This window comes from Kineococcus sp. NPDC059986 (genome assembly GCF_040702905.1).
Lineage (GTDB): Bacteria > Actinomycetota > Actinomycetes > Actinomycetales > Kineococcaceae > Kineococcus.
On the sequence record NZ_JBFBND010000018.1, the window covers coordinates 1 to 47,131 of the forward strand.

At 74.0% G+C, this 47,131-nt stretch carries 42 protein-coding genes, 2 tRNA genes and 1 pseudogene; 30 read left to right on the top strand and 15 right to left on the bottom strand.

What is annotated here, in order from left to right; genetic code table 11:
• Nucleotides 1-285 precede the first annotated feature (285 nt).
• The 5 genes from AB0637_RS14500 to AB0637_RS14520 all read left to right on the top strand — a co-directional run bounded on the left by AB0637_RS14500 (nt 286) and on the right by AB0637_RS14520 (nt 5,756).
• Nucleotides 286-1,833, top strand: coding sequence for a sugar ABC transporter ATP-binding protein (locus tag AB0637_RS14500; RefSeq protein ID WP_366173136.1), 1,548 nt, complete (start codon nt 286-288; stop codon nt 1,831-1,833).
• Nucleotides 1,833-2,831: an ABC transporter permease gene (locus tag AB0637_RS14505; protein ID WP_366173137.1), complete on the top strand. Its 999-nt coding sequence runs from the start codon at nt 1,833-1,835 to the stop codon at nt 2,829-2,831. The genes AB0637_RS14500 and AB0637_RS14505 overlap by 1 nt, the downstream gene beginning before the upstream one ends.
• A gap of 117 nt (nt 2,832-2,948) precedes the next feature.
• Complete coding sequence (locus tag AB0637_RS14510) at nt 2,949-4,013, top strand: substrate-binding domain-containing protein (RefSeq protein WP_366173221.1); 1,065 nt, start codon at nt 2,949-2,951, stop codon at nt 4,011-4,013.
• Between the two features lies 1 nt (nt 4,014).
• Nucleotides 4,015-4,797, top strand: coding sequence for a GolD/DthD family dehydrogenase (locus AB0637_RS14515; protein WP_366173138.1), 783 nt, complete (start codon nt 4,015-4,017; stop codon nt 4,795-4,797).
• 29 nt (nt 4,798-4,826) lie between these two features.
• The gene (locus AB0637_RS14520) at nt 4,827-5,756 is read left to right on the top strand and encodes a sugar-binding domain-containing protein (protein ID WP_366173139.1); all 930 of its coding nucleotides are present in this window, start codon (nt 4,827-4,829) and stop codon (nt 5,754-5,756) included.
• A gap of 21 nt (nt 5,757-5,777) precedes the next feature.
• Here AB0637_RS14520 and AB0637_RS14525 read toward each other — a convergent pair whose 3' ends face one another.
• The 3 genes from AB0637_RS14525 to AB0637_RS14535 all read right to left on the bottom strand — a co-directional run bounded on the left by AB0637_RS14525 (nt 5,778) and on the right by AB0637_RS14535 (nt 8,126).
• On the bottom strand, nt 5,778-6,086 hold the full coding sequence (locus AB0637_RS14525) for a hypothetical protein (protein ID WP_366173141.1): 309 nt from the start codon (nt 6,084-6,086) through the stop codon (nt 5,778-5,780).
• A 127-nt stretch (nt 6,087-6,213) separates the two neighbouring features.
• Nucleotides 6,214-7,431, bottom strand: coding sequence for a histidine kinase (locus AB0637_RS14530; RefSeq protein ID WP_366173142.1), 1,218 nt, complete (start codon nt 7,429-7,431; stop codon nt 6,214-6,216).
• Nucleotides 7,428-8,126 carry a response regulator transcription factor gene (locus AB0637_RS14535; protein WP_366173143.1) on the bottom strand — a complete coding sequence of 233 codons (699 nt, stop codon included), beginning with the start codon at nt 8,124-8,126 and terminating at the stop codon, nt 7,428-7,430. The genes AB0637_RS14530 and AB0637_RS14535 overlap by 4 nt, the downstream gene beginning before the upstream one ends.
• A 160-nt stretch (nt 8,127-8,286) precedes the next feature.
• On the opposite strand from AB0637_RS14535, the gene AB0637_RS14540 reads away from it, so the two are divergent.
• Nucleotides 8,287-8,751 (top strand): hypothetical protein, encoded by a 465-nt coding sequence (locus AB0637_RS14540; protein WP_366173144.1) that lies wholly within the window; start codon nt 8,287-8,289, stop codon nt 8,749-8,751.
• Between the two features lie 77 nt (nt 8,752-8,828).
• Here the strand turns inward: AB0637_RS14540 and AB0637_RS14545 are convergent.
• Nucleotides 8,829-8,901 (bottom strand) — tRNA-Arg (locus AB0637_RS14545).
• Nucleotides 8,902-9,163: 262 nt separating this feature from the next.
• On the opposite strand from AB0637_RS14545, the gene AB0637_RS14550 reads away from it, so the two are divergent.
• Nucleotides 9,164-9,577 carry a hypothetical protein gene (locus tag AB0637_RS14550; protein ID WP_366173145.1) on the top strand — a complete coding sequence of 138 codons (414 nt, stop codon included), beginning with the start codon at nt 9,164-9,166 and terminating at the stop codon, nt 9,575-9,577.
• 20 nt (nt 9,578-9,597) lie between these two features.
• Here the strand turns inward: AB0637_RS14550 and AB0637_RS14555 are convergent, their stop codons facing one another.
• Both AB0637_RS14555 and AB0637_RS14560 read right to left on the bottom strand, forming a co-directional pair.
• Entirely contained in the window at nt 9,598-10,494 is an 897-nt protein-coding gene (locus tag AB0637_RS14555; protein ID WP_366173146.1) for an NAD(P)H-hydrate dehydratase, read from the bottom strand.
• Between the two features lie 30 nt (nt 10,495-10,524).
• The gene (locus AB0637_RS14560) at nt 10,525-11,292 is read right to left on the bottom strand and encodes a histidine phosphatase family protein (protein ID WP_366173147.1); all 768 of its coding nucleotides are present in this window, start codon (nt 11,290-11,292) and stop codon (nt 10,525-10,527) included.
• 149 nt (nt 11,293-11,441) lie between these two features.
• Here AB0637_RS14560 and AB0637_RS14565 point away from each other — a divergent pair, with 149 nt between their 5' ends.
• From AB0637_RS14565 to AB0637_RS14580, 4 genes are all read left to right on the top strand, one after another.
• On the top strand, nt 11,442-13,115 hold the full coding sequence (locus AB0637_RS14565; RefSeq protein WP_366173148.1) for a SpoIIE family protein phosphatase: 1,674 nt from the start codon (nt 11,442-11,444) through the stop codon (nt 13,113-13,115).
• Between the two features lie 36 nt (nt 13,116-13,151).
• Entirely contained in the window at nt 13,152-16,985 is a 3,834-nt protein-coding gene (locus AB0637_RS14570; RefSeq protein ID WP_366173149.1) for a hypothetical protein, read from the top strand.
• Complete coding sequence (locus AB0637_RS14575) at nt 16,982-17,140, top strand: hypothetical protein (RefSeq protein ID WP_366173150.1); 159 nt, start codon at nt 16,982-16,984, stop codon at nt 17,138-17,140. The genes AB0637_RS14570 and AB0637_RS14575 overlap by 4 nt, the downstream gene beginning before the upstream one ends.
• A gap of 256 nt (nt 17,141-17,396) precedes the next feature.
• Nucleotides 17,397-19,469, top strand: a complete 2,073-nt coding sequence (locus AB0637_RS14580; RefSeq protein ID WP_366173151.1) for an EAL domain-containing protein — start codon at nt 17,397-17,399, stop codon at nt 19,467-19,469.
• 14 nt (nt 19,470-19,483) lie between these two features.
• Here the strand turns inward: AB0637_RS14580 and AB0637_RS14585 are convergent, their stop codons facing one another.
• Nucleotides 19,484-20,158: an SAF domain-containing protein gene (locus tag AB0637_RS14585; RefSeq protein ID WP_366173152.1), complete on the bottom strand. Its 675-nt coding sequence runs from the start codon at nt 20,156-20,158 to the stop codon at nt 19,484-19,486.
• Between the two features lie 111 nt (nt 20,159-20,269).
• Here AB0637_RS14585 and AB0637_RS14590 point away from each other — a divergent pair, with 111 nt between their 5' ends.
• Nucleotides 20,270-20,485, top strand: coding sequence for a hypothetical protein (locus AB0637_RS14590; protein WP_366173229.1), 216 nt, complete (start codon nt 20,270-20,272; stop codon nt 20,483-20,485).
• A gap of 14 nt (nt 20,486-20,499) precedes the next feature.
• On the opposite strand, the pseudogene AB0637_RS14595 reads toward AB0637_RS14590, so the two are convergent.
• The 3 genes and pseudogenes from AB0637_RS14595 to AB0637_RS14605 form a co-directional block, all read right to left on the bottom strand.
• Nucleotides 20,500-20,640: pseudogene (locus AB0637_RS14595) on the bottom strand (FmdB family zinc ribbon protein); the annotation flags it as partial.
• Nucleotides 20,641-20,726: 86 nt separating this feature from the next.
• On the bottom strand, nt 20,727-22,925 hold the full coding sequence (locus tag AB0637_RS14600; protein ID WP_366173153.1) for a phosphodiester glycosidase family protein: 2,199 nt from the start codon (nt 22,923-22,925) through the stop codon (nt 20,727-20,729).
• A gap of 23 nt (nt 22,926-22,948) precedes the next feature.
• Entirely contained in the window at nt 22,949-24,472 is a 1,524-nt protein-coding gene (locus AB0637_RS14605) for a potassium/proton antiporter (protein ID WP_366173154.1), read from the bottom strand.
• 44 nt (nt 24,473-24,516) lie between these two features.
• On the opposite strand from AB0637_RS14605, the gene AB0637_RS14610 reads away from it, so the two are divergent.
• Nucleotides 24,517-25,959 (top strand): NAD(P)/FAD-dependent oxidoreductase, encoded by a 1,443-nt coding sequence (locus AB0637_RS14610; RefSeq protein WP_366173155.1) that lies wholly within the window; start codon nt 24,517-24,519, stop codon nt 25,957-25,959.
• Nucleotides 25,960-25,975: 16 nt separating this feature from the next.
• Here the strand turns inward: AB0637_RS14610 and AB0637_RS14615 are convergent, their stop codons facing one another.
• Entirely contained in the window at nt 25,976-26,656 is a 681-nt protein-coding gene (locus tag AB0637_RS14615) for a 5-formyltetrahydrofolate cyclo-ligase (RefSeq protein ID WP_366173156.1), read from the bottom strand.
• Nucleotides 26,657-26,826: 170 nt separating this feature from the next.
• On the opposite strand from AB0637_RS14615, the gene galU reads away from it, so the two are divergent.
• The 17 genes from galU (at nt 26,827) to AB0637_RS14700 (ending at nt 43,459) form a co-directional block, all read left to right on the top strand.
• On the top strand, nt 26,827-27,753 hold the full coding sequence (galU, locus tag AB0637_RS14620; RefSeq protein ID WP_366173157.1) for a UTP--glucose-1-phosphate uridylyltransferase GalU: 927 nt from the start codon (nt 26,827-26,829) through the stop codon (nt 27,751-27,753).
• Nucleotides 27,754-27,772: 19 nt separating this feature from the next.
• Nucleotides 27,773-29,056 carry a gephyrin-like molybdotransferase Glp gene (gene glp, locus AB0637_RS14625; protein WP_366173158.1) on the top strand — a complete coding sequence of 428 codons (1,284 nt, stop codon included), beginning with the start codon at nt 27,773-27,775 and terminating at the stop codon, nt 29,054-29,056.
• A gap of 14 nt (nt 29,057-29,070) precedes the next feature.
• Nucleotides 29,071-29,559, top strand: coding sequence for a cyclic pyranopterin monophosphate synthase MoaC (moaC, locus tag AB0637_RS14630; protein WP_366173159.1), 489 nt, complete (start codon nt 29,071-29,073; stop codon nt 29,557-29,559).
• On the top strand, nt 29,552-30,088 hold the full coding sequence (locus AB0637_RS14635) for a MogA/MoaB family molybdenum cofactor biosynthesis protein (RefSeq protein ID WP_366173160.1): 537 nt from the start codon (nt 29,552-29,554) through the stop codon (nt 30,086-30,088). Before moaC ends, AB0637_RS14635 begins: the two co-directional genes overlap by 8 nt.
• Nucleotides 30,085-30,684 (top strand): GNAT family protein, encoded by a 600-nt coding sequence (locus AB0637_RS14640; RefSeq protein WP_366173161.1) that lies wholly within the window; start codon nt 30,085-30,087, stop codon nt 30,682-30,684. Before AB0637_RS14635 ends, AB0637_RS14640 begins: the two co-directional genes overlap by 4 nt.
• A 78-nt stretch (nt 30,685-30,762) precedes the next feature.
• Nucleotides 30,763-31,554: a hypothetical protein gene (locus tag AB0637_RS14645; protein WP_366173163.1), complete on the top strand. Its 792-nt coding sequence runs from the start codon at nt 30,763-30,765 to the stop codon at nt 31,552-31,554.
• Between the two features lie 85 nt (nt 31,555-31,639).
• Nucleotides 31,640-31,712: transfer RNA gene (locus AB0637_RS14650), tRNA-Ala, on the top strand.
• 266 nt (nt 31,713-31,978) lie between these two features.
• Entirely contained in the window at nt 31,979-33,538 is a 1,560-nt protein-coding gene (locus AB0637_RS14655) for a sugar transferase (RefSeq protein WP_366173164.1), read from the top strand.
• A gap of 171 nt (nt 33,539-33,709) precedes the next feature.
• A complete protein-coding gene (locus AB0637_RS14660) occupies nt 33,710-34,684 on the top strand; it encodes a glycosyltransferase (RefSeq protein WP_366173165.1) in 975 nt (324 codons plus the stop codon).
• 68 nt (nt 34,685-34,752) lie between these two features.
• A complete protein-coding gene (locus AB0637_RS14665; RefSeq protein ID WP_366173166.1) occupies nt 34,753-35,580 on the top strand; it encodes a WecB/TagA/CpsF family glycosyltransferase in 828 nt (275 codons plus the stop codon).
• Between the two features lie 187 nt (nt 35,581-35,767).
• Nucleotides 35,768-37,021, top strand: coding sequence for a glycosyltransferase (locus tag AB0637_RS14670; RefSeq protein WP_366173167.1), 1,254 nt, complete (start codon nt 35,768-35,770; stop codon nt 37,019-37,021).
• A complete protein-coding gene (locus tag AB0637_RS14675; protein WP_366173168.1) occupies nt 37,018-38,166 on the top strand; it encodes a polysaccharide pyruvyl transferase family protein in 1,149 nt (382 codons plus the stop codon). The genes AB0637_RS14670 and AB0637_RS14675 overlap by 4 nt, the downstream gene beginning before the upstream one ends.
• Before the next feature lie 14 nt (nt 38,167-38,180).
• Nucleotides 38,181-39,278 carry a glycosyltransferase gene (locus AB0637_RS14680; RefSeq protein ID WP_366173169.1) on the top strand — a complete coding sequence of 366 codons (1,098 nt, stop codon included), beginning with the start codon at nt 38,181-38,183 and terminating at the stop codon, nt 39,276-39,278.
• A 32-nt stretch (nt 39,279-39,310) separates the two neighbouring features.
• Nucleotides 39,311-40,795 (top strand): lipopolysaccharide biosynthesis protein, encoded by a 1,485-nt coding sequence (locus tag AB0637_RS14685; RefSeq protein WP_366173170.1) that lies wholly within the window; start codon nt 39,311-39,313, stop codon nt 40,793-40,795.
• On the top strand, nt 40,770-41,657 hold the full coding sequence (locus AB0637_RS14690) for a glycosyltransferase family A protein (protein ID WP_366173171.1): 888 nt from the start codon (nt 40,770-40,772) through the stop codon (nt 41,655-41,657). Before AB0637_RS14685 ends, AB0637_RS14690 begins: the two co-directional genes overlap by 26 nt.
• Before the next feature lie 58 nt (nt 41,658-41,715).
• The gene (locus AB0637_RS14695; protein ID WP_366173222.1) at nt 41,716-42,582 is read left to right on the top strand and encodes a glycosyltransferase; all 867 of its coding nucleotides are present in this window, start codon (nt 41,716-41,718) and stop codon (nt 42,580-42,582) included.
• Nucleotides 42,566-43,459, top strand: a complete 894-nt coding sequence (locus tag AB0637_RS14700; protein WP_366173172.1) for a glycosyltransferase — start codon at nt 42,566-42,568, stop codon at nt 43,457-43,459. The genes AB0637_RS14695 and AB0637_RS14700 overlap by 17 nt, the downstream gene beginning before the upstream one ends.
• Before the next feature lie 9 nt (nt 43,460-43,468).
• Here AB0637_RS14700 and AB0637_RS14705 read toward each other — a convergent pair whose 3' ends face one another.
• The 4 genes from AB0637_RS14705 to AB0637_RS14720 form a co-directional block, all read right to left on the bottom strand.
• Nucleotides 43,469-44,173 carry a DapH/DapD/GlmU-related protein gene (locus AB0637_RS14705; RefSeq protein ID WP_366173173.1) on the bottom strand — a complete coding sequence of 235 codons (705 nt, stop codon included), beginning with the start codon at nt 44,171-44,173 and terminating at the stop codon, nt 43,469-43,471.
• Nucleotides 44,174-44,198: 25 nt separating this feature from the next.
• Nucleotides 44,199-45,494 carry an O-antigen ligase family protein gene (locus AB0637_RS14710; protein WP_366173174.1) on the bottom strand — a complete coding sequence of 432 codons (1,296 nt, stop codon included), beginning with the start codon at nt 45,492-45,494 and terminating at the stop codon, nt 44,199-44,201.
• Between the two features lie 56 nt (nt 45,495-45,550).
• Nucleotides 45,551-46,468, bottom strand: coding sequence for a hypothetical protein (locus AB0637_RS14715; protein ID WP_366173175.1), 918 nt, complete (start codon nt 46,466-46,468; stop codon nt 45,551-45,553).
• Nucleotides 46,469-46,693: 225 nt separating this feature from the next.
• A partial coding sequence (locus AB0637_RS14720) for an NPCBM/NEW2 domain-containing protein (protein ID WP_366173176.1) occupies nt 46,694-47,131 on the bottom strand: 438 nt, incomplete at its 5' end.

The window sequence follows — 47,131 nt, forward strand, 5'->3', positions numbered from 1 at the left end:
TCACCCCGTGGGGGACGGGCTGGACGAAGTGGGAGTACAGGTCGACGAAACCGGCGACGGAGTCGTCGACGAACTCCGACGGGTCACCGAAGATCGTGGTCACGGGGTCCTCCTGCTGGTGCGCGGCGGTGAGCGCGCACAGGATGACCCATCTGCTCAGCCGACCACCACCATGCGCTCAAGTGAGCACCTCGGTTGTCGCCGTCGCGGGGCCGTCCACATACTCGGCTCAGGCAGGGCACCGGTGGAGAAGCACCCGGCCCCGTCGAACGAGAGGAAACCGACATGGTCGTCGAACCAGTTCTCCAGTGCCGGGAACTGCGCAAGTCCTTCGGTGGGGTGCCCGTCCTCAAGGGTGTCTCCCTGGGACTCGAACTGGGCACGGTGACGGCTCTCGCGGGCGAGAACGGCGCCGGCAAGTCCACCATGATGAAGATCGCCGCCGGTCAGTACCGGGCGGACGAGGGCAGCGTCCTCGTGCGCGGGGAGGAACTCGCCGCGGGCAGCATCCGCGACTCCCACCGCCTGGGGGTGGCGATCGTCCCGCAGGAACTCGCCTCCATCGCCCACATGACTGTCTACGAGAACCTCTTCGTGGGCCGGGAGCTGAAGACCAGGCTCGGGACGCTGGACCGGCGCCGGATGGCGTCCGAGGCGTCGAGGATGCTCGAGGTCTTCGGGGTCGCCATCGACCCCGGCGCCCGCATGGGCACTCTGCCCGTCGGGTTGCAGCAGATCGTCGAGATCGTCAAGAACTCCTCACGCGGCGCGAAGGTCGTGCTCCTGGACGAACCCAGCTCGGCGATCTCCGAACGTGAGGTCGAGGGGCTCTACCGGGTGGTGCGGCAGCTGCGTGACCAGGGTGTCGCCATCATGTTCACGACCCACAAGATGGCCGAGATCCGCGACCTGGCCGACCGCGTCGTCGTCCTGCGCGACGGCGGGCTCGTGCTGGACGAGGCCATGTCCGACGTCTCCGACGACGACATCGTCACGGCGATGATCGGCCGGGAACTGGAGGACCTGTTCCCGCCGGTCCGCACGGTCCCCGCCGAGGCCGACGTCGTGCTGCAGGTGCAGGACCTCGCCGTCGTGGGCCAGTCCGGCACGGTGGACCTGCAGGTCCGGCGCGGGGAGATCCTCGGCCTGGCCGGGCTCGTCGGGGCCGGTCGCACGGAACTGCTCGAGGGGATCTTCGGCGTGCGGGCCACGACCGCCGGCCGGATCACCGTCGCCGGCCGCGAGGTCAAGCGCAAGAACCCCGCCGCGGCCATCACCGCGGGGATGGCCCTGGTGCCGGAGGACCGCAAGCACGCCGGGGCCGTCATGGGCCTGTCGGTCCTGGACAACGGGACCCTGCCGCGGCTGGCGAAGTTCTCGGTCGCCGGCTGGCTCAAGGGCGCCTCCCGCCGCAGCGCCGTCGGGGAGGCCATGGACTCCGTCCGGCTGCGCAGCCGGGGCCTGAACCAGGACGTCGGCACCCTCTCGGGCGGGAACCAGCAGAAGGTCGTGCTGGCCCGCTGGCTCACCGAGCACGTCGACGTCCTCCTGCTGGACGAACCGACCCGCGGGGTCGACGTCGGGGCCCGGTCGGAGATCTACCGCATCATCGCCGACCTCGCCGCGGCCGGGATGGCCGTCGTCATGGCCTCCTCCGACATGACCGAGGTCCTCGGGCTGTCGCACCGCGCCCTCGTCCTGCGCGAGGGCGCCGTCGTCGCCGAACTCGACCGCGCCCGGCTGGACGCCCCGGACGTGCAGGACAGCATCTTCCGGCTCAGCTCCGGCCTCAGCTCCCGCTCCGACGCCCGCACCGACACGAAGGACCTGTGATGTCCACGACCATGCCCGAGAACTCCGCGGTTCCCGCGCCGCGGCAGCGGTTCTCCCGCGAGTGGATCGTCGCCCAGCTCATCCGCCGGGCCATGCTCATCGTGATGCTCCTGGTCATCGCCTTCTTCTCCTACCGGTCGCTGCGGTTCTCCTCCCCGGAGAACCTGCAGAACATCCTCATCGCGGCCGCGCCGTTCGCCCTCATCGCCCTCGGGCAGACCCTCGTCATCCTCACCGGCGGCATCGACCTGTCGGTCGGCTCCGTCATCGCCGTGGCGGCCATGACGTCGGCGGCCGTGGCGAAGGCGAACCCCGGTCAGGTCTGGCTCACGGTGCTGTCGGCGATGGTCGTCGGCCTGCTGGCCGGGACGGTGAACGGGCTCCTCGTCTCCCGGGTGGACGTGCCACCGTTCATCGCGACGCTCGGCATGCTGACCGCCGGGTCCGGCATCGCGTACGTCATCGGCGGCGGTGCGCCCATCAACGGTCTGCCCGCCGAGTTCGGCTCGATCGCCAACACCAAGGTCTTCGGGCTGCAGGTCCCCGTCATCGTCATGATCCTCGGCATCGTCGTGCTCGGGATCGTCATGCGCCGCACGTCCTACGGGATGCGGGTCTACGCCGTCGGCGGGAACCGCGTCGCCGCCGAGATCGCCGGCGTCAACGCCCGCCGCACGTTGTTCAGCGTGTACGCCCTCTCGGGTCTGCTCGCGGGGTTGTCCGGCGTCATGCTGGCCTCCCGCGTCATCTCCGGCCCCCCGAACCTGGGGCAGGGCTACGAACTGGACGCCATCGCCGCCGTCGTCATCGGTGGGGCCTCCCTCATGGGTGGGCGCGGCACGGTCTGGGGCACCGCCCTGGGCCTGCTGCTCATCCAGACCCTCAACAACGGCCTCGACCTGCTGCTGGTCCCGGCCTACTGGCAGGACGTCATCAAGGGCGTCCTCATCGTGGCCGCCGTCGCCGTCGACGTCTGGTCCGTCAAACGCCGCGCCTGACCGCGCGGCACCCCGAACCCACCCCCGCGCCACCCGCTTCGAAGGAGAATCCCCGTGTCGCACGGAACCCGTCCCACCGGCCCCACCCCGAACGCCCAGCACGTCTCGCGCCGCACCCTGTTCGCCGGGTCCTTCGGGCTGGGTGCGCTGTCCCTCGCCCTGGCCGCCTGCGGTGCGGGTGACCCGAACGCCCAGAAGGAGGGCTCGGGCAGCGACGCCTCCGGCGGGTCCAAGCAGATCCGCGTCGGCGTCAGCGTGTACGACATGAGCTCGTTCATCACCGCCGGCAAGGAGGGCATGGACGCCTACGCCAAGGCCAAGGGCATCCAGCTGCTCTGGAACTCGGCGAACCTCGACGTCAACACGCAGGCCTCGCAGGTCGACCAGTACGTCAACGCGGGCGTCGACGCCATCATCGTCGTCCCCGTGCAGGCCGACTCCCTGCAGCCGCAGGTCGCCTCGGCGAAGTCCGCGGGCATCCCGATCATCGCCGTGAACGCCGCCCTGAACTCCACGGACATCGCCGGGAACGTGCAGCCCGACGACGTCGCGGCGGGTGCGGCCGAGATGCAGATGATGGCCGACCAGCTCGGCGGCAACGGCGGGATCGTCGTGCTCCAGGGCCCGCTCGGGCAGTCCGGGGAGCTGGACCGCACCAAGGGCATCAAGCAGGTCCTCGCGAACTACCCCGGCATCAAGATCCTCGCGATGGACACCGCGAACTGGAAGCGCGACGAGGCCGTCAACAAGGTCAAGAACTGGATCTCGGCGTTCGGGCCGCAGATCAAGGGTGTCGTCGCCGAGAACGACGACATGGGTCTGGGTGCCCTGCAGGCGCTCAAGGAGTCCGGGGTCACCGTGCCCATCGTCGGGATCGACGGCATCGAGGACGGGCTGAACGCCGTCAAGAGCGGTGAGTTCATCGGCACGATGCTGCAGAACGGGACGGTCGAGCTGTCCGCGGGTCTCGCTGTGGCGGCCGCCATCGCGTCCAAGACCGAGGTGAACACCAAGCCGGTCTACAAGATGCCGAAGATCACCAAGGACAACGTCGACGTCGCCATCCAGCACGTCGTCACCGACCGCGCGGCCTTCCTCAAGGCGCTGCCGGACCTGACGGAGAAGAACCTGAAGTCCGGCGACATCGCGTTCGAGGGCATCCCGGGACAGGAAGGTGCCTGACGTGACGGCGGATCCCGCGGTGGGCGCACCCGGCAGCGACCTCAGCTTCTCCCTGGCGGGTCGCACCGCGCTCGTCACCGGCGGAGCGTCCGGCATCGGAGCGGCCATCGCGACGGCGTTCGTCGACCGGGGCGCCACGGTCGCGGTCGTCGACCGGAACCTGCCGGCGGCCCGGGAGCGGGCCGAGCAGCTGGGGGAGAGGGCGTTCGCGGTCGAGTGCGACGTCACCGACCCCGCCTCGACGAAGGCCGCGACCGACGCGGTCGTCGCCCGCACCGGCCGACTCGACGTGCTCGTGAACTGCGCCGGACTGGCCCTGCTCGGGACGGCGGAGTCGCTGCCGTTCCAGACGTGGCAGACGACGCTGTCGGTGAACCTCACGGGCACGTTCCTCATGTGCCAGGCCGCGGGGGAGCACATGCTCGCGGCCGGGTACGGGCGGATCCTCAACCTCGCCTCGCAGGCCGCGAGCGTCGCGCTGCCCGAGCACGTCGCCTACTGCGCCTCCAAGGCCGGTGTCCTGGGGCTGACCCGGGTGCTCGCCCTGGAGTGGGGCGGGCGCGGGGTCACCGCGAACGCGATCTCCCCGACCGTGGTGCTCACCGACCTCGGCCGCGCCGTCTGGGCGGGGGAGAAGGGCGAACGCGCCAAGGAGGCCATCCCCACCCACCGGTTCGCCGTCCCGGAGGAGGTCGCCGGTCTGGCCGTGTACCTGGCCTCGCCGGCGGCTGCCATGGTGAACGGTGCGGACTACCGCATCGACGGTGGGTTCACCATCGTCTGACGAGGGCAGAGGAAGGACCGGGAGACCCCGTGAAGCTGACCATCGAGGAACAGGTGCAGTCCGCCGTGGCTGCCCGCAGGTTCTACCTCGAGGGCGCCAGCAAGTCCGACATCGCCGAGGTCCTCGGGGTGTCCCGGTTCCGCGTCGCGCGGCTGCTCGACGCGGCGCTCGAGCACGGCATCGTCCAGATCTCCGTGCAGGTGCCGTTCCAGATCGAACCGGAGGAGTCCGAGGAGTTGCGGCGGCGGTACGACCTGCGCCGCGCCATCGTCGTGCAGACCTCCCCGGACCCCGCGGACCTGCGCGACGGGCTGGGAACGGTCGCGGCCGGCGTCCTCGGTGACCTGCTCACCGAGGACGACCGGCTCGGGATCGCCTGGGGCCGGACGCTGCGGTCGGTCGTCGCGCACCTGGAGGACCGACCGCTGCCGAGGGTGACCGTCACCCAGCTCACGGGGGCGGCGGGGTCGGCCAACGACAACTGCATCGACCTCGTCCGACGCGTCGCCGCCGTCTCCGGCGGGGCGTCGCACCCGATCTTCGCGCCGCTGCTCCTGCCGGACGCCGCGACGCTGGCCGGTGTCCGTCGGCAGACGGCCGTCGCGCGGACCCTGCAGCAGCACGCGCGGCTCACCGTCGCGCTGCTCGCCGTCGGCGCCTGGCCCGACGACTCCCAGCTCATGGAACTCATGCCCGCCGGACTGCGGCGACGGCTGCTGGCCGAGGGCGTCTGCGCGGAGATCGCGGGGAACCTGCTGCGCGAGGACGGGCGGGAACTGTCGAGCCTCAGCGACCAGCTGCTGACGGTCGGCCTCGCCGACCTGCGGCGCATCCCCGAGGTCGTCGTCGTGGCCGGGGGCCTGCAGAAGGCGCGGGCCGTGCGGGCCGTCCTCGCCTCCGGCGTGACGTCCACGCTCATCACCGACGCGCGCTGCGCGCGGGCCCTCCTGGCGGACTGACCCGCCTCCCGCCGCCGGGGTTCAGGACCGGTGGCCGGGACCGGTCGCGGCGACGTCCTCCCAGCGGGGCAGGTGGATGCGGGGCTGCAGCCCCTGCCGGGCCCGGCAGACGGCCCAGCGCGCGGCGTCGAGCGCCCGGCGCTGCGCGCGCTCGTCCTCCGTCGGGGTCTGCGCGAGCGTGCGGGCGACGAGGTGCTCGGTGACCTGCTGCTCGGTCGCGTCCCGCAGCACGAGGGTGCGTTCGCCCGTCGACCAGACGGCGAGGTCCCCGCCGGGCTGCACCAGGACCACGAGGTGGTCCTGGGTCCAGGTGTCCGTGGCGCGGCTCACCGCTGCACCTCCGGGAGCCGTCCCGTCGTCCTGCCGTCCATCCGGTCGTCCATGCGGAAATGGTCGCCAGGGCCCCCGGGTCGCCGCTCCCTCCTTCCGGAGGGGTCGTCCCCGTCGGGTGGCCGGGTCAGACGCCGTGCGCGGGGTCGCGCGCCACGGGGGGCGCCAGGGGCGAGGCGGACTGCAGCGCCTGGGCGGCGGGCAGCGGGAAGGCCGCGTCGAGGTGGAAGCCGCCATCGGCCGTCGGACCGACCGCGAGGGTCCCGCGGGCGGCGGCGACCCGTTCCTCGACGCCGAGCAGACCGTGACCCGTGCCCGGGACCGCGCCGGGCCGCGACGTTCCGGGACGGGGTGGTGCGTTCACGACCGAGACGGTGAGCCGGCGCGAGGCCAGGCCGACCCGCAGGTGGACCGCCGCGCCCGGAGCGTGCCGCCGGGCGTTCGTCAGCCCCTCCTGCGCGACGCGGAACGCCGTGCGCTGCAGCCCCTCCGGCACCGCGGTCAGTTCGTCCTGGGCGAGCAGCGCGGGGTCCACCTCGAACGTCCCGGCGACACCCGAGGTGGCCCACAGCGCCGGCAGGTCGGCCAGGCGGCCCGGTGCGTGCAGGGGCTGCCGGCCGTCGGAGCGCAGCGCCGTCAGCATCTGCCGCAGCTCGTCGGTCGTGCGGACGGCCAGCGCCCGGATCTGCTCGGCGGCCGACCGGACGGCCGGGGGGTGGTCGCCGACGCGCAGCGCCCCGGCCGCGATCGCGATGAGGGAGACCTGGTGGGAGACGACGTCGTGCATCTCGCGCGCCAGCCGGGTCCGCTCCTGCGCGCGGGCCGCGGCGTCGACGAGTTCGTGCTCGCGCGAGCGGGCCCGGACCAGCTCCGCGAGCCGGTCGCGCAGGTCCCCGCGGGCCGCGCGGTAGGCCCCCAGCGCGGCCGCCCCGGCCAGCAGCGCGGTGACCTGCAGCAGCACCGCCACGTCGGCCCGCCACAACCCCGGACGGGGGTCCAGGACGGCGGCCGCGTCGATCCCGACACCCACGACGACGGCCCCCACGACCACCGGACCGCGGCGTTCGCGGTGCGCCAGCGTGAAGGCCAGGACCGCCGGGGCCAGCGTGCTCTGCGCCCACCCGAGGGCGGGCACGCCCAGCAGGAAGGCCAGCAACGGGATCCGCCGGCGCAACAGGACGGCGACCAGCGCCAGGACGGACAGGACGAACGGCCGGTTCCAGCCGGCGTTCTGGTTCGTGAACCCCTCGAACCAGCAGACGACGACGAGGCCGAGGTCGCCGAGGACGGGCAGCACCCGCTCCCACCGGCCCCGGTCGGACGGCGGGGCGGAGGTCGTGCTCACGCCCCGTCCACGAGTCCGGCGCGGACGGCGAGGACGGCGGCCTGCACGCGGTTGCTGACGCCCAGCTTGGTGAGGACCGCGCCGACGTGCTCCTTGACGGTCGGCAGCGAGACGAACAGCCGCTCGGCGATCTCGGCGTTCTGCGCGCCCTCGGTGAGCAGCACGAGGACCTCGTGCTCGCGGGGGGTCAGCCGGTGCAGGGCCTGCCGCGCCGACGCCGACCCGCGCGAACGCAGGAAGCCCTCCACGACCGTGGCGGTGACCCCGGCCGACAGCACGGCCGCGCCGCGCGCGAGGGCGCGGACGTGCTGGACGAGCTGGTCGGGGTCGGTGTCCTTCAGCAGGTAGCCGTCGGCGCCCGCGGACAGGGCGGCCGCGACCTTCTCGTCGGCGTGGAACGTCGTGAGCATCGCGACGGCCGGGCGGCGGGGGAGCTGACCCAGACCCGCGAGGATCGTCAGCCCGTCGACGTCGGGCATCCGGATGTCCAGCAGCAGCACGTCGACGCGGAAGCGGCGCAACGCGTCCAGCGCCCCGCCCCCCTCGACCGCGGCCACCACGTGCAGGTCGGGGGCCGAGGAGAGGATGGCCGTCAGGCCGGAGCGGACGAGGGGTTCGTCGTCGACGACGAGGACGCGCACGCCGTCCGCGGGGTCGGGCGACGCGCCGGACCGGCGGTCGGTGGTCTCCTCCACCCGTCCAGCATCGCAGGTGGGTGCCGTCCCGCGGCCCCTCCGGAGGCAGGGGTGCCCGCCTCCGGACAGGGCTCTCCTCAGGACCCGGGACGAGGTGCCGATGGGTCCAGGGTCGGCGCACGGCGCCGCAGCGTCGAACCCGAGAGAGGAGCACCTGCTCTTGCACGTCTCCTCCACCACCACCACCACTACCGCCGATCCGGGGCTGGCGTCCGCGGCCCGCGACCACGGTGCGCTGGCGGTCGCCCAGACGGCGAGCGCGTCCGGCACGGCGCTCGCCCGCGAGGCCCGCGCCCGGCAGTCGCGCATCCTGGCGTCCCTCACCGTGAGCGACCGGTCCTTCCTCGGCGTCGTGCTGGGCCCGGGCAGTGAGCTGGACGACCTCGCGTCGCCGTCCGAGGTCGGCGCCTCGCTGCTCGCCGCCCACGTCGCCGCCGACCGCGACAACGGGGTGCTGCCCCAGGGCTGCCCCATCGACATCGCCTACGTGCGGTTGCTCGCGGGGTTCACCGTGGAGGACGAGCACGGGACGGTGCAGCCGCTGCTGAGCCCGCGGCAGTACGACCGCGCCCGGCGCTACGTCGAGGAGAACGGCGGCCGGGCCACCATCGACTTCCGCACCTGAATCGACTTCCGCACCTGAGCGGAGGAGTCACCGGACGGGGCCGCCGGCCTCGACGTCGGACCGGCCCGGTCGCGCAGTGCCCCCAGCAGGATTCGAACCTGCGACACACGGTTTAGGAAACCGATGCTCTATCCCCTGAGCTATGGGGGCCCGGCGAGCAGCCTACCGGCCCGGCCCCCACCCCCCGCCCCGGTGGCCCCGCAGCGTTCGACATCGGCGAACTACGACGCTGTGTCGTCGCGATCTCGCTGCGCTGCAGGCGAACGGGGGTGGGGTGTGGTCGGCGTCGGGCCGTTCGGGTGCCTACACTCAAGCCGTACAGAACACCGACCGATGGCCTTCTCGGGTGTCGGACCACGTCGACGGGGACGCCGCCACCCACCCGTCGCCGTCATTCGAGGAGCAGACACGCATGTCCGTCACCACCGCTCGCCCGGTCGACAACGCCCGCGTCCCGGCTCCCCGCCGCGCGCCGCGCGAGCAGGCCGCCGTCGCCGCCCTGCACGCCGCGCTCGTCGAGTCCGGCTGCATCCTCGTGTCCACCGAGGTCTCCGAGGGCGGCTGCACCGTCTCCTTCTACGACGTCCGCTCGCTGGGCCGCGCGGTCGACATCATCGTCTCGGCGGCCCTGCGCGCCGGTGACTCCGGCCTGGCCGGCCGGGCCCGCCAGCAGGGCGGCGACGCCTGGAAGGTCACCGCCCAGCCGCAGACCTGGTCCGGCGCCGAGGGCGACCCGGACGCGTGCGACAACCGCTCGTCCACGAGCTGGCGCCTGGAGATCCCCGCCGCCGACGTCGTCCCGACCGCCGCCGCGCTGCTCGCCTGACCCCACGGTCGGGCTGAGCCTCAGACCTCGACCTCCGCGAGCACGGCCGGCACCTGCGCCGGCAGCTCGCGCGCCAGGAACCCCAGCCGCCCCACCGCGCTCGCGAGGCGGTCACCCGCCCTGCCGTGCAGGTGGACGCCCCACACCACCGCCTGCGTCGGGTCCGCGCCTCGGGCGCACAGGCCCGTGACGATCCCGGCCAGGACGTCGCCGGACCCCGAGACGCCGAGTCCGGCCCCGCCCGAGGCGTCCCGCCAGCAGCGGCCGTCCGGGGCCGCGACCCACGACTCCCCGCCCCCGGCGGCGACCGTGCACCGGCTGCGGCGGGCCAGTTCCCGCGCCGCGGCCCCGACGTCGCCCTCGACCTCGGCGGGGTCGGCGTCCAGGACGATGGCCAGCTCGGCCAGGTTCGGCGTCAGCACGGCCCGGCCGTCCAGGTGGTGCAGGAACGTCACGTCCGCCGTCACCGGAGCCAGGCCCAGGGCGTCCAGGACGACGGTCGTCTCCACCCGCGGCACGAGGGCCTCCAGCAGTGCCCGCACCGAGTCCTCACCCACGGCCCCGACGCCCAGCAGCGCGGCGTGGGCACCGCCGACGAGCTCCGTCAGCTCCGCGTCGTCCGCGCAGACCGGGTCGATCCCGCCCTCGTCCGTCTCGGGCAGTCCCAGCACGAGGGCCTCGGGCAGTGCGACCCCCAGGGCCACGGCCGTCCCCGCCGTCGTCGCGACCTGCAGCTTGCCCGCGCCCGAGCGCAGCGCCGACTCCGCCGCCAGCAGCACGGCCCCCGGCGTCTTGACGCTGCCGCCCACGACGACGGTGCGGCCGCGGGACTCCTTGCCCACGCCCGGCGGGGGAAGGGGCCACTCGCGCAGGACGGCGGAGGTGACGGTCACGGCGTCGGACACAGCGGGGGACAAGGCATCGGGGTGGGAGCTCACACGGGGGTCCTACCCGCGCACGTGCACGTCACGCGGTTCGTCGTCGACGGCGTCGTCGGTGACGCGCACGTCCCGGACCGCCGTCGTGTCCCCGGCCCGGTCCAGGACGAGCCGCCCACCGTCGGCGCGGTAGGCCGTCACCGAGCAGTTGGCCAGCGGCTGCTCGGCGTCCAGCCGCAGCACGGACTGCTCGTCCAACCCCTCCAGGACGAGCCGGAAGTTCATGACGACGGCCTGGTGGGAGGCCATCAGCACCTGCCGGCCGGCGTGCTCCTCGCGCAGGCTCGCCAGCAGGCTGCGGACCCGCAGTGCGACGTCGCACCAGCTCTCCCCGCCCGGCGGGCGGTAGTAGAACTTGCCGATCCGCCGCCGCCGCTCGGCCTCCTCCGGGTAGCGCGCGCGGACCCCGAGGCCCGTCAGGCCGTCCCACCAGCCGAGGTCGCGCTCGCGCAGCCGTTCGTCGGTGCGCAGCTGCACGTCGTGCCCGGCCGCCTGCAGCTCGCTGACCACAGCCCGTGCCGTGTCGTGCGCGCGCAGGTACGGCGAGGCGATGACGACGTCGGGGACGGGCGGTGCCGCGGGGTCCTGCGTCAGCCACCGCGCCACCGCCGCGGCCTGCGCGCGGCCCAGGGGTGACAGCGGCACGTCGGCGTCCCGGTCGGCGACGTCGACGACCTCCGCGTGCGTCGAGCGGGCGTGGGCGTCGGCGAGGTTCCCCGTCGACTGCCCGTGCCGGACGAGGACCAGTCCGGCGGGCTGGGGGAGGGCGGCGTTCACCCGACCACCCCTACCGCGTCCCCCGCCGCGGCGCCCGCCGGGAACGATCCGGACGGCGCGGGCGTGGGGAGGGTGGGTGACCCGGATGGGCGGGGATGACAAGGTGTGTGCCGACCGACCGGTGATCCACACCGGGGGAGGGCGAGGGGGTGGGACGGCTGAGCAGCGCGGCGACGGCGTGGCACCGGCTCATGACCCGTACGACCCTGCAGCGCCGGGTCTCGGTCATGGGGGTGACGTTCCTCTCGATCGTGCTCGTCCTGACCATCGTCCTCATCGTGACGAACCCGTGGGTGCGGACGTCCTCCACGGTCCCGTCGGAGCGCACGAACGTCCAGCTCACCGCCGAGATCGACGACTTCGGCGGCGCGGTCGTCCGCGCCCAGTCGACGCACCAGCTCTACATCACCGCCTCCGACGTGGACCGGCTCACGGCCGAGAAGGCGGCTCGCGCCGAGGCGATGCAGGCCTACGAGGAGGCCCGGACGCCGCTCGTGGCCGCGACCCAGGACAAGGAGCTCGACGCGACCGTCCGACAGCGCCTGGCGCGCGTGCTGGACGACGCGGCCTACTGGCGCCAGGCGGCGGACTACCAGGCCGGGCTCAAGGAGGGCCAGGACCCGGCGGCGCTCAGCCGCTCGATCCTGGACGACCCCTCGGCGAGGGCCTTCCTCGCCGTCTACCAGGACCTCGGGCCGCTCAACGAGCGGCTGCGGCAGATCGACGACGAGACCCGTGACGACCTCGTCGAGCAGCGCGACCAGTTCCGCTACGTCCAGCTCGTCGTCGCCGGCATCGCCCTCCTGCTGGTCCCGACCGTCCTGTACCTCGTCCGGCGCTGGGTCGTACGGCCCCTGGGATCGCTCTCCGAGCAGCTCCTGCGCGTGGGCAGCGGTGACCTGCAGACCCCTGTCTCGCTGCCCGGCCCGCCCGAGCTGGCGGCCGTGGCCGCCTCGGCCGAGACGATGCGCCGGCGCATCCTCGACGAGCTGGCCGAGGCCGTGTCGGCCCGCGAAGCGCTGCAGCAGGGTCAGCCCCTCGTCGCCGAGGTCCGCGACCAGCTGACGGCCCACGACCTGCCCGTCGTCCCGGGCTGGTCGTCGGCGGCCGCGCTGCGCCCGGCCGAGGGGCTGCTGGCGGGGGACTGGTACGACGTCCTGCCGCTGGCCGACGGCCGGTTCGCCGTCGTCGTGGCCGACGTGTCCGGGCACGGCGCCCGCGCCGGGATCGTCGCGATCCAGCTCAAGCGGCTGCTCGAGGCGGCGCTGCACCTCGCCCCCGAACCGGACCTCGCCCTGGCCATGGCGGCCCGCGTCTTCGCCGACGAGGCCGAGCGCTTCGCGAGCTGTGTCGTGGTCGTCGTCGACCCGGACTCCGGGACCATCACCTACGCCAACGCCGGGCACCCGCCGCCCGTGGTGCTGCGGACCGCCGAGGACAGCGGCGGCGTCCGCGTCGTCACCGAGCTCGAGGCGACCGGGCCGCTGCTGTCGTGGTTGCACCTCGACGTCCCGGGCAGCTGGCAGACCCGTACGACGTCCCTGGCGCCGGGGTCGGTGCTCGTCGTCTACACCGACGGCCTCACCGAGGCGCGGGCGACGGGGAGCACCGACGAGCTCGGCATCGGCGGCGTCCTGCAGGCCCTCGGCCGGTTGCCGCAGCTGACGCCGCAGGCCCTCGTCGACGAGGCGCTCGACGTCGCGCGCCGCTTCAGCGGTGGCCGCGCGCGTGACGACGTCACCCTCGTGGCCCTGTCGCGCGGCGCGGCCACCGTGCATGCGGTGCCCGTCGCGCGCGACGGCACGCAGGAGCCACGCTCCTGACCCGATCCACGTCGCGCGCCGCCTAACCTTGACCGTGTGACGTCTACTGCCGCGCCCGGTCCCGACTCGACGCGTCGGCGCTGGTGGGCGGAGGCGGAGGTCCTCGGCGGCACCTCGGCCCTGCTCGACTGCCCGGTCGGGACGGACGCCGTGCTCGACCTGACCACCGCGCACCCCTCCGGCCTTGCCCAGCTCCTCGCGGGCGGTCCCGCCCCGCTGACGAGCCTGGTCCGCGAGGCCGGTGCCTTCGCCGAGGCCCGGCGCCGGGCCCGCACCACCCACCGCCTCGCGGCCGCGCTGCTGGCCCAGCGGGGGACCCGTTCGCTCGCCGTGGCCGTCGGCACCGCCGGCTGGTCGCTGGCGGAGGAGGCGGACGCCGCCACCCTCGCCGAGGGGGCCGCTCCGCCGGCGCTGCTCCCCCCGCGCCGGACCCCGGTCCTGCTCCGCCGCTGCACCCTGACCCCGGCCACCGAGGCGCTCGACGACTTCGTCGTCCAGCTCGCCCCCGAGGTGATCGTCAACCCGGTCCTGGTCCGGGTCGCGCGCACCGAGCTCGGCGTCGACCTCGACACGCGGCGCATCGTGACCGCGGTGGGGGCGCACTGGGGTTTCGACCCGAACCCCGCGATGGACGAGCTGCGCCGCCAGCTCGCCGGGACGCGGGGGCTGCGGGTGGAACGGCGCCTCCTGCTCGCGACGTTCGCGGACCCCGGCGCGGACCTGCTCGCCGACCTGCGCCGGCGCGGCGGGCTCGTGCGCGACCACCGCGTCGTGGCCGCCATCGCCGCCCGACGACCCGTGGACCCGCTGCGGGGCGACGACGACAACGACGACAGCAACGTCACGTCAGAGGCCGCGGACGCGCCCGGTCTCGTGGGGGGTCTCGCCCTCGACCCGGCCCAGCGTCGCGTCGTGGAGGCGGTGCTGGCCGGGCAGGACGTGCGGTTGGACGCCCCCACCGGGACGGGGGCGACGCAGGTCGCAGCCGCCGTCATCGCCTCCGAGGTGGCCGCGGGCCGGCGGGTGCTGCTCGTGGCCGATTCGGCCGCCGACCGGCGGGCCGTCGACGAGCGGCTGCGCGACAACGGTTTCGGCCGTCTGCTGCTGCACCTCGTCGCCGACCTCGACTCCTCGGCGGACGACGCGGCCGTCCAGCTCGACGCGGCCCGGCGGGAGGTCGCCGCGCGCCGCGACGCCGCGGCACCGGTCGGCGCCGTCGCGCCCGCCGACCCCGACGTCGACGGCCCGGCGCGCGCCCTCGACGAGCACGCGCGGGCCCTGCACCGCCCCCGCGAGCCGTGGGGGGTCAGCGCGGCCGACGCCGTCCGGGCCCTGCTGGAGCTGTCCGAACGCGCCCAGCCGCCGACGACGAGCCGCCGCCTGCGGGGCCAGGACCTGTCCTCCTGCGGCCGCGACGACGTGCCGCGGTGGGCCGAGCGCCTCGTCGAGGCCGTCGACCTCGGCGCCTTCGACGTCGGCCCGGGCACGACCCCCTGGGCCGGTGCGGACCTGCGCACCGCCGAGGCGGCCGCCCAGGCCCTGGCGCGGGTCGAGGACCTCATCGGTCAGCGGCTGCCGGCCCTGCGGGCACTGCTCGCGACCGTCTGCGACGCCGCCGGTCTGCGCGGTGCCGCCTCCGTCGCCGAGGCCGCCGACCGCACCGAGCTGCTGGAGGGCGTGCGCACGACGATCGGGCGCTTCGGCGCCGACGTCTTCGCCCGGTCCCTCGGCGACGTGGCCGCCGCCACGGCGACGCCGCAGTGGCGGCGCGAGCACGAGGTGCGGCAGGGCTGGATGCGGCGCTGGCGCCTGCGGCGCGAGGCCCGCGCCCTGCTGCGGCCGGACGTCTCCGCCGGTGACTGGGCGACGCTGCACGAGTGGTTGCAGCAGGCCCGTTCCCAGCGCCTGCGCTGGCAGCGCGTCTCGGTGCGCGACAACGCCCCCGTCGTGCCGGACGACCTCGACGCGCTCGTCGCCGCCGTGGCGGCCGTGCGGGCCGAGCTCGACGACCTCGCCCGGGTGCTGCCGGCCCGGTCGTGGACCGACCTCGGGGCCTCCTCGCTGCGGGACGTCCAGCTCCCGGAGCTGTCCGCGCTGCTGCGCGGGCTGGCCGCCGACGCGGCCGCACTCGGGCCGCTGCCCCGTCGGACGGTCCTGGTCGACGAGCTCGAGGCCGGCGGCTGGGGGTCGCTGCTGGAGGACCTGCGAGCCCGCTGGGGCGGTCCCGGCAGCCTGCACCTGCCGTCCGAGGTCGAGCGCGCCTGGTGGTCGGGGGTCCTCGACGCGATCTCGATGGTCGACCCGCTCGTCGGCACGGGCGAGGCCGCAGCCCTGCGGACGGCCCGGCACGAACTGCAGCTCGCGGTCGCCGCGCGCCGCGGCCGGCAGGCGGCCCGCGTCCGGGCGGCTCTGGACGAGCGGGCGCAGCGGTCCGGGCGCCCCGTCGACCTGCTGCCGGTCACCGCGTTGTCCACGGCCGGGGTCGCCCGGCTCGCCGACGAGGTGCCCGAGGCCGACCTGCTCGTCGTGCTGGGGGCGCAGGCCACGACGACGGCGGCCGCGCTGCCGGCCCTGTCCCGCGCCGCCCGCGTCCTGGTCGTCGGCGACGAGCACCTGCCCGGGCCGGCGGACCTGCCCACCGCCCGTGACGAGCACGTCGTGCCGGGTCCGGTGCGGGACAGCCTGTTCGCCGACGTCGACGGGGTGCTGCCGACCCTGCGGCTCGACCGGCAGCACGCCCTCCTGGACGACACCCTGCTCGTCGGGGTGCCCGTGCCCGTCGGGCAGGTGTCGCTGCCGGGCCCGGGCCACGACGGTCGCGCCACGGTCCGCACCTCCGACCGGCCGCCGGGGGCGCGCCGGGGGCCGGACGCCCTCGTCGACCTCGTGGTCGAGACGGCGCTGCGCGCGCTGACCGCTCACCCCGAGGAGTCGCTCGGCATCGTCGTCCCGGACGCCGCGGGCGCCGAGCTGCTCTCCGACACGGTCCGCCGGCAGGCGCTGGACCGCGCGCTGCCGCTGTCCGTCGGTCGTGAGCCCCTCCTCGTCGGCGCCCCGGTGCGCTGGACGGGCGAGCGGCGCGACCACGTCCTCGTCGTCACCGACGCCGTCCTGAACGGTCCGGCCCTGGGGGCCGCCCACGACGGCGCGGACCCGGACGAGGGTCGCGCGACGGGACGCGCGGAGGCGTGGATGGCGCTGACCCGCAGCCGGTTGCGCACGACGCTGGTGCTCGACGACTCCGGCTGGAGCGCCGACCGGGACGGGGCTGACCCGGACCAGGCCGACGGGGGCGAGGACGGTCGCGTGCTGCTCGACCGGACCGCCCGGGCGTGGGAGCGCGAGGAGCTGCTGGCCGAGCAGGGCCGTCCGGAGCGTCCCGGGGCCGACGCGGTCGTGCGGGCCCTCGTGGCCTCCTGCCGCCGCATCGGCCTGCCCGTCGAGTGCGAGGTCGGGGCCTCGCGCGTCCTGGCGCTCGTCGTCCGGGACGCCCGCGCCCGCGCCGGTGCCGGTCCCGCGCTCGTCGTGGAGCTCGACGACGCGCAGTGGGCGGGTGCCGACGTCGTCGACCGCGAGGTCGACGGGCCGACGGAGCTGGAGCGTCGCGGCTGGCGGTACGTGCGGGTGCTCACCGCGGACGTCTTCGCCGACGCCGACGCCGAGGCGGACCGCATCGCGGGCGTGTGGCGGGACGCGCTGGCCGACGCGGGCCACGACCTGCCGTGGGTGGTCGACCTGGCTGCCCACGACGGCACCGCCCACGACGGCACCGCACACGGCGACGCCCGCCCGGCCGGCGGGCCCGACCGCGCTCCCGGGGTCCCGGCCCCCGCGGCCGACCGCGACCGCACCGGGGTGGAGACCCCGTGAGCCCGGCCTCTGGCCCGGAGGACGACGACGACCGCGAGGTCCCGCTGGAGGACGAGCGGTCGGCGGACGACCGGGACGAGGGGTGGGGCGAGCGGTCGGGGGCGGGGTACGACGACGACTGGTACCTCTCGCAGCGCCCACCGCACTGGGACTGAGGTCCGCCTGGGCCTGGGACTGGTGGGACAGGAGGGACAGTGTGTAGCGGCGGTGTTGCACAGCGACACACTTTGCTGACTGAACGTTCAACCACAATGACGCTGGGTCGAAAGTCGCGGATCTGACCTCCGCAGAGCTTCTGCGCTGCGCTCCGTACCCCCATGATGGGCCCGGACCGGCGAGTGCCGTCCCCCGATCGGGGGACGCCGCCCTGGTCCACCGGAGGGGTCCAGCCACGGCGTCGGAAGGGTGAGGATGCAGCGCTCGACGGCCGCGCTCACCGCGCCGCGCGTCGCCGTCCGGCGTCCCGGCCCACGGTCCAGGCCCGCCGTGCCGCTGGCCGTCGACCTCGTGGCCGTCCTCGTCGCGGTCGGCGTCCTCGCGGTGGCGGTCGTCGCCGCCCTCCAGGGCCCGGCCCCGTGGCGGATCTCCCGCTTCGCCGTCGTCCTCGCCGTCGTCGTCCTCGTCGCCGAGTCCCGCCCGGTGACCCGCCGCACCAGCGGTCGGGGCGATCCGCTGCCCGTGTCGTGGGGCTTCCTCGTCGCCCTCGTCGCCCTCGGGCCCCTGTCGCTCGCACTGCTCGTGCGGGCCGTGCCCACGCTCGTGCGCCAGGTGCGCCGAGGGTCCGGCCCGCAGGCCGTCGTCGTCGCCGTGGCCACCTCGCTCGTGGGGGTCCTCGCCTGCTCCGTGGTGCTGGACGCGCTGCTCGGGGCCTCGGCCGCGGACGGTCCCGTCCTGCGCGACCCCACCGACTGGCCCTCCGTCCTCGTGGCGGGGGCTGCCGGGCTGCTCGCCCAGGGGCTGGCCCGGACGGCGTCCCGGCGGGTCGTCGTGCGCTCCCCGCGCCGCCTCGTGCGCACCGGGTCGACCTCCGGACTCCTCCTGACGCTCGCCGTGCTCGCCTCCGCGCCCGTCGTGGTCGTCAGCGCCGAGGGCGGTGCCTGGCTGCTGCTACTCGTCTGCGTCCCGCTGTCGGTCATGCTCGTCAGCGCCGCCGTCGCCCGCCGGCACGAGCGGCGCGCCCTCGTCGACGACCTCACGGGACTGCCCAACCGCGACGCCTTCCTCGCGGCGACGGCCCGCTCCCTGCGCGGCGGTGAGGGTGCCGAGCCCGGCCCGGGCCTCCTCGTCGTCGACCTCGACCACTTCAAGGACGTCAACGACACCCTCGGGCACCCCGTGGGGGACGCCCTCCTGCGGGAGGTCGCCGGCCGGCTGGCGGCCCAGGCCCCGGCCGACGCCGTCGTCGCCCGCCTCGGTGGCGACGAGTTCGGCCTCCTCGTCTCCGACCGCCTCGAGGCCGAGGGGCTCGCGCTCGCCGTCGTGGAGGAGATGTCCCGGCCGATGCGCGTGGGAGAGCTGCAGGTCCTGCTGCCCGCCAGCGTCGGGGTGGCCCTCGCCCCCGACCACGGCACGAGCGCGGCCTCCCTGCTCAAGAGCGCGGACGTCGCGCTCTACCAGGCCAAGGAGGTCCGCGGCCGGGCCTGCACCTACGCCGGACGGCGGGACGTCAACAGCATCGAGCGCCTGCGCCTGCTCGGTGACCTCGGCCGGGCCGTCGACCGCGGGGAGCTCTTCGTCCTCTACCAGCCGCAGGTCGACCCGCGGACCGGAGCCGTCGTCGGGGCCGAGGCCCTCGTCCGCTGGCGCCACCCCGAGCTCGGTCCTGTCGGCCCCGACCGCTTCATCCCGCTCGCCGAGCAGTCCGGGCTGGTCGCGGGGGTCACGGCCGTCGTCCTCGACCAGGCCCTCGCGGACGCCGCCCGCTGGCACGCCGACGGCTTCCGCCCCACCGTCTCGGTGAACATCTCCGCGCGGCTGCTCACCGACCACGAGCTCCCGGCCCTCGTCGCCGACGGGCTGCGCCGGCACTCGGTGGCCGCCTCCGACCTCGTCCTGGAGGTCACCGAGACGGGCATCGTGTCCGATCCCGAACGGGCCCGGGCCGTCGTGCGGCGGCTGCGGGCCCTCGGTTGCTCCGTCGCGGTCGACGACTACGGCACGGGACAGGCGTCGCTGGCGTACCTCATCGACCTCGAGGTCGACGAGCTCAAGATCGACCGGAGCTTCGTGACGGGCATGACGCGGGACCGCGCCCGTGCGGTCATCGTCCGCTCGACCGTGCAGATGGGCCGCGAGCTCGGTCTGCGCGTCGTCGCCGAGGGCGTCGCCGACGCCCCCACCCTGCGCGCCCTGGCCGCGCTCGGCTGCCACACCGCCCAGGGCGAGCACGTCGGCGGGCCGATGACCGCGGAGGCCCTGCTCGACCTCCTGCGCGCCCGCCACCCCCGTGCCGTCCTGCCGACCCCCGCGCCGCACGCCGACTGAGCTCACGCCCACCCCTAGGACCGCACCGTGACGACGGTGCGGCCCGCCGCCGCGGCCAGCCGCGCGGCCGTGGCGGGGTCGACCGCGACGAGGACGGACCCCGGGCCGGCGTCGGGTGCCGCGCCGAGGAGGCCGGACTGCTCCCGGCCCGTGGGCACCCGCAGCACGACCACACCGGTCGCGATCCGCTCGGCCCCCGTCGCGGCCCCGGACACCGGGTCCTGCGTCCGGGCCAGGACGTCGAGCCGCACGCCGGGGGCCAGCGACTCCCGCAGCCCCGGGTCGTCGACCTCGACGGCCGCGGCGACCGTCCCGGCGGGCTGGCCGGCCAGCAGCGGACCCGTCGTCGTGCGCGCGTCGGTGAGCACCTCACCGCGCCGGACCGGGGCGGCCAGCACGGCCCCGTGCGCGGTGGCGGGCACGAGGACCCCGTCGGGAACGGTGCCGCCCTCCCGCTGCGCGGTCCTCACGTCGGAGGCCGACAGCACCGCGCCCGTCGGCAGGTCCCGCGTCGCGACGAGGACGGGGACCCGTGACGGCGCCGGCGGGGCGAGGCTCGCGACGGCCACCCCACCGGCCGCGGCGACCAGCCCGGCGGACAGCCAGCGGCGGGCCAGGCGTCGTCGGCGCCGCGCGAGGGGACCCCGGGGCGGGGGGCGGAAGGGGGTGTCGGGGGAGGAGTCGGGCACGGCGCGACGCTAGGCGCGCCGCACGCCCGGCCGTCGAACGCGACAGGCCGCCTGGGGACGACGGGCGTCCCAGGCGGCCTGTGGAGACCGGTTCGACCTCAGGCGGCCGACGTGGACCCGCTCGTGGACGAGCTGGAGGAGGAACCCGACGTGCCGGAGGAGCTCGTGCTCGAGGAGCTCGTGCCGGAAGAGCTGGGGGACGAGCCGCCGCTCGACCCGCCGTCCGAGGACGACGTCGTGGAGCTCGAGGAGGAGTCCGAGGACTTCTCCGCGCTGCTCGAGGACCCCCCGGAGGACCCGTTCCCCGAGCGGGAGTCGTTGCGGTAGAAGCCGGATCCCTTGAAGACGATGCCGACGTTGTTGAACAGCTTGCGCAGGGAACCCGAGCACTCCGGGCAGACCGTCAGGGCGTCGTCGCTGAAGGACTGGCGGACCTCGAAGGAGTGTCCGCAGGACTGGCAGGCGTAGGCGTAGGTGGGCACGCGATCTCCGTGAGCTCAAGGACCCCGCTGGCACTCGGGTCGTTCGAGTGCCAATGGTACTCGCCCGCGCCGGTGCGCGGGTGCGGTCAGGACCGGGCGCGGGTGCGGCGCGTCACGTCGGACGCCGCCGACGGCAGCGGGGGGACCTCCGCCTCGAGCCGCGCGAGGTCCAGGGCGCCGACGCCCCGGGCCGCCACCGACGTCTGCGCGAGGTACAGCCGCTCGACGAGCACCTCGTCGGCGTCCGCGGGCAGGTCGACGACGAGGCGCTGCCACCCGGTGACGCCCACGCGGGCCGCGAACGTCACCGGACGGCTGGCCCCGTCGACGCGCAGGACCCCGCGCAACCAGCCTCCCGCCCCGTCGCCGCGCACGCTCACCGCCAGCGCGGTCGCCCCGCGGGGGACCGCCACCGGCACCCGGGCCACGAGCGCGGCCGTCGCGGTGCCCGGTTCGCCGGGGCGCACGGTGAGGTCGAAGGCCAGGCGCAGGGCCGGACCCTCGACGGCGGCGACCGAGGCGGCCGCCCGCACCGTGGCCACCGACCACGCGTCGGTGGACGACAGCGGGTCCACGAGCAGGGGACGGGTCCCGACGGCGGCCGGGACGGCCTCGTCCGCGCCCCCCGCCACGAGCCGCACCCACGTCGGCGCCGGACCCCCGGCGACGGCGGTCAGCCGCAACCGCCCGTCCGGCAGCGCCACCGCCGACAGCACGGTGGGGTCCGTGCCCACCCGCAGCCCGGCCGCGTCGAGCACCGCCTCCCGGCCCGTGGCGTCGCGCGCCGTCACGACGACGTCGAGCGTGGAGCCCGGTCCCGGCAGCACGAGGGGCCGGTCGGTCGCCAGCCGGACCGGCGGCCCGAGCACCTCGACGTCCAGGGATCCCGTGGCCGCGCCGAGGTCCGTGCCCAGGTCGGCGCGGACGGTGGCGCGCCCGGTCGTGACGCCCCGCACGGCCACCCGCCGGCGGCCGGCCTCGTCGACGCCACGGTCCTCGAGCGTGACCCCGCCCGCGGCGACGGTGAGGACCGGGGCCCCGGACGTCGGAGCCCCCGAGGCCGTGACGGGCACGGCGAGCAGGAGCGTCGCGAGCCCCGGGAACACCGCGACCCCCGCGGGCGCGTCGACCACGGGGCGCAGCACGACCGAACGCGCCTGCGGACCGGCGACGGCCGGCACCAGGGCGACGACGTGGGCCACGGGCCGCGCGGCGCCGTCCGAGGGCACGACGGCTTCGCTGACACCCGGGTCCCCGGGGACCCGGGCGACGAGCTGCGCGGATCCGCCGCCGTCGAGCATCACCGCTCCGACCGCGCCGGCGTCGAGCATCCGGCGCGCCGTCTGGACGGCGGTCGTCCCGCGCGATCGCGCCGTCCCGCCCTCGACCGTCAGCAGCAGGAGGTCCCCGGCGGCGGTCCAGCCCAGCGCGGTCCGTGCGCGCAGCGCGGCCCACGTCGGGTCGGTCTCGTCGATCGGCGCCACCGCGCCGTCCCGGACGAGCTCGAGCCGGGCGCCGACGGCGAAACCCCCGGACCCCGCCGTCAGCGCGTCGTCGAGGACGCGCACGTCGGTGACGACGGGGCTGCCCAGCGGGGTGCCGGCGAGGGCGGCGGCGGCGGCCCCGGTGGCCACGAGGACCGCGCCGTCGGCGGGGACGGGCACCGGCCCCGGCGGGCGGACGGCGGTGACGGTCCCGGCGCGCACCTCCAGCTCGACCCCGCCGGCCGTCGTGAGCGCGCGGTCCCCGGCCCCCCAGGCGGGACCGAACAGGGCGAGGGCGTCGGCTGGGACCGTCCGGGTGCACAGGGCCGCCAGTGCGTAGGTCCGGCCCGCGACCGTGGCGGTGCCCTGCAGGGACACCGATCCGACGCGGCCGCGCCAGCCGCCGGGTCCGGCCTCGACCCCGACCGCGGCCTGCGGGGCGGCCGACGACTTGAGGGGCACGCCGTCGAGGACCACGGGGCCGTCCGGCGTCCCCGTGCGGTCGATGTCGAAGAAGTCGCCGTTGACCGCGACGACGGCCCCCGCCGCGGTGGCGAGCTCGGCCGGGGTCCGGGGTGCACTCAGGCTCTGCTGCAGCAGGACCGGGCGCGTCGAGGCGCCGGCCGCGAGGCGCACGAGGACCTGCCGCACCGGTCCCGCGGAGGTGCTGCGCTCCAGGACGACCCCGGGGGCGACGACCTCGCGGCCGTCCTGCCCCGACACCGCCGCGAGCGCCCGGGGTGGGACGAGGAGCCCCGACGCGCTCAACGTGGCGATGGACAACACCGTGCGACGTCGCATGCACCCACCGTAAGTGGGCGGGGTCAGGCCTCCCGCCAGCCCGCGAGCTTGCCCTCCCGGCTCACCGCCTGCAGCCGCTCCTCCACGAGCGCTCGCTCGGCCGTTCCCGTGACGACGAGCAGGTCGTCGCCGCGCCGCAGCACCGTGCGCGGCTGGGGCACGAACGTCGACCCGTCCCGGGCCACGAGGCTCACGTTCGCCCCGCGCGGCAACCGCAGCTCGAAGACCTCCACCCCGTGCAGCAGGGACTGCGGTCCGACCCGCACCTGCACGACGTCGGCGGACAGCGTCCCGAGCGGGGAGACCTCGACGTCGAGGTCGGTCGTCGGTGCGGCCGTGAGGATGCCGAGCGTGCGGGCCAGCGGCGCGAGCGTCGGCGCCTGGACGAGCGTGAACACGACGACGAGGACGAGGACGAGGTCGAAGAGCCGTTCGGACCCGGCGATGCCCGCGACGACCGGCACGGTCGCCAGCACGACGGGGACCGCCCCGCGCAGACCGGCCCACGACAGGAACGCGAGGTCGGTCCGTGCCCACCGGAACCCGGCGAGCGAGAGCAGGACCGAGGCCGGCCGGGCGAACAGGGTCAGCACGATCCCGACGAGCAGCGCGTCGAGCACGGCCGACGGCAACCGGGACGGGTCGGCCAGCAGACCGAGCATGACGAAGAGGCCGATCTGCGCGAGCCAGCCGAAGGCCTCGGCGAAACCGCGCGTCGCGTGCCGGTGCGGCAGTCGCGCGTTGCCGAGGACGAGCCCGCACAGGTAGGTCGCGAGGAACCCGGACGCGTGCAGGACGTCCGCGACGGCGAACGCACCGACGGCCAGTGCCAGGACGGCGACGGGGTACAACCCCGAACTCGGCAAGGCGCTGCGCCGCAACAGGAACGCCCCCGCCAGCCCCACCCCGACCCCGACGACCGTGCCGAGCGCCAGTTCGAAGACGGCCTCGGCGAGGAAGAACCACCACGCGTGGTCGGAGTGCCCGGCCGCCACCTCCGTCAGCGCGATGACGGCGATGACCACCGGTGCGTCGTTCAGGCCGGACTCGGCCTCCAGGATCCCCGACAACCGGTGCGGCAGCGGGACCGACCGCAGCACCGAGAACACCGCGGCGGCGTCGGTGGAGGACACGACGGCGCCGAGCAGGAAGGAGACGGTCCAGGACGTCTGCAGCAGCAGGTGCGCCCCCACGCCCACGACGACGGTCGAGACGGCGGTGCCGACCGTGGCCAGGACCGCCGCCGGCGCCACCACACCCCGGATCGCCTCCCACCGGGTCGTCAGCCCGCCCTCGGCGAGGATCAGCACGAGGGCCCCGTAGCCGAGCACCTGCGCGATCTCGGCGTCGGCGAAGGGGATGCCGAAACCGTCCTCGCCGAGGACCAGTCCGAGGGCGAGGTAGAGCAGGAGTGAGGGGAGCCCGGTGCGGGCCGACAACCGCACGGCGAGCACCGCGAGCAGCAGGACTCCGGAGGCCAGCAGCAGCACGCGGCTGAACTCCTCCAGGGTCATGCCGAACCGTAGCGTGCCGACTACGGTGCTCACGTGCTCCTGGGAAACTCCGCACCGTCCTCCGCGGGACCCCTCTCGTGAGGGGGACGGCCACCGTCGTCGGGTCCGGACCGAACGGCCTGTCGGCCGCCGTCGTCCTGGCCCGGGCCGGGCTGGAGGTCACCGTCCTCGAGGCGCGGGACCGGGTCGGCGGGGCCTGCTCCGACGCCGAGGTCCTCGGTCCGGGGGTCGTCACCGACCTCGGGTCCGCCGTCCACCCGTTCGCCGTCGCGAGCCCCTTCTTCCGCGACCTCCCCCTGGAACGGCACGGGTTGACCTGGCGGCACGGCCGCTACCCCGTCGGGCACCCCCTCGACGACGGCCCCGCGGCCGTGCTGCCGCACGACCTCGACGAGGCCGCGCAGGCCCTCGGCCGGGACGGCCGCGCGTGGCACGCGCTCTTCGCCGGACCGGTCGCCCGGTGGGAGGAGCTCGTCCCCGCCGTGCTCGGCCCGCTGCTGCGCGTGCCGACCGCACCCCTCGCGCTCGGGACCTTCGGGGCGCGGGCGGCGTGGCCGTCGGCCGCGTTCGTGCGGACGGTGTTCCGCGAGGAGCCGGCGCGGGCGTTGTTCGCGGGGATGGCCGCGCACGCCCTGCAACCCCACACGCAGGTGCTGACGTCGGCGTTCGGGGCGTTGTTCGGCACCGCCGCGCACGCCACGGGGTGGCCCGTCCCGGCGGGCGGCTCCGGGGCGATCACCCGTGCGCTGCAAGCGGTCCTGGAGGAGAACGGCGGCCGTGTGGTCACCGGGCACCCGGTGCGCTCCCTGGCCGAGCTGCCGCCCGCGGACGTCACCCTGCTCGACGTGACGCCCCGCCAGCTGCTCGCGCTCGGGGCCGGCCGGCTGCCCGACCGGTACGCCGCGGCGCTGCGCCGCTGGACGTACGGGCCGGGCGCCTTCAAGGTCGACTACCTGCTCGACGGGCCCGTCCCGTGGCGCGACCCGCGACTGGCCGAGGCGGTCACCGTGCACCTCGGCGGCACTGCCACCGAGGTCGCCGCCGCGGAGGCGGACGTCGTCGCCGGCCGCCACCCCGACCGCCCCTTCGTCCTGCTCGCGCAGCAGGACGCCGCCGACCCCGGCCGCGCGCCGGGCGGGCAGCGCGTCGTCTGGGCCTACGCGCACACCCCGCAGGGGTCGGACGACCCGCGGGTGGGCGAGCGCGTGGACCGGCAGGTCGAACGGTTCGCGCCGGGGTTCCGCGACCGCATCGTCGGCCGCGTCGAGACGTCCCCGGCGCAGCTGGAGCAGCAGAACGCCAACCTCGTCGGCGGCGACGTCGGTGGGGGAGCGCTCACGTTGCGGCAGCAGCTGTTCCGGCCCGTCGTCGGCCTCTCGCCCTACCGCGTCCCGCTGCCCGGGACGTACCTGTGCTCGGCCGCGACCCCGCCCGGCGGCGGGGTGCACGGGATGTGCGGGTTCCACGCCGCGACCCTCGCCCTCACCGACCTCGCCCGGTCGCGCCGGGTGAGGGCCTAGGAGGACCGCGCAGCGCTCAGGTGGCGAGCCAGAGCCAGCGGGTCGGCGTCACGACGGCCTGCACCAGCTGGTCGTGGGGGAGGGCGGGCAACGGGCTGACCGCCGCGTCGAGCAGTTCCTCGTCGTGCACGACCGCGGCCACGGGGACCCGTGCGGGGACGCGGCGCAGGGCACGGTCGTAGCTGCCGCCGCCCTGTCCGAGCCGGCGGCCGGCGGTGTCGACGGCGAGGGCCGGGACGAGGACGAGGTCGGCGCTCGCGACGGCGTGCACGCCCAGCGGGCCGGGGGTCGGACCCGCGGGACGCAGCTCCCAGTCGAGGTCGCCGTCGGGCAGCAGCACGGGCAGCAGGACCTCCACGTCCCGGCGCCGCAGCTCCGCGAGCGTGGACCGGGTCCCGGGTTCGCCCGGCAGGGACGTGTAGGCCGCCACCCGGCGGGCGCCGGCGAGGAGCGGGCAGTCGAGGAGGACGCGGGCCACGGCGACGTCGACGGCGGCCGCGTCGTGCTCGGGCACCGCACGTCGTGCGGCCCGGACGTCCTTGCGCAGCAGTCGCTTGCGGGCCTCGACGGTCGGGACGTCGGACTCCACGGACAGGTCCCGGTGGACGGTGAGGTCGCCGGTGCCGGTGCCGGTGCCGGTGCCGCCGGCCGCGTTGGGGGAGGACCCGGCGTCGAGGACGGTGTCGGGTGTGGGCACGGGCCGCTCCAGGTTCGTGGCGGGATCGCGAGGGGGGTCCCGTCGCTGTCCGCTCCCCACCGAGTCTGCCTCCTCGGACGGGGTTCCGGAAGAGGACGCTCCGGGCCCCCCGGTCGGCGCATCACGGCTGCAGGCCGTGTCCGAGTCTGGACGGGCGGTAGCCTCCGCCCATGACTGAACGCGACGAGCGTCCCGGCCGCACGGTGCGCAAGGCCGTGATCCCCGCCGCCGGGCAGGGGACCCGCTTCCTGCCGGCCACCAAGGCGATGCCCAAGGAGATGCTGCCGGTGGTCGACACCCCGGCCATCCAGTACATCGTCGAGGAGGCCGTCCGGGCCGGTCTCACCGACGTCCTCATGATCACCGGCCGCAACAAGCGGTCCCTGGAGGACCACTTCGACCGCAACGTCGAGCTCGAGGTCGGGCTCGAGAAGAAGGGCGACGCGGCCAAGCTGGCCCGCGTCCAGGAGTCCACCGACCTCGCCCAGGTGCACTACGTCCGTCAGGGCGACCCCAAGGGCCTCGGGCACGCGGTGCTCGTGGCCGAGCAGCACGTCGGCGACGAACCCTTCGTCGTCCTGCTCGGGGACGACATCGTCGACTCCCGCGACCCGCTGCTCGACATCATGATCAAGGTCCGCGAGGAGCACGGCGGCAGCGTCGTGGCCTTCATGGAGGTCCCGCACGACCAGATCCACCTCTACGGCTGCGCGGTCGCCGAGCCGACCGACACCCCCGACGTCGTCAAGGTCTCCGGTCTGGTCGAGAAGCCGAAGACGGAGGAGGCGCCGAGCGACCTGGCCGTCATCGGCCGCTACCTGCTCGACCCGGCCGTCTTCGCCGTCCTGCACGAGACCCCGCCGGGCAAGGGCGGGGAGATCCAGCTCACCGACGCCCTGCAGGTCCTGGCCCGGGGTGACGGCCCCGGCTACGGCGTCCACGGCGTCGTGTTCCGCGGCCGCCGCTACGACACCGGCGACAAGCTCGACTACATCAAGGCCGTCGTGCGCCTCGCCAGCGAGCGCGCCGACATCGGGTCCGACCTGCGCGAGTGGCTGGGCGAGTTCGTCGCGTCCGGTGCGGGTGCAGCGGACTGAGCGTGACAACCTTCGGGGTGTGAGTGCACCCCTGACCTCGGTGGCGGCGCACCGGCAGTCCTGCCTGGACCTGGTGCGACCGCTGCCGCCGCTCGACCTCGCCCTGCGCGACGCCCTCGGCTGCGTGCTCGCCGAGGACGTCGTGAGCCCGCGGCCGCTGCCCGCCTTCGACAACAGCGCGATGGACGGGTACGCGGTCCGGGTGCGCGACGTCGAGACGGCCACGGAGGAGAACCCCGTCGGCCTGCCCGTGGTGGGTGACATCGCCGCCGGGAGGGCGGACACCCTGCGCCTCGTGGGCGGGACGACCGCCCGGATCATGACCGGAGCCCCTGTCCCGCAGGGCACCGAGGCCGTCGTCCCCGTCGAGTGGACCGACCGGGGGGTGTCCCACGTCGTCGTCCGCCGGGCCCCCGTGCCCGGCCAGCACATCCGCCTGGCCGGTGAGGACGCCCCGGCCGGCACCCTCGTCCTGGAGGCCGGGACCCGCCTCGAACCTCGGCACATCGGCGTCCTCGCCGCCCTCGGCCGCGCCCGGGTGCGGGTCCGTCCCCGCCCCCGCGTCGTCGTGGTCTCGACGGGCACCGAGGTCGTCGAACCCGGCGTCACCCTGGCCCGCGGGCAGCTGCACGACGCCAACGGCTACCTGCTCACCGCGGCCGTCGAGGACGTCGGGGCCCTCGGCTACCGCGTCGGCGTCGTCGCGGACGACGCCCGGGAACTGGCCGCCGTCCTCGACGACCAGCTCGTGCGCGCCGACGTCGTCATCACCTCCGGCGGGGTGAGCGAGGGTGCCTACGACACCGTCAAGGAGGTGCTGTCGGCACCCGGCGTGCACGCCGTCCGCTTCGACCGCGTCGCCGTCCAGCCCGGCATGCCGCAGGGGCTGGGCACGCTGGGGGAGCAGGGCGTCCCCGTGTTCACCCTGCCGGGCAACCCCGTCAGCTCCTTCGTGTCCTTCGAGGTCTTCGTCCGTCCTGCGTTGCGGCGCATGCTCGGTGACGAGGGCCCGGACCCGCAGCGACCGCGCGTGCGCGCCGTCGCCGGGACCGGCTGGACGTCGCCGGAGGGCAAGGAGCAGTACGTGCGGGCCGCGTGGACCCGCGACGCCGCCGGCCGGTTCGTCGTCGAACCCGTCTCCGGGCACGGCTCGCACCTCGTGACGGCGCTCGCGCGGGCGACGTGCCTGGCCGTCGTGCCCGTCGGCGTCTCCGAGGTCGCTCCCGGCGACGAGGTGGAGTGCGTCCTGCTCGGCCCGCTGCCGCCCGAGGCGGCACTGGACGTGCCCGGGGCGCGCGCGTGAGCGAGGCTGACGCCGTGAGCGCGCGGCTGACCCACCTCGACGACGCCGGGCACGCGCGGATGGTCGACGTCTCGGCCAAACCCGTCACCGCGCGCGCGGCGAGCGCCGAGGGGTACGTCCGGTGCTCGACGGCGGTCCTCGACCTGTTGTCCGAGGGTGGGCTGCCCAAGGGTGACGCCCTGGCCGTGGCGCGCATCGCCGGACTGCAAGCGGCCAAACGCACCCCCGACCTCGTCCCGTTGGCGCATCCTGTCGCCGTGCACGCCGTCGAGGTCGAGATCACCCCCGTGCGCAGCCCTGCCCTGACCGGGGTGCACATCACCGCCACGGTCCGCACGGCCGACCGCACGGGCATCGAGATGGAGGCGCTGACGTGCGTCGCCGTCGCCGGGCTCACCTTCGTCGACATGGTCAAGGCCGTCGACAAGCGCACCGTCCTGGACGGTGTGCGCGTCACCGCCAAGAGCGGTGGTCGTTCGGGGGACTGGACCGTCGATGACTGACCACCCCCCGACCGGCAACGCGCCCCGGCGGTCGGCCCTCGTCGTGACCGTGTCCAACCGGGCCTCGGCCGGCGTCTACTCCGACACCTCCGGACCGGTCGCGGTGGAGGGGCTGCGGGACATGGGGTTCCGCGTCGACGGGCCCGTCGTGGTCCCCGACGGGGATCCCGTGGAGGAGGCGTTGCGCGACGCCGTCGCCGCGGGGTACGACGTCGTCGTGACCAACGGCGGCACCGGGCTCAGCCCGCTCGACCTCACCCCCGAGCGCACGCTGCGGGTGCTCGACTACCTCGTCCCCGGTGTGCCGGAGGCGATCCGCGCCGCCGGCGCCGCGAAGGGCGTGCCCACGGCGGTCCTCTCGCGCGGGGTCGCGGGGGTTGCTGGACGGACCGTCGTCGTCAACCTCCCGGGGTCCGTCGGCGGGGTGCGGGACGGTGTCGCGGTGCTGGCCGGCTTCCTCGTCCACGCCGTCGAGCAGGTGCACGGCGGCGACCACCCGCGGGTCCCCTCCGCCGGAGCCGGCCGGTGACCCCCGGCTGGCCCGTCGAACTGCGCGAGGGGGCCGTCCGGTTGCGTCCCCTGCGCCGTCGCGACGCCGCGGTCTGGCGTGCGGTGCGGGCCGCGAACGCGTCCTGGCTGCGGCCGTGGGAGGCGACCTCGCCCGAGGGCAGCGGACCCGCGCCGAGTTTCCCGCAGATGGTCCGGGGTTTCTCCCGCGAGGCCCGCGCCGGCCGGATGCTGCCCTTCGTCGTGGAACTCGACGGCGCCCTCGTCGGGCAGATCACCGTCTCCGGCATCACGTGGGGTTCGCTGCGCTCGGCCCACGTCGGGTACTGGATCGACCGTCGGGTCGCCGGCCGCGGGACGATCCCCGTGGCGCTCGCCCTCGTGGCCGACCACTGCTTCGGAGTCCTTCGGCTGCACCGCATCGAGGTCAACATCCGTCCCGAGAACGCGGCGTCGTTGCGGGTGGCGGAGAAGCTCGGGATGCGCGACGAGGGGTTGCGCAAGGCGTACCTGCACATCGACGGCGCGTGGCGGGACCACCGCACGTTCGCGCTGACCGCGGGTGAGGTCCCCGAGGGGTTGATGGCCCGGTACCGCGGGTCCCAGCGCGCGCGCTGACGCTCCTCGGCACTCCCGCAGTGCGACACACCGCCGAGTTGCGGGATCTCGACGTCCCGTGCCATAGCGTTGCGTCCCGTGCCCGCCAGCAGTCTGATCTTCCTCACCATCATCGCCTTGTGGGCTGCCTACCTCGTGCCGAACGCGATCCGGAAACACCGGCGGACGGCGGAGGCGCGGCAGGCCGACCGGGACTCCGAGGCCATGCGCGTCGTGGTGCGGCGCGGGTCGGCCCCCGTCGGGCAGGCGCTGGCGGCGGCCGCGGTCTCTGCGGCCGCGGTGGGTTCGTCGTCGCGTCCGGTGCTCGGATCGGGCCCGGTTCCGGCTGCGGCGCAGACCCCATCGCTCGACGCTTCCCACAAGCCCCTGTCCCGCAACGCCTCCCGGCGTTCCTCCCGGGTGGTCGCGCGGCGCCGGCGCCTGGTCGCGACCGCGGCGGCGCTGACGGTGCTCGGGTGGGCGCTCGTCGTTGCGGGGCTCGCACCGTGGTGGTCCGGTGCGCTGCCGTCCCTGGGGCTGTGCCTCGTCGTCGCCGCGCTGACGCGCCACGGGGCCGACGCGCCGGCGCGCCCCGCCGTGCGGCCGGCGACGCCGACCGTCGCCCTGCCCGTGACGCGACCGGCCGGGGTGCGGACCGGGGTCCCGGCCCAGCGCGACGAGCGGCCCTCGCCGCTGGCCGACGACCGCGGGTGGGCCCCCGTCCCCGTCCCGCTGCCGACCTACCTGCTCAAGGACCGTGCGCGGACGTGGGACCCGGTCTCGCCCGCCGTCGCCGCGGCGGAAGCGGCGGAGCGCGCCGCCGGGCGGCAGGGCGTGGAGGACACCCAGGTCATCGACCTGCGCGAGCACGCACGCGTCGTGAACCAGTGACCGCGGGTGGACCGGCCGTGGTCGGCACCTCCGTCGAGGACTGGTAACCTCTTCTCGTCGCCGCGAGTGATCGGGACGACGATTCGGGGCTGTGGCGCAGCTGGTAGCGCACCTCGTTCGCAACGAGGGGGTCAGGGGTTCGAATCCCCTCAGCTCCACCCGCCACGAAGGCCCTCACCGTCACCGGTGAGGGCCTTCGTCGTTCCCGGGACCCGCTCCGAGGGCACCTCCAGGCCCCCGCAGAGCCGCTGCCGGCCATGAGCGCTCCGTGAGGGACTTGCGGCGAACGGGTGATGTCCGGCTACCATGGGTGTAGTCAGCTCACCCTTGCGTAACGATTTCGGCTCGCCGAGGTCACGCGAACGGGTGAGACGGCGTCCCACGCCGCCGTGGGTGTCCATCAGGCCACGACGGGGGAGTGCTCATGGCTGCCGAAGAACTGCACCTGCTGCCGAGTCAGCGACGGCGCGTCATCGACGCCCCGCCGGCTGGGCCGGTGCCCGACACGCTACGGCCCTTCCTCCCGTCCCTGCCCGGGGCTCGACGCCGCTCGACGTCGCCCGCGCCGCGTGCTCACCGCCAGCCCGTGTGGCAGCGCGAGTACAGCCGCACGATCGCCGTGACCGACGCCGTCGCCGCCCTCGTCGGTGCCGTCCTGGGGTACCTGCTGCGCTTCGGCGACGCGCCCCACACCGTGGGGCCTTCCGTCGCCTGGACCATGGTGCTGCTGCCGCCCGTGTGGGTCGCGTCCATGCTGCTCTTCCGGGCCTACGAGGCGCGCTTCCTCGGCGTGGGGTCGGAGGAGTTCCAGCGGGTGCTGCTCGCCGGGACGACCGTCGTCGCCCTCGTCGGGACCCTCTCGTGGGCCTTCGCCCTCGACGTGGCCCGCGGGTTCGTCGTCGTCGCCCTGCCCGTCGCGGGGATCCTCACCGTGCTCGCCCGGCTCGCGGTCCGCCGCTACCTGCACAGCCGGCGCGCGGCGGGGGAGTGCATGCAGTCGACCCTCGTCGCCGGCCACCCCGCGGCCGTCGCCTCCCTCGTGCGTCAGGTCACGCGCAACACCGACCACGGTCTGCGCGTCGACGGGGCCTGCACGCCGGACGGTCGCAGCACGCCCGAGCTCGACGCCCTCGGCGTCCCGGTCCTGGGGTCGCTGGACGAGATCGCCGACGTCGCCCGCGACGTCGACGTCGACGTCGTGGCCACCCTGACCTGCCCCGAACTCGACGGACCGGGGTTGCGCCGGCTCGGCTGGGAACTCGAGGGCACCCGCGCCGACCTCGTCGTCGCGCCCGCGCTCACCGACGTCGTCGGCCCCCGCGTCGTGATCCGTCCCGTGGCCGGACTGCCTCTCCTGCACGTGGACCGGCCCGAGCTGCGCGGCATCCGGCACGCCGGCAAGGCCCTGTTCGACCGCGGCAGCGCGGCCCTCGGCCTGTTCTTGCTGTCCCCGCTGTTCCTCCTCGTGGCCATCGCCATCAAGGTCGACGACCCGGGTCCGGTGTTCTTCCGGCAGACCCGCGTCGGCCGCGACGGCCGCGAGTTCTCGATGGTGAAGTTCCGCTCGATGGTCACCGACGCCGAGAAGCTCCTCATCGACCTGCGTGAGCAGTCCGAGGGCAACGGCCTGCTGTTCAAGATGCGCCGCGACCCCCGGGTCACCCGGATGGGGGCGCTGCTGCGCCGCTACTCCCTCGACGAGCTGCCCCAGCTGTTCAACGTCGTCGGCGGCAGCATGTCGCTCGTCGGTCCCCGGCCCCCGCTGCCCCGAGAGGTCGCGGAGTACGGCGAGGACCTGCGGCGCCGGCTGCTGGTCAAGCCGGGCCTGACGGGTCTGTGGCAGGTCTCCGGGCGGTCGGACCTCGACCTCGAGGAGTCGACGCGGCTGGACCTGCAGTACGTGGAGAACTGGTCGCCCGCCTTCGACGTCATGATCCTCGCCAAGACGGCCCAGGCCGTCTTCGGCGGGCGTGGGGCTTACTGAGCGTGACGGTGGCGGCGGTCGGTGTGTGCGGTGTCTCACCGTGGGCCGGCGTTCACGTCTTGCGTCCGTCCCCGACGGCCTGGCTACTATGCGCACTGCCAGGTGACCAGAAGTGACTGCCTTGCGCCGAACGATGCATCAATCAGAGCAACGATCCGAGGAGGAGCGCGCGTGACGACCAGCACGGACCAGCTGCCCGCCACGTCCTCCACCTCCTCGTCGTCCGCCCCGACCCTGTCCGTCGTCGTCCCGGCGCACGACGAGGGCCGCACGCTCGGCCGCACCCTCGCCGCCCTGGCCTCCGCGGCCGGCGCCGAGGCGCCCGAGGTCGTCGTCGTGGCCAACGGCTGCAGCGACGACACCGCCGACGTCGCCCGTGCCGCCGGCGCCCGCGTCGTCGAGCTGGGGCAGGCGTCCAAGGCCGCCGCGCTGCGCGCCGGGGACGAGGCCGCGACGGCGTTCCCCCGCGTCTACCTCGACGCCGACATCGTCCTGACCCCCGGCACGCTGGCCCACCTCGCCGAGCGGTTGCGCGAGGGTGACGTCCACGCGGCGTCGCCGAGCATCCGCTTCGACCTGCGGGGTTCCTCCTGGCCCGTCCGGGCCTTCTACCGCGCCTACGCCGAACTGCCGTACGTGCGGTCCGGTCTCGTGGGGCTCGGCGTGTACGGGATGTCGCAGGAGGGTCGTTCGCGCTTCTCCGAGTTCCCCGACGTCACGAGCGACGACCTCTTCGTGCAGCGGCTGTTCGCCGAGCACGAGCGCGGCACCAGCGACGGGGAGTTCGTCGTCGCCGCACCCAGGAACCTGCGCAACCTCCTCAAGGTGCGCACGAGGACCGCGTCGGGGAACGCGGAACTCAGCAGGACCGAGCACCACGACGAACGAGGCGCCGGGGGGCGCCCGGTGACCGTCGACGCGTCGCAGGACGACGCGACGGCCGCTGCCGGTGGGAGCGCCACGGGGACCGCACCAACCTTCGACCGGTCCACGTCGGGAACGACGTCGGCCCTGGCGAAGCTCGCCCTGACCCGCCCACGACTGCTTCCGTCCGCCGCCGTCTACACCGCCGTCACCATCGCGTCCCGGATCTCCGCTCGCCGCAGGCAGACCACCGCCTGGCAGCGGGACACGTCCACTCGCTGACCGGCTCCCTGGGAGATCACATGGTTCTCTTCTCTGGCCCTTCGCGATCCTTGGCCTCGCTACGCTCCGTGACGTCCTTGGACCTGACGGCGATCGACGACCTGGGGGTCGAGTCCCCGCGGCAGCGTCAGCAGGTGACGGTCGACGACGTCGACTTCGACGCCCTGCGCGAGACCGAGGTCGTCGAGCACGTCATGGTCGCCCTCGAGGAGGGGCGGGGCGGAAACCTCATCACCCCCAACGTCGACATCCTCCGGCAGTTGCGGCAGCCGCAGCTGCGGGAACTGGCCGAACAGGCCGAACTCGTCGTCCCGGACGGCATGCCGATCGTGTGGGCGAGCAGGATCCAGGGCGAGGAACTGCCCGAACGTGTCACGGGTTCCTCGCTCATCTGGTCGCTGTCGGAAGCGGCTGCCCGGTCGGACCGGTCGCTGTACCTGCTCGGAGGCGCGGAGGGGATCGCCGAGCGTGCAGCGGACCGGTTGACCGAGGAGTACGAGGGGCTCGAGGTCGCGGGCGTGCACTGCCCGCCCTTCGGTTTCGAGAAGCGTCCCGAGACCCTCGAGGAGACCGTCAACGCGGTCGTCGAGGCCAAGCCCGACATCGTCTTCGTCGCCCTGGGGTTCCCCAAGCAGGAACACCTGATGCAGCACCTGCGCCGGCACCTCCCGAACACCTGGTTCGTCGGGTGCGGGGGCACCCTGACGATGGTCGCCGGCGAGGTCTCGCGCGCGCCGCTGTGGATCCAGCGCAGCGGGCTCGAGTGGGTGCACCGGCTCGTCATGGAACCGCGGCGCATGGCCAAGCGGTACCTGGTGCACGACCTGCCGTACGCGGCGGGGTTGTTCTCCCGGAGCGTCAGGAAGAGGTTGCGCGGAAGCGCCGACGCCTGCTGACTCCGCCGTCCACATCGGTGGACGCTTCTGCAGTCGCGTCTGCGCGGCTAGAATTCGTGTGCTCGTGATGGCCGACGGCGACCTGACGGTGCATCTCCATGATCGCCAGCAGGAAGGTTCGAACTTGCAAGAGTCGCGTGAGCACGAGCAGCACCGCGGGGACGGGCGGCCAGAGGTCGCTTACCTGGTGAGCGCCTATCCCACGATCTCCCACGCGTTCATCGAACGCGAGGTCACGGCGTTGCGCGACCTCGGCGTGATCGTGCACACGTTCTCCGTGCGCCCGTCTCCACCCTCCGAGCTGTTGTCGCGCAACGCCCGTGAAGAAGCGCGGACCACCACTGCGCTCCTCGGACGCGGGCGGACGGAGTACCTGCGCACCATCGGACGCCTCGTGCACGAGCGTCCCTCGGCCGTTGTCGGCGAACTGGCACGGGCGCTGTCGACGGGACCGCGTTCTGCGAAGGCGCGCGTGTGGCAGGTCTTCTACCTCGTCGAGGCCGCAGTGCTGCGCCAGGAACTCCTCGGCCGAGGCGTGCGACACGTGCACGTCCACTTCGCGAACAACGGCGCGGACATCGCGCGCCGCGTCGTGTCCCTGGGACGAGCGCTCGACGGCCCGGACGCCGGGTGGTCCTGGTCGTTCAGCATGCACGGACCGACGGAGTTCGCCGATCCCGAGCGCTTCGACCTGCCGGCCAAGGCGTCCTCAGCGTCCGCCATCGCGTGCATCAGCGACTACTGCCGGCGAGAGGTGCTCTCCGGCGTGCCGGCCGCAGAACGCCCCGGCACCGCCATCGTCCGGATGAGCGTCGACGCCGACCGGTTCCCGGGCCGTGCGGACGCGCGTCGCGACCGGGCCGCGGGTGCGCTCCGGATCCTGTTCGTCGGTCGCCTCGTCGGGGAGAAGGGGCCCGAGGTCCTCCTCGAGGCCACCGATCACCTTCGCCTCAGTGGTGTCGAGGTCGACGTGGTGGTCGTCGGCAGAGGGCCGCTGGAGGCGGAACTGCGACAGGCCGTCGTCGACCGGAACCTCGGGGACGTCGTGCGGTTGGTCGGAGCCGTGGGTCAGGACGAGCTGCCCGACTGGTACGCCTGGGCAGACGTGTTCTGCCTCCCGAGCTACGAGGAAGGGGTCCCCGTCGTGCTCATGGAGGCGATGTCCTCAGAACTCCCGGTGGTGACGACGCGGATCGCTGGGATCCCTGAACTCGTCGACAACGAGTCCGGAACGCTCGTGGAGGCAGGCGACGCGTCTGCGGTGGCTGCCGCCCTGGCGCGGTACGCCTCCGACCCGGAACTGCGCGAGAGCGCGGGTCGCGCCGGTCGCAAGCGGGTCCGGTCCGAGTTCGCGCCCCTGCCCAACGCGGAAGCCCTGCTCGACCTGTTCCGGTCCTCGACCAGCGCTCGTCCCGTCGCACTCGTGGAGGGTTCGCTGTGAGTGTCGAACTGGGCCTCGGAGTCCGTCCCGCCGTCCGGCGCGCTCGCGACTGGGTGCGTCGGCGCCCCGCCGTCGTGCGTGGGGCCCGTGAGCTCCCCGCCGCCGGCGAGGGCATCTCCTACCTCGGTTTCGCCGGTCAGCGCAACATCGGGGACGACGCCATCCTCGAGGCCCACCAGCGTTGGACCTTGGGACGTCCCGTCAACCAGCTGCCGGTGCACCACGTGCCGGAGGTCCTCTCCCGGGCACGAGCTGCGGGTCCCAACCCGGTCCTGCTCGGTGGGGGGACGCTGGTCGGTCGAGCCGACTGGCTGGCGCGGGTGAAAGCGTTCGACGGTGCGGGGCTCGCTTCTTCCTGGTCCCTCATGGGTGTCGGGGTCGAGGACCCCACGTTCAGCGGCCGGCGGGTCCACGCGTCGTGGGACGACCTCAAGGCGTGGGCCGACGTCCTGCCCACCTTCGGCGAGGTCACCGTCAGAGGCCCCCTGTCACAGGGCATCCTCGCCGAGGTCGGCGTGGACAGCCGTGTCGTCGGCGATCCCGCCCTGTTCTTCGCCCACGACCGCGTACCCGTGGAGACCGACGGGGACCTGGTCGGCATGAGTGTCGCCGTTCCCGAGGACGTGTGGGGTGGTGACCCCGGTGCCGTGGTGACCGCCCTGTCGGAGGCGGCGCGTCTCCTCGTGCAGCAGGGGAGGCGGGTCCGCCTCCTCGCCATGCACCCCGCAGACCTCGCGCCGTCGGAGGCCGTCGCACGGGCGGTGGGTCGTGGTGAGGCGGTCGAGGTGCTGTCCCCGCCGACGACGGACGACTTCGTGTCGGCGGTCCGAGACTGCTCGGTGGTCGTCGGTCAGCGGTTGCACGCGGTGGTGCTGGCGAGTGCGGTCGGGGTCCCCAGCCTGGCCATCGAGTACCGCCCGAAGTGCCTGGACTTCCAGCTCTCGATCGACCGCGGTGACTGGACCCTCAGCACGCGTGGGCTCGACGCGGGCGACGTCGTCGAGCGCGCCCAGGAGCTCCTGGAGCAGCGTGACGAGCACAGCGCAGCCGTGCAGGTGGGCGTCGCCCGCCTCGTCGGGGAGTTGTCGGCCGACGCGGTCCGCGTTCGTCGACGAGTGGGGCTGGACCGGGACGGGAGCGCTTGAACGTGAGGAGTGCAGTGAAGGGATCCGACGCCTCGGCGGTCGACGTCTTCCTCAACGTGCAGGGCCTGTCGGACAACCCCTACCCGGCGCGGTGGGCGCAGGCGTGGTGCGCTGCAGGCGCGACCGTCCGCCCGTTCTCCCTCAAGCAGCTCGTGCGCCACCGCGCCGGTGGACGAGGGTGGGTCGACCTGCAGTGGCCCGAGTGGGTCCTCAACGGAGGCCACCCCTGGCGTGAGGCCGGTCGCCTACTCCTGGCCAGCGCGGTGGCGCGTCTGGTCGGCCACCGGGTGGTGCTGACCGTGCACAACATCGCAGGGCACGACGTGCGTCGACGGCGCGCCGAGAAGGGGCTGTGGGCCGTCCTGGGTGCCCTGGCCACGCACGTCCACTGCTTCACCCGGGCCGGGGCCGAGGAGTTCCTCGCGGTCACGCCCACCGCCCGCCGCGCACGCGTCGTCGTCATCCCCCACGGCCACTACCGCGACGTCGTGGGACAGGTGCCCTCCTCGGAGCACTCCCGCAGCGACCTGGGAGTGCCGACCTCGGGTGAGGTCGTCACGCTCTTCGGCAAGCTCAAGGCGTACAAGGGGGTGAGCACCCTCGTCGACGCACTCGCCGGTTGCGACGCCTCGGCCCCGGTCCACCTGCTCCTGGCGGGGGCGCCGGCGGACGAGGAGACGAGGACCTACCTCGCCGGTGTGCAGCGGCGCACGGCGACGACCGTTCTTCCCCGCTACCTGAGCCAGTCCGAACTCACCGCAGCGATCGCAGCGTGCGACCTCGTCGTCCTGCCCTACGCCCGCGTCACGAACTCGGGGAGTGCTCTCATGGCGCTGTCCGTGGGTCGGCCGGTCCTGCTGCCCCGGACACCCGTCTTCGAAGAACTGCAGACCGAGGTCGGACGGGAGTGGGTCCACCTGTACGACGGGCAGCTCGACGGTTCCGACGTGGAGCACGCCCTGGCCGACCCGGCCGCAGGGCGGCCCGACCTCAGCTGGTGCGACTGGGAAGAGGTCACCGTGCGACTCGCGGAGCTGATGGGCACCCGCCCGACCGTGGACGTCTCCGCTCACGTCGTCACCACGGCGTCGGCCGCGGCGGTGGCGCTGTGAACGCGGCACCGGGTGCGGGCAGGGCTCCGTCCATGCGGTCGACGGTCCTGCAGGGGCTCAGTTGGTCGGCGGCGCAGAAGTGGGCGTCGAGGCTCGCGGGTCTCGCCTCGTTCATCGTGCTGAGCCGCTTGCTGGACCCGAAGGACTTCGGTCTCGTGGCCCTGGCCTCGGCCGTCGTGACGGTGCTCCAGCTCGTCACCGACGGTGGGTTCTCGGCCTACCTCATCCAGACGCGGGAGATCGGGGACCGGACGATCAGCACGGCCTTCTGGACGGCCCTGCTGGTGAGCGTCGTGAGTTCCGTCGCCGTCGTCGTCACGGCTCCCGTCTTCGCTCTCCTCTTCCACGAGCCGGGGCTGACCCCGGTGCTGATGGTGCTGGCGATCGGTGTCCTGATCACCGGGCTGAGCAGCGTCCAGGCCGCCTTGCTCGCCCGCGAGCTGCGCTTCAAGCAACTGGCGAAGCTCCAGGTGGGTGCGAGCGTGCTGAGCACCGTCGCGGCCCTCACGGCCGCCTTCCTCGGAGCAGGCGTCTGGGCCCTCGTCATCCAGAGCCTGGTCCTCGCCGTGGCCACGACGGTCATGCTCTGGATCGCTTCGTCGTGGCGACCGAGCCGGGTCTGGGACAAGGCGGAGTCCAAGGCGATGCTCTCCTACAGCTGGAAGGTCCTGGGGGCCAACCTGCTGAACCAGGTGCGCGACCGTGGGGAGCAGTTCATCATCGCCGCCATCGGCGGGACGGTCCTGCTCGGTTACTGGACGATCGCCTCGCGGATCCTGCAGATCATGATGGAACTGACCGTGACCGTCCTGCAGTCGGTGACGCTCCCGGTGTTCTCCCGCCTCAAGGACGATCCCGAACGTCTCCGGCGCGGTTACCGTCTGGTGCTGACGTACACGGCTGCGATCGTCGTCCCCGTGGTGGTCCTCGCCAGCCAGACCAGCCCCACGCTCGTGCCCCTCGTCTTCGGTGACAAGTGGCAGCCCAGCGCCGACGTCGCCGCGGTCATCACGCTGACGGGTTTCGCGTGGGCGATGAACTCCTTCGACAGGTCCCTCTACCAGGCGTTCGCCCGCCCGGGCGTCGACCTCGTGCTGTCCAGCGTCATCGCCGTGCTCCAGGTGGTCACCGTCTTGATCGTCGCTCCCTACGGTCTCGTCGCCCTCGCGGTGGCGAGCATCGCCCGGGCCTACGGTGTCTGGCCCTTCCGCCTGGCCGTCCTGAAGCGGGTCTGCGGGCTGCCGTGGTCCTCCTACACGGGTTTCCCGCCCATCGTCCTGGCTGGGGCGCTCTCGGCCGGTGCGATGGTCCTGGTCAAGCACTGGTTCTCCGCGCCCACCTGGGGTCAGGTGGCCGTGCTCTGCCTCGCGGGGGGCGTCACCTACGTCGTGTTCGCCTCCTTGTTCTCGCCGGACGTCCGTCGGCTGGCCGGAGAGGCCCGCGGTGTCCTGCGCCGCAAGCGCGGTGGAACGCCGACCGAGCTGAGTGTGCGTGAGCGCGCCGGCGTCGACTCCTGAAGGGCTCCCGGTGTTCTGCTTCATCACCTCCGTGCGTCACCCGCGCAACTCCCAGGACTACGGAAGGGTCGAGTCGCTCCTGCGGGCGACCTTGGCCTCGGTCTGTGCGCAGACCGTTCCCGACTTCCGGGTCGTGGTCGTGTGCAACCAGGTGCCGTCCGGGAAGTTCCCCGACCAGGTGGAGTTCGTCCAGGTCGACTTCCCTCCGCCTTCCGACGTGAGCGGTCCGGCGACGGGTCGCGAGGCCGTCTTGCGCGACAAGGGGACCAAGCTCGCCGTGGCGCTGCTCGCAGCGCAGAGGCACCGGCCGCGTCACGTCATGAAGTTCGACGCCGACGACTTCGTCAGTCGTCGGATCGTGGAGCACGTGGCGGGGTCGGACGGCCCAGGCTGGTACGTGCGGGACGGTTTCGTCGTCTCCTCGGCCACAGGACTGATCACTCTCACCCACGACTTCGTGGACCGGTGCGGGACCTCGGAGATCATCGCCAACGACGTCTTCCCTCTCCCCGCAGAGGTTCCCGGCCTCGGCGCCTCCCAGGACGAGCTGCTCGACCGACTGGGTCCCTTCCTCGTGCGTGACCTGCTCGGGTCCCACCGGCACAGCCGGAACCACCTGGCTGAGCGGGGCACGCCGCTCAGCCCCCTGCCGTTCCCCGGCGCGGTCTACAGCATCAGCACCGGGGAGAATCACTCCGGTCGCACGTGGATGGACCGTGGGCGGCCGGTGAGTCGGGCGGTCGCGGAGGAGTTCGGCATCGGGCACCTGCGCAACGCGTCGGCCTGGGGCCACTGGGCGCGGCAGGACGCGAGGGCGGCCCTGGGTAGGGTTCGGCGAGTGGTCGGCAGGACGCCGGCGTGAGCGACGTCGGGCCACCGGCGTGCGCGGGACGACCTCAGGAAGAGGAGGAGGCCACGTGGTGGGAACGACGGTCAGCCTGATCATCAGGACGTACGACTCGGTACGGACACTGGGTGCGTCGATCGAATCCATCCGCGCTCAGACGGTCCCGGCCCACGTGATCGTGGTCGACTCGGGGTCGACCGACGGCACGCTGCACCTGGCGCAACGCGACGCCGACGAAGTCGTGCAGATCCGGCACCAGGACTTCACCTACGGCCACGCGCTCAACGTGGGGGCGGCTGCCGCCCGGACGCCCGTGCACGGTGCCTTGTCCAGCCACGCAGTGCTTCCCAGGCCGGACTGGCTCGAGATCGCCCTGTCGCACATCGAGGCTGGGGCCGTTGCGGCCTGTGGTGCCGACAGCGATCCCCTGCACGCGCCGCTGACGGCGCCGGTCCGCGCTGACGCCCGGTACCTGGCGCGCCACCGCTACTGGGGGCTGACGAACACCGCGGACGTCTGGGACGCCGCCGCGTGGCGACGAGAGCCCTTCGACGAGGCCCTCGTCGCCTCGGAGGACCAGGAGTGGTCCTGGCGTGCCGTCGCCGAGGGGGGCTGGATCGTCGTGGACCCGGCGCTGCTCGTGAGTGGGGGGCACCGGCGCACCGCCGGCATGCGCGCCTACCACCGGCGCATGGTCTCCGAGATCCGAGCCCTCGAGCACGTGCGGCCGCTGCAGCAGTACTCCGTCGTCGACGCCGTCGGTGACTGGGTCCGGCGCGAACCGCGAGACCCCTTCATCTCCCGGGCACGCCGTCTGGGGCGCACCCGTCTCCTGGACGCCGCAGCCCGTTGGGACGCCGGTCGCCGGAGTGCACAGGGCAGTCCGTCCACCTCGCGGTTCGCGAACGGACGGGAGGACGAGCGTGCCGGAACCCGGTGAGTCCAGGGCGCTGCGCACGGCCGCGGTCCTCCCGGTCCGCGGACACGGCGCCATGCTCGACGCGGTCATGGCGTGCCTACGGGCGCAGAGCGTGACTCTGGACGAGGTCGTCGTGGTCGACGACGCCCCGGTCCCGACCCTGGGACCGGTCGAAGGGGCCACGGTCGTGCCCAGCCACGGTGCGGGCCCGTACGCCGCCCGGAACGTCGGCGTGGCGGCGACCGACGCCGACGTGGTCTTCTTCCTCGACGCCCGCAGTCGTCCTCGCCCCGAGTGGGTGGAGAGGACCCTGGAGCGTTTCGCCGACGCGCAGGTGGGGATCGTCGGCTCGGACACCCTCGTGCGCGGTGGCACCTCGCTCGCGGAACGAGCCAGCGAGGTGCAGCAGTTCAGCCGTCTCGACAAGTACGTGGCCAACCCCTTCTTCCTCCCGTACCTGCCGACCTGCAACCTCGCGGTGCGGCGCTCCGACTTCGACGCGGTGGACGGTTTCTCGAGCGTCCGCAGCGGAGGTGACGCCGACCTCTGCTGGCGCCTGCAGAGGACGACGGGGCACCGGCTGGACGTCGTCCCGGACGTCCTCATGGAGTGGGTGCCCCGGGACGCTGCCCGCCAGCTCCTCGAGCAGAACTACCGCTACGGCAAGAGCCACCACGGCCTCCGTCGCGACTGGTCCGGACGCGGGCTGGACGTGGTCCCCCCGCTGCCGGGGTGGCGCCTGGCGGCCCGTACCGGCCGGGCGGTCCTGCGCTTCGGTGCAGCCGTCCCGCGCGGACGGGACGCGCAAGCCGAGCAGTTCGTCGCCCTGGCCGGTGTCTGCTTCGACTGGGGCTACTGGCGTGCCCACCGTCGCGGTCGGGCCGGTACGGCGGCCTGACCGGTCAGGTCACGGGAGCTGGGAGCCCGTGCCCTCGGCCGGATCCGAGGGCACCGCGTCGTAGACCTCGGCGGCGTCCAGGACGGGCGGCGGAACGGAGACCTGCACCGCCTCGGGGAGCCGGTCACCGGTCCGTCGCTTCTTGACGATCCGAGCGGGGTTCCCGGCGACCACCGTCCACGGAGGGACGTCGGAGACCACGACGGAACCCGCGCCGACGATGCTGCCGGTGCCGATGCGGCGTCCTGGCAGGACGATGCAGCCGGCGCCGATCCAGACGTCGTCCTCGATGACGATCGGCCGGTCCTCGCGGAACCCCTGCTGGTTCATGGGGACGTCGACACGTCGCGTCTCGTGCGCCGACGCCAGCAGGACGCACCGCGGTCCCATCATCACGTCGGCGCCGATGTGCACGGGGCCGATCACGAGGGCGTCCATGCCGATGTCGGACCGGTCCCCGACGCGCACACCCTTGCCCGATCCGAACCAAGCGCCGTGCTCGATGTTGACGTCGACGCCGCACTCGTCGAGCATCCACCGAGCAGTCAGGGCCCGGGCCCGTCGCGCCATCCTGCCGCCGGGCCGAGGGCTCCAGGGCAGGTGCCGACCCACCCCCAGGTAGGCGGCCGCTGCGGCCAGGCGTTGCGCTCTGCGGGTACTTCCCATCTCCGGCCGGCTCTCGACATCGTGCCGCGGTGCAGCGTCGGTGCTCACCGTTCCCACCTCTCGTCCTGCGCCACTACCTCTGCGACGCAACGCCCTCGAGCGCAAGCCGTTCTTGTCTAGAAGACGAAACGTAGGGGATCAGGGCAACTCCAGCCAACAACCAGGTCAGCGTGTTGGGCAGCGGGTAGGGCACGGGGCTCAACATCAACGTCACACCCCAGACCGCCGTCATGCCGAGCGACACCGCCCGCCAGCCGACGAGTTCGGCGTCCCGGTAGTTCTGGGGGAGCAGGACCCTGGCGGGGCCCAGGATGATGCACGCCACGAAGAGCGCGGCTCCCGGCAGGCCCAACTCCGCGGCGCGGCTCAGGAAGACGTTGTGCACCTCGATCTTCACGTTCGTGATGCCGTACGTGTCCGCCTGTCGAACCCAGTCCTCGGAGACGTCCAGGAACTTCATCCAGCCGACGCCCGTCAGCGGTTCCTGTTCGACGATGCGCAGTGCCGCGTCGTTGGTGTTGTAGCGGTCCAGGACCGAGCGGGACGTCCCGGCCCGTTCGGTGACGCTCGCCTGCAGGCCGGGGACGACGGCGAGGGCGATGGCGACAGCCGCTGCGCCCCCGGCCAGGGCGACGGGGATGTAGCGGCGCAGCGCCGGCGTCATGACCATCGCGATCACGGAACCCAGGACGAGACCGACCCACACCGAGCGCGTGAGCGACATGAGCACCCCGCCCGCGCTGAGGACGACGACCGCGGCCGACACGACCCGCCAGGTTCCTCGGAACCGGGTCACGGCCAGTGCGGCCGCGAAGAAGCATGCGGCGCAGGCCATCCCCATGGCTTCGGACGCCGCGAAGGGACCCCGTGCGCGGCCGAACTGAATGCCCACGCTGGGGTCCCCGATGTAGCTGGGGAACACGAGCGACCACAGCTTCAGCGTCTCGAGCACCGCGGTCACGCCGAGGTAGAGGCCGAGGACGACGAGGGTCTTGAGGAGGAGGGCGCGGTGTTCAGCCTTCGCGAAGACGATCGGCGCGAGGCAGAACATCACGAAGGGGACCAGGAGGCGGTCCAGCAGCGCGAAGAGGCCGTAGCTGTTCAGGAGCGTTCCGTGTCCAGCCGCGGAGATCGTCGCCAGTGCGAGCAGTCCGAACATCGCGCCGTGCACCGGGCGCAGGACCAGGCTCCGCCGCTTCCACGCCCAGGGGTCGAGGGCGAGGAGGAGGACGCCGCCGAAGAACGAGATCCGGTCGAGCCCGAGGGGAACTCCGAGGCGGTCCCAGTGGCCCGAGAAGATGTTGAAGACGATCGTGGCGAGGAAGCACCACACGTACGCAGGCGTCGAACGCCACGAGCTCGTCGTCACCGGGGCCGGTGTGGTGTCCCGGGCTTCCGAGACGTCAGACGTCGTCATGCCCGGGCTCAGAGCCGGTGGGGCGAGCCGGCGACCGTCGAGGACCGGGGAGACTCCTCGTCGAGGTGGATGGAGGTCGCGTCGGAGCGGGACGCCTCGGACCGGAGCCTGCGTCGTTCGAGGACCGTGGCGAGGACGAGAGCCAGCACACCTCCGACGCCGGCGCCAGCCAACCCGTTGCGCTGCAGCGTGCTGGAGAAGTCGGTCCGGGAGATCTGGGCCTCGCGGACGATGCTCAGCCCACCGACGGCAGACGTCTGCGTGGTGGCGTTCCGGTACTGCTCTCCCAGGGCCTCCTGCTGCACCTTCAGGACGTCGAGCTGGGTCGACTGCTGCTGCAGCGTGGTCTGGGCGGCGGCCAGCGCCTCGGCGTTGCCGCGACCGGCCTGCGCCGCGCCGATCGCCGATTGCGCGTTGATGACGGCCTGCTGCGTCGCCTGCACCTGCCCGCTGATGTCGGTGTAGCGCTGCAGCAGCTCCTGCGGGTTCGTGTAGGTGGCGTTGACCTGGTCGACGAGCTGCTTCGCCACCGCCTCCGCCGCCTGCGTGGCCGCGGACGCGGTCTTGGCGTCCACCTCCACCATGACGACGCTGGACCCGGCGATCGGGGAGGCGGAGATCCTGGTCACACTGCTGGTGCGGTTCCCGAGCACCGGGGTGAGGTCGTTCTGGGCCTGCCGGTCGTTGACGTACCGCGAGATGTCGGACGCGAGCTGCTGGGACGCGTTCGTGTAGCCGGCCACGACGCGTGCGTCGAGGCTCTGGCTTCCCACGGCCACCCGGGCTTCGCCGGTGTACGTCGTCGGTGTGAGGTAGGCAGAACCGGCGCCGGCCCCGGCGCCGACGACGATCAAGAGAGCGGCGAGCTTCCACCGTCGGGCGAGGGCGCTGAGCGGACTCACAGTGGTGTCGGTCACCTGGGCCACGGATGATGCTCCATCTGGTCGGCGGGCTCGCTTCGGGTAGTCGGACCGAGGCAGAGAGTACCCACATCCGCTGGGTGGCGAGGATCTCTCGCCACGAACAGCTCATGATGGTGACGGGGAGTGATATTCCTGGGGGCGTTCTCGGAGGCTGGCGACCGAGAGTGAAGGTGGGCCCTTGCTGCGGCTCTGGAGGCGCCGGACCCACCCCCACATCGGGGACGCGTCTCAGGACAGGTACGCAGCCGCCCAGTCCGCGTGGTCGCCGGTGTTGGTGTCTCCCGCGTTCGTGACGACGAGCCGGATCTCGGTGGCACCGGAGACGTCCACGAGGAGGCTCTTCGCCGCCTGCCCCCCACGCAGCACGCCGCTGTCGGCGAGCAGGGTGGAGCCGTTCCACACCTGGAACACGACCGAACCGCTGGAGCCGACCTCGGAGTCCACGCCCACCTCGGCCGAGAAGGTCGAGAAGCCGCCCACCGGGACGACGACCTCGGACGGCGCGTGCACGCCCAGGCCGGTCGAGTAGGTGCGTCCGGCGATCTTCAGGACGCGGCCGTCGCCGGCCTTGAGCTCACCGTTGCTGCGGTCCTTCTCGACCGGGCCCCAACCGTTGCGGACGGTGCGGAAGGCCGTGGACGACACGGGGACCAGCGTGGGTGCGGT

Bases quoted from the DNA above. Each gene is read 5' to 3' on its own strand.
- AB0637_RS14655 (WP_366173164.1), top strand. From the start codon at position 31,979: ATGGCTGCCGAAGAACTGCACCTGCTGCCGAGTCAGCGACGGCGCGTC.
- AB0637_RS14500 (WP_366173136.1), top strand. From the start codon at position 286: ATGGTCGTCGAACCAGTTCTCCAGTGCCGGGAACTGCGCAAGTCCTTC.
- AB0637_RS14505 (WP_366173137.1), top strand. From the start codon at position 1,833: ATGTCCACGACCATGCCCGAGAACTCCGCGGTTCCCGCGCCGCGGCAG.
- galU (WP_366173157.1), top strand. From the start codon at position 26,827: ATGACTGAACGCGACGAGCGTCCCGGCCGCACGGTGCGCAAGGCCGTG.
- AB0637_RS14550 (WP_366173145.1), top strand. From the start codon at position 9,164: ATGTCCGTCACCACCGCTCGCCCGGTCGACAACGCCCGCGTCCCGGCT.
- AB0637_RS14685 (WP_366173170.1), top strand. From the start codon at position 39,311: ATGCGGTCGACGGTCCTGCAGGGGCTCAGTTGGTCGGCGGCGCAGAAG.
- AB0637_RS14600 (WP_366173153.1), bottom strand. From the start codon at position 22,925: ATGCGACGTCGCACGGTGTTGTCCATCGCCACGTTGAGCGCGTCGGGG.
- AB0637_RS14580 (WP_366173151.1), top strand. From the start codon at position 17,397: ATGCAGCGCTCGACGGCCGCGCTCACCGCGCCGCGCGTCGCCGTCCGG.
- AB0637_RS14635 (WP_366173160.1), top strand. From the start codon at position 29,552: ATGACTGACCACCCCCCGACCGGCAACGCGCCCCGGCGGTCGGCCCTC.